The organism is Methylobacterium sp. HJ2 (assembly GCF_056431005.1).
Genome location: NZ_JBWJYM010000009.1, coordinates 57,672 through 110,364, shown reverse-complemented (window position 1 = coordinate 110,364; position 52,693 = coordinate 57,672). Strand labels below are relative to the sequence as shown.

The 52,693-nt window shown below is 69.3% G+C and carries 58 protein-coding genes, 2 tRNA genes and 1 pseudogene (2 of these 61 only partly in view); 30 read left to right on the top strand and 31 right to left on the bottom strand.

Features of this window, described 5'->3' with window-relative positions:
• Together xseA and ACS5RC_RS20695 are read right to left on the bottom strand one after the other, a co-directional pair.
• Positions 1 to 432 carry the beginning of an exodeoxyribonuclease VII large subunit gene (gene xseA / locus ACS5RC_RS20700; protein ID WP_478345801.1) on the bottom strand. It extends 1,278 nt beyond the left edge of the window, so only the first 432 of its 1,710 coding nucleotides appear in the window; it begins with the start codon at positions 430 to 432; its stop codon lies beyond the left edge, outside the window.
• A gap of 97 nt (positions 433 to 529) precedes the next feature.
• Positions 530 to 1,546, bottom strand: coding sequence for a dienelactone hydrolase family protein (locus ACS5RC_RS20695; protein ID WP_478345800.1), 1,017 nt, complete (start codon positions 1,544 to 1,546; stop codon positions 530 to 532).
• A gap of 168 nt (positions 1,547 to 1,714) precedes the next feature.
• On the opposite strand from ACS5RC_RS20695, the gene purD reads away from it, so the two are divergent.
• Positions 1,715 to 2,986, top strand: a complete 1,272-nt coding sequence (gene purD / locus ACS5RC_RS20690) for a phosphoribosylamine--glycine ligase (RefSeq protein ID WP_478345799.1) — start codon at positions 1,715 to 1,717, stop codon at positions 2,984 to 2,986.
• Positions 2,987 to 3,026: 40 nt separating this feature from the next.
• On the opposite strand, the gene ACS5RC_RS20685 is transcribed toward purD, so the two are convergent.
• Positions 3,027 to 3,833 (bottom strand): TrmH family RNA methyltransferase, encoded by an 807-nt coding sequence (locus tag ACS5RC_RS20685; protein ID WP_478345798.1) that lies wholly within the window; start codon positions 3,831 to 3,833, stop codon positions 3,027 to 3,029.
• A 131-nt stretch (positions 3,834 to 3,964) separates the two neighbouring features.
• Here ACS5RC_RS20685 and ACS5RC_RS20680 point away from each other — a divergent pair.
• Positions 3,965 to 4,040 (top strand) — tRNA-Glu (locus ACS5RC_RS20680).
• Positions 4,041 to 4,681: 641 nt separating this feature from the next.
• On the opposite strand, the gene ACS5RC_RS20675 is transcribed toward ACS5RC_RS20680, so the two are convergent.
• From ACS5RC_RS20675 to ACS5RC_RS20665, 3 genes are all read right to left on the bottom strand, one after another.
• Positions 4,682 to 5,494 (bottom strand): ABC transporter permease, encoded by an 813-nt coding sequence (locus tag ACS5RC_RS20675; RefSeq protein WP_478345797.1) that lies wholly within the window; start codon positions 5,492 to 5,494, stop codon positions 4,682 to 4,684.
• A 263-nt stretch (positions 5,495 to 5,757) separates the two neighbouring features.
• The gene (locus ACS5RC_RS20670; protein ID WP_478345796.1) at positions 5,758 to 6,567 is read right to left on the bottom strand and encodes a DJ-1/PfpI family protein; all 810 of its coding nucleotides are present in this window, start codon (positions 6,565 to 6,567) and stop codon (positions 5,758 to 5,760) included.
• A 26-nt stretch (positions 6,568 to 6,593) separates the two neighbouring features.
• Positions 6,594 to 6,722 (bottom strand): hypothetical protein, encoded by a 129-nt coding sequence (locus ACS5RC_RS20665; protein ID WP_478345795.1) that lies wholly within the window; start codon positions 6,720 to 6,722, stop codon positions 6,594 to 6,596.
• Positions 6,723 to 7,031: 309 nt separating this feature from the next.
• Between ACS5RC_RS20665 and ACS5RC_RS20660 the strand changes: the two genes are divergently transcribed.
• From ACS5RC_RS20660 to ACS5RC_RS20640, 5 genes and pseudogenes are all read left to right on the top strand, one after another.
• Positions 7,032 to 7,949 carry a LysR family transcriptional regulator gene (locus ACS5RC_RS20660; RefSeq protein ID WP_478345794.1) on the top strand — a complete coding sequence of 306 codons (918 nt, stop codon included), beginning with the start codon at positions 7,032 to 7,034 and terminating at the stop codon, positions 7,947 to 7,949.
• A gap of 153 nt (positions 7,950 to 8,102) precedes the next feature.
• Positions 8,103 to 9,320, top strand: coding sequence for a CaiB/BaiF CoA transferase family protein (locus ACS5RC_RS20655; protein ID WP_478345793.1), 1,218 nt, complete (start codon positions 8,103 to 8,105; stop codon positions 9,318 to 9,320).
• On the top strand, positions 9,317 to 10,237 hold the full coding sequence (locus tag ACS5RC_RS20650; protein ID WP_478345792.1) for a hydroxymethylglutaryl-CoA lyase: 921 nt from the start codon (positions 9,317 to 9,319) through the stop codon (positions 10,235 to 10,237). The genes ACS5RC_RS20655 and ACS5RC_RS20650 overlap by 4 nt, the downstream gene beginning before the upstream one ends.
• 154 nt (positions 10,238 to 10,391) lie before the next feature.
• Positions 10,392 to 11,717, top strand: a complete 1,326-nt coding sequence (locus ACS5RC_RS20645) for an MFS transporter (protein WP_478345791.1) — start codon at positions 10,392 to 10,394, stop codon at positions 11,715 to 11,717.
• Positions 11,718 to 12,759: 1,042 nt separating this feature from the next.
• Positions 12,760 to 13,243: pseudogene (locus ACS5RC_RS20640) on the top strand (integrase core domain-containing protein); the annotation flags it as partial.
• A gap of 281 nt (positions 13,244 to 13,524) precedes the next feature.
• Here the strand turns inward: ACS5RC_RS20640 and ACS5RC_RS20635 are convergent.
• Together ACS5RC_RS20635 and ACS5RC_RS20630 are read right to left on the bottom strand one after the other, a co-directional pair.
• A complete protein-coding gene (locus ACS5RC_RS20635; protein ID WP_478345790.1) occupies positions 13,525 to 14,343 on the bottom strand; it encodes an FkbM family methyltransferase in 819 nt (272 codons plus the stop codon).
• A gap of 451 nt (positions 14,344 to 14,794) precedes the next feature.
• On the bottom strand, positions 14,795 to 15,100 hold the full coding sequence (locus tag ACS5RC_RS20630) for a hypothetical protein (protein WP_478345789.1): 306 nt from the start codon (positions 15,098 to 15,100) through the stop codon (positions 14,795 to 14,797).
• Between the two features lie 386 nt (positions 15,101 to 15,486).
• Here ACS5RC_RS20630 and ACS5RC_RS20625 point away from each other — a divergent pair, with 386 nt between their 5' ends.
• The 4 genes from ACS5RC_RS20625 to ACS5RC_RS20610 all read left to right on the top strand — a co-directional run bounded on the left by ACS5RC_RS20625 (position 15,487) and on the right by ACS5RC_RS20610 (position 17,279).
• The gene (locus tag ACS5RC_RS20625) at positions 15,487 to 16,440 is read left to right on the top strand and encodes an FG-GAP repeat domain-containing protein (RefSeq protein WP_478345939.1); all 954 of its coding nucleotides are present in this window, start codon (positions 15,487 to 15,489) and stop codon (positions 16,438 to 16,440) included.
• Positions 16,441 to 16,627: 187 nt separating this feature from the next.
• Positions 16,628 to 16,837 carry a hypothetical protein gene (locus tag ACS5RC_RS20620; protein ID WP_478345788.1) on the top strand — a complete coding sequence of 70 codons (210 nt, stop codon included), beginning with the start codon at positions 16,628 to 16,630 and terminating at the stop codon, positions 16,835 to 16,837.
• Complete coding sequence (locus ACS5RC_RS20615; protein WP_478345787.1) at positions 16,834 to 17,070, top strand: hypothetical protein; 237 nt, start codon at positions 16,834 to 16,836, stop codon at positions 17,068 to 17,070. Before ACS5RC_RS20620 ends, ACS5RC_RS20615 begins: the two co-directional genes overlap by 4 nt.
• A complete protein-coding gene (locus tag ACS5RC_RS20610) occupies positions 17,067 to 17,279 on the top strand; it encodes a hypothetical protein (RefSeq protein WP_478345786.1) in 213 nt (70 codons plus the stop codon). The genes ACS5RC_RS20615 and ACS5RC_RS20610 overlap by 4 nt, the downstream gene beginning before the upstream one ends.
• A 216-nt stretch (positions 17,280 to 17,495) precedes the next feature.
• On the opposite strand, the gene ACS5RC_RS20605 is transcribed toward ACS5RC_RS20610, so the two are convergent.
• The 11 genes from ACS5RC_RS20605 to ACS5RC_RS20555 form a co-directional block, all read right to left on the bottom strand.
• Positions 17,496 to 17,705 (bottom strand): hypothetical protein, encoded by a 210-nt coding sequence (locus ACS5RC_RS20605; protein WP_478345785.1) that lies wholly within the window; start codon positions 17,703 to 17,705, stop codon positions 17,496 to 17,498.
• 232 nt (positions 17,706 to 17,937) lie between these two features.
• The gene (locus ACS5RC_RS20600) at positions 17,938 to 19,752 is read right to left on the bottom strand and encodes a Hint domain-containing protein (RefSeq protein ID WP_478345784.1); all 1,815 of its coding nucleotides are present in this window, start codon (positions 19,750 to 19,752) and stop codon (positions 17,938 to 17,940) included.
• A 72-nt stretch (positions 19,753 to 19,824) separates the two neighbouring features.
• Positions 19,825 to 20,688, bottom strand: a complete 864-nt coding sequence (locus ACS5RC_RS20595) for a sulfotransferase family protein (protein WP_478345783.1) — start codon at positions 20,686 to 20,688, stop codon at positions 19,825 to 19,827.
• Between the two features lie 151 nt (positions 20,689 to 20,839).
• A complete protein-coding gene (locus ACS5RC_RS20590; protein WP_478345782.1) occupies positions 20,840 to 21,109 on the bottom strand; it encodes a DUF6894 family protein in 270 nt (89 codons plus the stop codon).
• A 396-nt stretch (positions 21,110 to 21,505) separates the two neighbouring features.
• On the bottom strand, positions 21,506 to 21,850 hold the full coding sequence (locus ACS5RC_RS20585) for a hypothetical protein (protein WP_478345781.1): 345 nt from the start codon (positions 21,848 to 21,850) through the stop codon (positions 21,506 to 21,508).
• Positions 21,851 to 22,028: 178 nt separating this feature from the next.
• Positions 22,029 to 22,451, bottom strand: a complete 423-nt coding sequence (locus ACS5RC_RS20580; RefSeq protein WP_478345780.1) for a hypothetical protein — start codon at positions 22,449 to 22,451, stop codon at positions 22,029 to 22,031.
• The gene (locus ACS5RC_RS20575; RefSeq protein ID WP_478345779.1) at positions 22,451 to 22,726 is read right to left on the bottom strand and encodes a hypothetical protein; all 276 of its coding nucleotides are present in this window, start codon (positions 22,724 to 22,726) and stop codon (positions 22,451 to 22,453) included. The genes ACS5RC_RS20580 and ACS5RC_RS20575 overlap by 1 nt, the downstream gene beginning before the upstream one ends.
• A 2-nt stretch (positions 22,727 to 22,728) precedes the next feature.
• Positions 22,729 to 23,472: a hypothetical protein gene (locus ACS5RC_RS20570; protein WP_478345778.1), complete on the bottom strand. Its 744-nt coding sequence runs from the start codon at positions 23,470 to 23,472 to the stop codon at positions 22,729 to 22,731.
• Between the two features lie 259 nt (positions 23,473 to 23,731).
• Positions 23,732 to 25,411 (bottom strand): hypothetical protein, encoded by a 1,680-nt coding sequence (locus ACS5RC_RS20565; RefSeq protein WP_478345777.1) that lies wholly within the window; start codon positions 25,409 to 25,411, stop codon positions 23,732 to 23,734.
• Entirely contained in the window at positions 25,411 to 25,869 is a 459-nt protein-coding gene (locus tag ACS5RC_RS20560) for a hypothetical protein (protein WP_478345776.1), read from the bottom strand. Before ACS5RC_RS20560 ends, ACS5RC_RS20565 begins: the two co-directional genes overlap by 1 nt.
• Positions 25,869 to 27,026 (bottom strand): hypothetical protein, encoded by a 1,158-nt coding sequence (locus tag ACS5RC_RS20555; protein ID WP_478345775.1) that lies wholly within the window; start codon positions 27,024 to 27,026, stop codon positions 25,869 to 25,871. Before ACS5RC_RS20555 ends, ACS5RC_RS20560 begins: the two co-directional genes overlap by 1 nt.
• A gap of 81 nt (positions 27,027 to 27,107) precedes the next feature.
• On the opposite strand from ACS5RC_RS20555, the gene ACS5RC_RS20550 reads away from it, so the two are divergent.
• Genes ACS5RC_RS20550 through ACS5RC_RS20540 form a run of 3 tightly spaced genes read left to right on the top strand, consistent with a single transcriptional unit; the run spans position 27,108 to position 28,601 of the window.
• A complete protein-coding gene (locus tag ACS5RC_RS20550) occupies positions 27,108 to 27,596 on the top strand; it encodes an SLOG family protein (RefSeq protein ID WP_478345774.1) in 489 nt (162 codons plus the stop codon).
• Positions 27,593 to 27,928, top strand: a complete 336-nt coding sequence (locus ACS5RC_RS20545) for a hypothetical protein (RefSeq protein WP_478345773.1) — start codon at positions 27,593 to 27,595, stop codon at positions 27,926 to 27,928. The genes ACS5RC_RS20550 and ACS5RC_RS20545 overlap by 4 nt, the downstream gene beginning before the upstream one ends.
• Positions 27,929 to 27,983: 55 nt before the next feature.
• Positions 27,984 to 28,601 carry a hypothetical protein gene (locus ACS5RC_RS20540; RefSeq protein WP_478345772.1) on the top strand — a complete coding sequence of 206 codons (618 nt, stop codon included), beginning with the start codon at positions 27,984 to 27,986 and terminating at the stop codon, positions 28,599 to 28,601.
• A gap of 19 nt (positions 28,602 to 28,620) precedes the next feature.
• Here the strand turns inward: ACS5RC_RS20540 and ACS5RC_RS20535 are convergent, their stop codons facing one another.
• On the bottom strand, positions 28,621 to 29,025 hold the full coding sequence (locus tag ACS5RC_RS20535; protein WP_478345771.1) for a hypothetical protein: 405 nt from the start codon (positions 29,023 to 29,025) through the stop codon (positions 28,621 to 28,623).
• Here ACS5RC_RS20535 and ACS5RC_RS20530 point away from each other — a divergent pair.
• The 4 genes from ACS5RC_RS20530 (at position 29,009) to ACS5RC_RS20515 (ending at position 31,553) form a co-directional block, all read left to right on the top strand.
• Positions 29,009 to 29,314, top strand: a complete 306-nt coding sequence (locus ACS5RC_RS20530; protein ID WP_478345770.1) for a hypothetical protein — start codon at positions 29,009 to 29,011, stop codon at positions 29,312 to 29,314. The two genes, ACS5RC_RS20535 and ACS5RC_RS20530, sit on opposite strands and share 17 nt — an antisense overlap.
• Entirely contained in the window at positions 29,307 to 29,582 is a 276-nt protein-coding gene (locus ACS5RC_RS20525; RefSeq protein WP_478345769.1) for a hypothetical protein, read from the top strand. The genes ACS5RC_RS20530 and ACS5RC_RS20525 overlap by 8 nt, the downstream gene beginning before the upstream one ends.
• Entirely contained in the window at positions 29,582 to 29,989 is a 408-nt protein-coding gene (locus ACS5RC_RS20520; RefSeq protein ID WP_478345768.1) for a hypothetical protein, read from the top strand. The genes ACS5RC_RS20525 and ACS5RC_RS20520 overlap by 1 nt, the downstream gene beginning before the upstream one ends.
• 415 nt (positions 29,990 to 30,404) lie before the next feature.
• Entirely contained in the window at positions 30,405 to 31,553 is a 1,149-nt protein-coding gene (locus tag ACS5RC_RS20515; protein WP_478345767.1) for a tyrosine-type recombinase/integrase, read from the top strand.
• 30 nt (positions 31,554 to 31,583) lie between these two features.
• Here the strand turns inward: ACS5RC_RS20515 and ACS5RC_RS20510 are convergent.
• A tRNA-Pro gene (locus ACS5RC_RS20510) sits at positions 31,584 to 31,660 on the bottom strand.
• 92 nt (positions 31,661 to 31,752) lie between these two features.
• Positions 31,753 to 32,487, bottom strand: coding sequence for a 4'-phosphopantetheinyl transferase family protein (locus ACS5RC_RS20505; protein ID WP_478345766.1), 735 nt, complete (start codon positions 32,485 to 32,487; stop codon positions 31,753 to 31,755).
• A 97-nt stretch (positions 32,488 to 32,584) separates the two neighbouring features.
• Between ACS5RC_RS20505 and ACS5RC_RS20500 the strand changes: the two genes are divergently transcribed.
• Both ACS5RC_RS20500 and ligA read left to right on the top strand, forming a co-directional pair.
• Positions 32,585 to 33,961, top strand: a complete 1,377-nt coding sequence (locus ACS5RC_RS20500) for an MFS transporter (RefSeq protein WP_478345765.1) — start codon at positions 32,585 to 32,587, stop codon at positions 33,959 to 33,961.
• Positions 33,962 to 34,052: 91 nt separating this feature from the next.
• Positions 34,053 to 36,533: an NAD-dependent DNA ligase LigA gene (gene ligA / locus ACS5RC_RS20495; RefSeq protein WP_478345764.1), complete on the top strand. Its 2,481-nt coding sequence runs from the start codon at positions 34,053 to 34,055 to the stop codon at positions 36,531 to 36,533.
• A 295-nt stretch (positions 36,534 to 36,828) separates the two neighbouring features.
• Here ligA and ACS5RC_RS20490 read toward each other — a convergent pair whose 3' ends face one another.
• The 5 genes from ACS5RC_RS20490 to ACS5RC_RS20470 all read right to left on the bottom strand — a co-directional run bounded on the left by ACS5RC_RS20490 (position 36,829) and on the right by ACS5RC_RS20470 (position 42,157).
• Positions 36,829 to 37,953, bottom strand: coding sequence for a GNAT family N-acetyltransferase (locus ACS5RC_RS20490; protein WP_478345938.1), 1,125 nt, complete (start codon positions 37,951 to 37,953; stop codon positions 36,829 to 36,831).
• Positions 37,953 to 39,299, bottom strand: a complete 1,347-nt coding sequence (locus tag ACS5RC_RS20485; RefSeq protein ID WP_478345763.1) for a lipopolysaccharide biosynthesis protein — start codon at positions 39,297 to 39,299, stop codon at positions 37,953 to 37,955. Before ACS5RC_RS20485 ends, ACS5RC_RS20490 begins: the two co-directional genes overlap by 1 nt.
• Positions 39,300 to 39,518: 219 nt before the next feature.
• Entirely contained in the window at positions 39,519 to 40,028 is a 510-nt protein-coding gene (locus ACS5RC_RS20480; RefSeq protein WP_478345762.1) for a hypothetical protein, read from the bottom strand.
• 177 nt (positions 40,029 to 40,205) lie between these two features.
• Positions 40,206 to 41,099, bottom strand: a complete 894-nt coding sequence (locus tag ACS5RC_RS20475) for an SGNH/GDSL hydrolase family protein (RefSeq protein WP_478345761.1) — start codon at positions 41,097 to 41,099, stop codon at positions 40,206 to 40,208.
• The gene (locus ACS5RC_RS20470) at positions 41,051 to 42,157 is read right to left on the bottom strand and encodes an OpgC family protein (RefSeq protein ID WP_478345760.1); all 1,107 of its coding nucleotides are present in this window, start codon (positions 42,155 to 42,157) and stop codon (positions 41,051 to 41,053) included. The genes ACS5RC_RS20475 and ACS5RC_RS20470 overlap by 49 nt, the downstream gene beginning before the upstream one ends.
• A gap of 218 nt (positions 42,158 to 42,375) precedes the next feature.
• Here ACS5RC_RS20470 and ACS5RC_RS20465 point away from each other — a divergent pair, with 218 nt between their 5' ends.
• Positions 42,376 to 42,651, top strand: a complete 276-nt coding sequence (locus tag ACS5RC_RS20465) for a hypothetical protein (protein WP_478345759.1) — start codon at positions 42,376 to 42,378, stop codon at positions 42,649 to 42,651.
• 16 nt (positions 42,652 to 42,667) lie between these two features.
• On the opposite strand, the gene ACS5RC_RS20460 is transcribed toward ACS5RC_RS20465, so the two are convergent.
• Complete coding sequence (locus tag ACS5RC_RS20460) at positions 42,668 to 42,985, bottom strand: hypothetical protein (protein ID WP_478345758.1); 318 nt, start codon at positions 42,983 to 42,985, stop codon at positions 42,668 to 42,670.
• Positions 42,986 to 43,134: 149 nt separating this feature from the next.
• On the opposite strand from ACS5RC_RS20460, the gene ACS5RC_RS20455 reads away from it, so the two are divergent.
• The 5 genes from ACS5RC_RS20455 (at position 43,135) to ACS5RC_RS20435 (ending at position 46,278) form a co-directional block, all read left to right on the top strand.
• Positions 43,135 to 43,335, top strand: coding sequence for a hypothetical protein (locus tag ACS5RC_RS20455; RefSeq protein ID WP_478345757.1), 201 nt, complete (start codon positions 43,135 to 43,137; stop codon positions 43,333 to 43,335).
• An 84-nt stretch (positions 43,336 to 43,419) separates the two neighbouring features.
• Entirely contained in the window at positions 43,420 to 43,596 is a 177-nt protein-coding gene (locus ACS5RC_RS20450) for a hypothetical protein (RefSeq protein WP_478345756.1), read from the top strand.
• 78 nt (positions 43,597 to 43,674) lie between these two features.
• Positions 43,675 to 43,893, top strand: a complete 219-nt coding sequence (locus ACS5RC_RS20445) for a DUF6894 family protein (RefSeq protein WP_478345755.1) — start codon at positions 43,675 to 43,677, stop codon at positions 43,891 to 43,893.
• Between the two features lie 269 nt (positions 43,894 to 44,162).
• Positions 44,163 to 45,260 (top strand): glycosyltransferase family 2 protein, encoded by a 1,098-nt coding sequence (locus ACS5RC_RS20440; protein WP_478345754.1) that lies wholly within the window; start codon positions 44,163 to 44,165, stop codon positions 45,258 to 45,260.
• 109 nt (positions 45,261 to 45,369) lie between these two features.
• A complete protein-coding gene (locus ACS5RC_RS20435; RefSeq protein WP_478345753.1) occupies positions 45,370 to 46,278 on the top strand; it encodes a hypothetical protein in 909 nt (302 codons plus the stop codon).
• 61 nt (positions 46,279 to 46,339) lie between these two features.
• Here ACS5RC_RS20435 and ACS5RC_RS20430 read toward each other — a convergent pair whose 3' ends face one another.
• Positions 46,340 to 46,771, bottom strand: coding sequence for an RNA polymerase subunit sigma-70 (locus ACS5RC_RS20430; RefSeq protein ID WP_478345752.1), 432 nt, complete (start codon positions 46,769 to 46,771; stop codon positions 46,340 to 46,342).
• Positions 46,772 to 46,987: 216 nt separating this feature from the next.
• Here ACS5RC_RS20430 and ACS5RC_RS20425 point away from each other — a divergent pair, with 216 nt between their 5' ends.
• The gene (locus ACS5RC_RS20425) at positions 46,988 to 47,854 is read left to right on the top strand and encodes a Kdo hydroxylase family protein (protein ID WP_478345751.1); all 867 of its coding nucleotides are present in this window, start codon (positions 46,988 to 46,990) and stop codon (positions 47,852 to 47,854) included.
• Positions 47,855 to 47,883: 29 nt separating this feature from the next.
• The gene (locus ACS5RC_RS20420) at positions 47,884 to 48,183 is read left to right on the top strand and encodes an antibiotic biosynthesis monooxygenase family protein (RefSeq protein WP_478345750.1); all 300 of its coding nucleotides are present in this window, start codon (positions 47,884 to 47,886) and stop codon (positions 48,181 to 48,183) included.
• Positions 48,184 to 48,211: 28 nt separating this feature from the next.
• Here ACS5RC_RS20420 and ACS5RC_RS20415 read toward each other — a convergent pair whose 3' ends face one another.
• Positions 48,212 to 50,041 (bottom strand): alkaline phosphatase family protein, encoded by a 1,830-nt coding sequence (locus ACS5RC_RS20415; protein ID WP_478345749.1) that lies wholly within the window; start codon positions 50,039 to 50,041, stop codon positions 48,212 to 48,214.
• A gap of 135 nt (positions 50,042 to 50,176) precedes the next feature.
• Between ACS5RC_RS20415 and hemC the strand changes: the two genes are divergently transcribed.
• A complete protein-coding gene (gene hemC, locus ACS5RC_RS20410; protein ID WP_478345748.1) occupies positions 50,177 to 51,100 on the top strand; it encodes a hydroxymethylbilane synthase in 924 nt (307 codons plus the stop codon).
• 99 nt (positions 51,101 to 51,199) lie between these two features.
• On the opposite strand, the gene ACS5RC_RS20405 is transcribed toward hemC, so the two are convergent.
• Entirely contained in the window at positions 51,200 to 52,267 is a 1,068-nt protein-coding gene (locus tag ACS5RC_RS20405; RefSeq protein ID WP_478345747.1) for a GSCFA domain-containing protein, read from the bottom strand.
• Positions 52,268 to 52,394: 127 nt separating this feature from the next.
• On the opposite strand from ACS5RC_RS20405, the gene ACS5RC_RS20400 reads away from it, so the two are divergent.
• Positions 52,395 to 52,693: the 5' portion of a WcbI family polysaccharide biosynthesis putative acetyltransferase gene (locus tag ACS5RC_RS20400; protein WP_478345746.1), read on the top strand. It continues 685 nt past the right edge of the window; only the first 299 of its 984 coding nucleotides appear in the window; the start codon lies at positions 52,395 to 52,397; the stop codon falls past the right edge of the window.

Genomic DNA, 52,693 nt, shown 5'->3' with positions numbered 1-52,693 from the left:
CAGCATGCGGCGGCGCTCCTCCAGCAACGCCATCCACGCGCCGATGCCGGCCGGCTCAAGCGCCTCGACGACGATCTGGTAGGACGACTTGCCCGCGAAGGTGGTGATCCGCCCGGTGGCGATCACCTCGAGCCCCTCCTTGGGCTTCTGGCGCAGGCGCCCGAACACGCCCTTCCAGACCACGGCGTCGATGCGCGCCTGCCCGTCCTTCAGCGAGAAATAGGCGTGGCCCGAGCCGTGCTGCCCGCGATAGCCCGAGATCTCGCCGCGCAGCCGGACATGCCCGAAGGCATCCTCCAGGGTCCGCTTCAGCGCCGCCGCGAGATCGCCGACCGACCATTCGGGCTGGTTGGCCGCAAGCACCCGGGCGGGCGGGGGATCCGTCGGGTCGGGGAGGGCGGGGCGCGCCGGGGGCGGGGGGACCAGGGGCATGGGACGGGACGCTAGACCGCGCGGGACGCCCGGTCGAGGCCGCGGCCCTCCCGAGTCCAGGTTGTGCAGAGCCTGTGGTTTCGCGGCAAACGCGCGCTCACCGCGTGCCGAACGCGGCCTCCAGGGCGCCGAGCGCGTCGCGCAGGGCGTCGGCGCGGATGCCCGCATCCGAGCCGATATGCGGTCCCGTCTCGACGCAGGGCGCACGGTAGGTGAAGTCCGCGCCGGTGCGCGCGTCGATGATGTGCCCGGCCGGCTCCTCGCGGAGCGCGCAGGCGCGCACGGTCTGCGCGCCCGCCGCCACGGTCGGCTCGCTCGGCCCGACCGGGTTGTCGAAGACGTGCTGCCCGCCCGGATAGACCGTAAGCGTCGCGTCGCGCCCGTTGGCGCGCAGCCGCTCGACGTAGTTCGCGCAGAAGGCCGCCGGGTTGTAGTCGTCGGCGCCGCCGGCGAGGATCCGGATCGGGTGGGCCGCCACGTCGGTATCGCCCTCGAAGATGATCGAGCAATCGGGATAGACCGGGACGTAGGCCGCCGGCGCGATGCCGGAGCGGTTCCAGGCGGCGTCGAACCGGCGCAGGCTCGCGTAGAGCGCGGCCTGTCCGCCGCGGGAGAACCCCATCACGGCGACCCGCAGCGGATCGACCCGCGGGTGCTTGGCCAGGATCGCGAGCCCGCGATAGAGATCGAGGATCAGGTTGGTGCGCCCGAGCCGGGCCTGATCGGTGTTGACGCTGACGAGCCCGCGGCCGGTGAGCCCGTCGATGGCGAAGGTCGAGATGCCGCGGGCGTTGAGGGCGCGCTGCCAGAACTCGATGTTGCCGCCGATCCCGCCCGAGCCGTGGATCAGCACCACCGTCGGCAGGCGCTCGGTGCCCGGTCTGGCGATCCGGAGCGCGCCGGCGAGCGTCACCGGCTTCGCCCCGGACTCCCCGGCGGTCTCGGCCCTGCCCGTCAGGAACTGCGCGTCGGAGAGCGTGAGACTCTCGAAGGGATGGAGCTCGACCCGCGCCGCGTAGCCGGCCAGGTCGGCCTCCTCGGCGAGGCCCGGCACCGTCCGGGCCGTGAGCATGCAGAGAGCCAGCGCCAGGGCGCGTGCGAGCGGACGGATCATGGTTCCTCCCGGCCGGGTCGGCCTGTCGTGTCCGCTCCCTAGCATCGCGGGCCCGGATCTCCGAACGGCCCGCCCGTCGGCGCATGGCAGCCCGTCGGTGCATGGCCGCGGGTTTTCGGTCCGGCCCCTCTTTTCCCGCGGCGCGAATTCCGGGACAAGCGTTGGCTCATGAACATCCTTCTGATCGGCTCCGGGGGACGGGAGCACGCGCTGGCCTACGCGCTGGCGAAAAGTCCCCTCTGCACGCGCCTGTTCACGGCACCCGGCAACCCCGGCACGGCGCGGCACGGCGAGAACCGGCCCGACCTCGCGGTGGACGACCCTGCGGCCGTCCAGCGCTTCTGCGAGGCCGAGCGCATCGGCCTCGTCGTGATCGGGCCGGAGGCGCCGCTCGTGGCGGGCCTCGTGGACGATCTGACCGCGGCGGGCATCCGGGCCTTCGGGCCGACGCGGGCCGCTGCGCGGCTCGAGGGCTCGAAGGGCTTCACGAAGGAGCTCTGCGCGGCCCAGGGCATCCCGACGGCCGGCTTCGCGCGCTTCGCCGCGCTCGATCCGGCCCTCGCCCACGTCCGCGCGCTGGGGGCGCCGATCGTCGTGAAGGCGGACGGGCTCGCCGCCGGCAAGGGCGTGACCGTCGCCGAGACGGTCGATCAGGCCGAGGCGGCCCTGCGCGCGCTCTTCTCCGAACCGGGTGCCGAGGTGGTGGTCGAGGAATGCCTGTTCGGCGAGGAGGCGAGCCTGTTCGCCCTCTGCGACGGCACGCGCGCCATCCCGATCGGCACGGCGCAGGACCACAAGCGCGTCTTCGACGGCGATCGCGGACCCAATACCGGCGGCATGGGCGCCTACTCGCCGGCCGCGATCGTGACGCCGGAGATCGAGCGCATCGTGATGGAGCGCATCATCCAGCCGACCCTTGCGGGTATGCGCGCCCGGGGCACGCCCTTCACCGGGATCCTCTATGCCGGCCTGATGCTGACGGCCGACGGGCCGAAGCTGATCGAGTACAACACTCGCTTCGGCGACCCCGAGGCGCAGGTGCTGATGCCCCGCCTCAACTCGGATCTCGTGCCGGCCCTGCTCTCGGCCTGCGACGGCGACCTCAGCAACACGGTGCTGGATTTCGAGGCGCAGCGGACCGCGCTCACCGTGGTGATGGCGGCGGCGGGCTACCCCGGCACGGTGGTGCGCGGCACGCAGATCCGCGGCATCGACGAGGCCGAGGCCGACGGGGCCCTGGTCTTCCAGGCCGGCACCCGGGCCGATGGCGACCGGATCCTCGCCGATGGCGGGCGCGTGCTGGCGGTGACGGCGCTCGGCGACAGCGTGAAGGAAGCGCAGGCCCGTGCCTACGCCGCGGTGGCCCGCATCGACTGGCCGGACGGCTTCTGCCGCCGCGACATCGGCTACCGCGCCGTCGCCCGCGAGGACGAGGCCTGAAGGCGGCCTCTGCGGCGGGCCCGCCAGTTCTCCCGCAGGCTCAGGCGGGCCGCAGCCGCATGGCATAGAGGGTGATCGCCGCCGCGTTCGAGACGTTGAGGCTGCGGATCTCGCCGGTGAACGGAATGCGGGCGAGGACGTCGCAGCAGGTCCGCGTGCGCTCCCGCAGGCCCTTGCCCTCGGCGCCGAGCACGATCACCGCCGGCCGGGTCGGCACCAGGGTGTCGAGATCGACCGCCGCCTCGGAATCGAGCCCGACCCGGCTGAAGCCGCGCTCCCCCAGGGCGATCAGGGCCTCGGCGAGATTGCGCACCGTGATGAAGGGCACGTGCTCGAGCCCGCCCGAGGCTGATTTCGCCAGCACGCCGGTTGCCCCGGGCGCGTGCCGCGCCGTGGTGAGGATGCCCGCGACGCCGAACGCCGCGGCCGTGCGCACGATCGCGCCGACGTTGTGCGGATCGGTGATCTGGTCGAGGGCGAGCAGCAGCGCGTCCGCCGGCAGGTCGTCGAGCCCGGGCGCCGCCAGGGGCTCGGCCTCCAGGTAGAGACCCTGATGCACCGCGTCGGGACCGAGCAACGCGTTGATGTCGCTCGGGCGGACGAGCTCGGGGTCGATCGGCAGCGGGCCGAGTTCGGCCGTGAGCCGCGCGACCGCGTTCTCGGTGGCGAGCAGGCGATGCAGCGTCCGTCCCCGATTGCCGAGTGCCTGCACCACGGGATGCCAGCCGTAGAGCACGCTGACGCCGTCCGCCGGCCCCGCGGGCCGCGGACGCTGCGGCCGCGGGCGGTAGGGCCCGCCTGCCGGGCGCCCCCGGGTGGGGGCCTTGTCGTCACGGCGGATCGCCATCGCCTGAACCTCGCTGCCACGCAACCGGCGCGGCCACCCGCGTCAAACCGGCGCCGCAGCGATCCGTCAAGCCGCAATCCAGGCGTTGCCCTCCCGGCCCAGCCCGATTATAGAACCCCCGGCCCAGCCGAGCGCCCTTCGTCTAGCGGTCCAGGACGTCGCCCTTTCACGGCGAAAACACGGGTTCGATTCCCGTAGGGCGCGCCAGCACTCTCAAGCGCTTCGCTCGGATCGGCGCGATCGTTTTGCACCAGAGTTCCCCGCGAGGCTCACGGCTGCAGGATTGGCGTTCTCCGCCTATTTCTATGCTGAAGAAGGCTAGGCCGAAAACGCCGACGCCGCGGGCATCGGCCTATCGGTGTGCATGGATGCCCGCGCTGCTCGCGCGGCAGCCCACCCATTAAGTGTTCAGTCCCGCTGGAACTCGAGCCAAGCTCGGGAGCACGGCGCCGGAATGGTCGTCGGGCTCAAGACCGGCCGAGGCCTGATCGGCGGCGACCAGTTCAACCTCGCCGCGATGGTGCGAGCGCGCTAACCGTCGGTTCTAGCCCTGGCACATTCAGGCGGGACCCAGGCGCCCGAACGCACCATGAACCGCAACGCGATCATCCTGCCGGCTCTTGCCAATGGTCCGATTGACCATTGGCCCATCCCGAAAGCTGCCGTTCGTCTTGGCCTGGCCGCTGCAACCATATCTCCCCCGGGCTGTGGGAGGCCTTTCGGAGCAATTCGGTCCGGCCATGAAGATCCCGCCGCGATCGAGGGGCGGGATGCGTATTCAGATGGCGATAGTGCGCCTATCCAGCTGTGTGAGCGACGAGAGACACCGTTCGCACCAAATTTCGTCATCAGCCATTGAGTTTTCGAACAACGAAACGCTCAAGCAGAAGGCCTATAGTGAGAGTAGTGAGCGCAAATAACAGAGTGTAAGTGTAATCGACTTTTACATCGAACCCCGGATAGTAGCCGAGACGCACCCATTCTATGAGCTGAACGGCCGGATTATATTTCAAAACTGAGTAAATCTGTTCCGGCAGGTAGCTCGGCAAAAACATGACTCCGCTCGTTAAATAAATAATGATGTTAAACAATACATATCCAATCTGCCAAGCGGGAAAAAACGCTGCAATACAAACGTTAATAAACCCGATCCCGATTCCGAGAAGAATCGCCGTGAGCATCCCGGTGAGTGCCATGAAACTGTCTTGTGGGATTACATTTGCACCAAATGCCGCCAGCGTCGCCATTACGACAAGAGTCGATAGAGTGCCCGATACAATTTCGACAAGTACTCGGGCAATAATGATATCAAATACTTTTACCTGAGGATAATACGCCAATGGTTTATTCGAGCCGTATGCCTTCATCACCTCGCGAGAAATGTATTGAAACACAAGCACAGCAACCGCACCCGTCCCGAAGAACAGAGCTCGACTATCACCTAGCGGAGCCGGAACCTTTCGTAACACGTAGATCGCGACCAACACGAAGACGTGCACACACGGCCACAGGACGACGACGGCGTAACCGAGATAGCTCCCCCCGAACCGGGTCCGCATGTCGCGCAGCATCAAGGCGTTGAGCACATGAAGGTACGAATCCGCCGGGCTGCGCACGACGCGCGCAGGCATGTTGCTGACGAGGTTTTGAAGTTGGCTCATGCCCTGATTCCGCAGCCGACGTCGTTCTCCAATCCTTTGGCGCGCGGAGACGTCAGGATTGAGGCCGAACCATGGGCGCGCGCACGCGCGAAGCCTGGAGAACGGCTGGCGAGGGGCCCGGCGGCATCCAGCCCGAACCTGACAGACCCTCAGGGCTCACGATGACGGGCGCATTCCGACGCGGTGGCTGCCGGTCCATCGCGAGATTGGATATCACCTCCGGAACCTCGAGACGCCGGCCCGATGCGATCAGGTGGCCGCCTCTAGCGTGCTTGGATCATCCGAACCGCTGCCCGCGCCCCATTCGTCAGATCGCCGAGGATCGCTTCGGCCTCGCGCGTGATCGCCGGGCCCGCCGCGGCCGGCGTCCCGGCGGCGAAGGGCGGGTGCGGCGCGTATTCCGCGACGAGCTGCGCCGTGCGCGCGTAATCGTCGCCGCGAAGGCGGGCGGCGAGCGCGAGGGCGAAGTCGAGGCCGGCCGAGATGCCGGCGGCGGTAACGCGGTTGCGGTCGAACACCACGCGCGCGTCGACCGGGATCGCTCCCAGAAGGGGCAGCACGGCATCGCGCACGCACCAGTGCGAGGTCGCCCGGTAGCCGTCGAGCAGCCCCGCGGCCCCGAGGATCAGCGAGCCGGTGCAGACGCTGGTGACCCAGCGCGCGCGGGCCGCGCGGTCCCGCAGGAAGGCCAGGGTGGCCTGATCGCGCATCTGGGCGGGGGTGCCGTCGCCGCCGGGCACGAACAGCACATCGAGATCAGTGGGGCAATCGGCGAAGCGCGTCGTCGCGACAAGGCCGATGCCCGTATCGCTCGTCACCGGACCGGGCTCCGCAGCGACGAGGTGGAGGCTGCCGGCCGAGAGGCCGGCCAGCAAGGCCTGCGGTCCGACCAGGTCGAGAGCCGTCATGCCCGGATAGAGCAGCATGGCGATGCGCGCCGGGCGATCCGTGACAGGTGGATCTTTGGCGGGGGGATCTGTGGCGTCGAGCGCCCGAGTCGGGTTCGCGAGCAGCAGGCCTGTGGCGGCGAGTGCCGCTGTAGCGACCGTGCGCCGGCTCGGCGGATCGGCCATCGGCCGGCCCTCTCCGGCCGATCCGGTCAGGCCGCAGCGGCCCGGCGGCGCCAGAGGCTGCGGAGCGCGCGGAAGGGGAGCAGCGCCAGCTTGAGCACGGCGCGCACCATCAGCACGGCGAGGACGGTGAAGATCGCGACCAGGGAATTGAGCAACGGGCGCCCTCTGCAGTGACCGGGTTCGCCGGCCCGAGACAACGGGCCGCCCGCCGTCCGGATCAGGCGCCCGGAACACGGCGAGACTGTGGACTTGGCCGGGCCGCCCGGTTGCGTCGTCGCCGCAGCCTCGGCCTGGCCGAATCGCCGCGCGTGACCTCACGGACGAATCCTCGCGCACCGGCTCCGGGCCTGTTGCCAGCAAGCCCGCCGCGGCATCATTGTCGGAGCCGCCCGCACGGACCCGGACCCCGCACGGGACGTCCGGGATCTGCCGCGGGCGCGCATTCGGCGGCGACGGAACGGACCATGCCGGGGAGGCCCGCGATCGCGTCCCTGCTGAACCGGCTCGATCTCAAGACCCTGCGCCTGTTCGCGGCGGTCTGCGAGGAGGGCACGCTCAACGGCGCGGCGCGCCGGGCGGCGATCGCGCCCTCCGCCGTCAGCAAGCGTCTCGCCGAACTGGAACGGGCGCTGGGCTGCGCGCTCCTCACCCGTGACCCGAAGGGCATGCGCCCGACGCCGGCCGGCGAGACCCTGCTGCACCACACGCGCCGGATGCTGGCGAGCGCCGAGCAGATCGGGCTCGAACTGGCCGAGCACGCGCGCGGCGTGCGCGGATTCGTGCGGGTGCTCGCCAACCTCTCGGCGATCGTGCAGTTCCTGCCCGAGGATCTGCAGGCGTTCCTGGCCGTGCAGGCCGGCATCGCGATCGATCTGGAGGAGCGGCCGAGCGGCGGCGTCGTGGCCGGCGTCGAGGAGGGCGCGGCCGATCTCGGCATCTGTGCCGGCGGCACCGATACGCGGTCCCTCGAAGCCTATCCGTATCGCGGCGACCGCCTCGTCCTCGTCGTGCCCGCTGGCCATCCGCTGGCGGGGCGGGAGGCGGTCGCGCTGGCCGACACCCTCGACCACGACCATGTCGGCCTGCACCGCGAAAGCTCGATCTACGCGGCCCTGCGCGACGAGGCGCGCCGCCTCGGCCGGCCGCTGAAGCTGCGGATCCACGTGCCGAGCTTCGACGCGATCTGCCGGATGGCCCAGGTCGGGATGGGGCTCGGCGTCGTCCCCGAGCGGGTCCACGCGCTGCTCGGACCGCAGATGCAGGTGGTGGCCGTCCCGCTCTCGGATCCCTGGGCCCGACGCACCCTGACCATCGTTCTCCGGCCCGGAGCGCTGCCCCCGGCCGCCTCCCTCCTGTTCGATCACCTGCGCCGGGCCGAGTGATCCGGTATCCCGGGACGCGTCATCCGGCCCCGGCCTGAGACCGATCGCGCCGCGACGCGTTCTCTCTAGGAGAACGCCCTATGCCGCATGGCGTTTGGACTTGCCGCGACGCGAACAGTATTGAACCGGCAAAAGACAGTGGAGGAAACAGGCATGTCGAGCGAAACGACAGCGCCGGCCGTTGGTCCGCTCCAGGGGATCAAGGTCCTCGAACTCGGCCAGCTCATCGCCGCGCCGTTCGCGACCAAGATGCTGGCGGAGTTCGGCGCCGAGGTCATCAAGGTCGAGTCGCCGAACGAGGGCGACCCCCTGCGCAAGTGGCGCAAGATGCACGAGGGCACCTCGCTCTGGTGGTATCTGCAGTCGCGCAACAAGAAATCGATCGGCATCAACCTGAAGTCGCCCGAAGGTCTCGCGGTGGTGAAGGATCTCGTCCGCGGCGCCGACGTGGTGGTCGAGAACTTTCGCCCCGGCGGCCTGGAGAAGCTTGGGCTGGGCTGGGACGTGCTCTCGGCGCTCAATCCCAAGCTCGTCATGGTGCGGATCTCCGGCTACGGCCAGACCGGCCCCTACCGCGACCGGCCGGGCTTCGGCGCCATCGGCGAGTCGATGGGCGGCATCCGCTTCACCACGGGCAGCCCGGACAGCCCGCCGGCCCGGGTCGGCGTCAGCATCGGCGACACCCTCGCGTCCCTGCACGGGGTGATCGGCGCCCTGATGGCGCTGCTGCACATCAAGACCCACGACGGTCCGGGCCAGGTCATCGACGTGTCGCTCGTCGAGAGCGTGTTCAACGTCATGGAGAGCCTCGTCCCGGAATACGATCTCCTGGGCGAGGTCCGCACCCGCACCGGCGGGGCGCTCCCGGGCATCACGCCGTCGAACACCTACCCGACCCGGGACGGCGGCTTCGTGGTGATCGCCGGCAACTCGGATCCGATCTTCCGCCGCCTGATGATCCTCATCGGTCGGCAGGATCTGGCCGACGATCCCGCCCTGCGCGGCAACGACGGGCGCTCCCGGGTGGCCGGCCTGCTCGACGGCGCCATCGCCGCATGGTCGGGAGCGCGGACCGTCGAGGAGGCGTTGCAGGCCCTCGACGGGGCGGACGTTCCGGCCGGCCGGATCTACTCGGTGGCCGACATCGTGAGCGACCCGCACTACGCCGCCCGCGACATGATCCTCGAGGCCGAGCTGCCGGGGGGCGCGCGGGTGAAGATGCCCGGCATCGTCCCCAAGCTCTCCGCCACGCCCGGCGGCGTGCGCTGGCAGGGACCGCCGCTCGGCGCCCACACCGATTCCGTCCTCGCCGATCTCGGGCGGGACGCCGAGACCATCGAGCGCCTGCGCCGCGAGGGATCCGTGCAATGAGCGAGGCCATGCTGATCCAGGAAGTCGCCACGCGCGACGGTTTCCAGATCGAGCCCGTCTACGTGGAGACGGCCGACAAGATCGCGCTGATCGACGCCCTCTCGGCCGCGGGCTTCTCGCGGATCGAGGTGTCCTCCTTCGTCTCGCCGAAGGCCGTGCCGGCTTTGCGCGACGCCGCCGAGGTCTTCGCCGGGATCGTCCGGCGGCCCGGAACGGTCTACGTCGCCCTGGTGCCGAACCCGAAGGGCGCGGAGCGGGCGCTCGCGGTCGCGGTCGACGAGATCAACCTCGTCGCCTCGGTCAGCGAGACCCACAACCGCGCCAACATGGGCATGACGCCGGCCGCGTCGATCGCCGGGTTCGCCCGGATCATGGAGGCGGTGCGCGGCTCCGCCGTCTCGACCAACGCCACCGTGGCCACCGCCTTCGGCTGTCCGTTCGAGGGCGCGCAGGCGCCCGACGCGGTGATGGCGCAGGTCGAGCGCTACCTCGCCCTGGGCATCGGCGGCGTGACGCTGGCCGACACCACCGGCATGGCCAATCCCCGGCAGGTGGAGCGCCTCGTCGCCCGCGCCCTCACGCTGGTGCCGGCCGACCGCCTGACGCTGCATTTCCACAACACCCGCGGCCTCGGCCTCGCCAACGTCCTGGCCGCCTACGGGGCCGGCGCCCGCCGCTTCGACGCCGCGCTCGGCGGCCTCGGCGGCTGCCCGTTCGCGCCCGGTGCCACCGGCAACATCTGCACCGAGGATCTCGTCAGCATGGCGCACGAGATGGGCATCGCCACGGGGCTCGACCTCGACGCGCTGATCGGCCTGTCCCGCGACCTGCCACGGCTCGTCGGGCACGACGTGCCGGGTCAGGTCGCCAAGGCCGGACGCCCCTGCGACCTGCACCCGGTCCCGCGGGCGGCCTGAGCCGGTCGAGCCCGGCCGATCCAGTCCGGATCCGTCACGTCCCCGTCGGAAGCCGCCGCAGAAGCGGCTCCGGCCCATCCGCGCCTGCCCGCCACCGCCCCGGTCCGAGCCGGGACCGGTAAGCGGGGGCGCTCCCGAACCCCAGGAGGAAACCATGGCCGCCGTCACGACCAGCCCGCTCGCGGGCATCGACGCCGTCACCGAGAGCAGCGTCGTCCGCAAGGCTGCGTGGCGGCTGATGCCGCTGATCATGGTCTGCTACATGTTCGCGTTCTTCGACCGGATCAACATCAGCTTCGCCAAGTTCCAGCTCCAGAGCGACCTCGGCTTCAGCAACGTGGCCTACGGTCTCGGCGCGAGCATGTTCGTCGTCGGCTACGTGATCTTCGAGGTGCCCTCGAACCTGTTCCTGTACCGTGTCGGGGCGCGGCGCTGGATCGCCCGGATCATGATCTCCTGGGGCATCGCCACGTCGCTGATGGTCTTCATCAGCACCGAGTGGCACTTCTACGTCCTGCGCTTCATCATCGGGGCGATGGAGGCGGGCTTCGCGCCCGGCATCCTGTACTACCTGACCCTGTGGTTCCCGGCCTCGTTCCGGGGCCGCGTGACCTCGTTCATGTTCGTGGCCTCGGCGTTCTCGGGCATCTTCGGGGCTCCCGTCGCGGGGCTGATCCTCGGCGGCCTCAACGGCGTGGCGGGCCTCGCCGGCTGGCAATGGCTGTTCCTCGCCGGCGGGCTGCCCTGCCTGCTGCTCGGCGTGCTGGTGTTCCTGCGCCTCGACGACCGGATCGCGGACGCGCGCTGGCTGAGCGCGGCCGAGAAGGAGCTGCTGTCCTCGAAGATCGCCCACCACAACCGCGATATCGGCGACCATTCCCTCTGGGGCGCGGTTCGCCAGCCGGGCTTCCTGCTGATCGCGCTCGTGTACTTCCTGCTCCAGGTCGGCTCCTACGGGCTGAACTTCTGGGGACCCGACCTGATCAAGACGGCGAGCGGGGGCACCGCGGCCTCGGTCGGCTTCCTCACCGCGATCCCCTACATCTGCGGCGCCATCAGCATGATCGTGATCGGGCGCCTCTCCGACGCGTCGGGCGAGCGGCCGAAATTCGTCGCCGGCCTCGCGATCGCCGCCGCCCTCGGCTTCTTCGCCGCGGGCCTGTTCGACCGGCAGATCGTGCCGCTGATGATCGCGCTGGCGCTCGTCGGCTCGGGGATCGTCGCCTCGATCCCGACCTTCTGGACCCTGCCGGCCAAGCTCGTCACCGGCGTCGGCGCCGCCGGCGGCATCGCGCTCATCAACACGCTCGGCCAGTTCGGCGGCATCGTCAGCCCCGTCGCGGTCGGATGGGTCAAGGACCTGACCGGATCCACCACCCCGGCGCTCTACGGCATCGGCGCCCTCTGCCTCGTCGCGGCGGCGTTGCTGCTCTTCGCGACGCCCGCAAGCCTGCGCCGCAACGACCGCGGGGAGGGTTGATCCCGGATCGCGGATCAGGATTCGGTCGGGCTCGTGCCGGAATGTGAGAGGACGGAAGCCTGGCCTGTCCGGCCGGGTCCGCCGAAGGCCGGTGACGGCAGTGCGGCGCCCGGTGGTCCACCCGTCGAGCGCGATACGCTCGCGAGGAACTCTGATGGAGGAGAGCCGAACGCAGGTGAGGCCGAGGAGCGGCGATCAACGATTGCGGCGCATCGAGGCGCAGCCGGACCCGACCGGACAGAAGCAGAGGGCCAACGCCTCGTTGTTCTTGCACGACCGGTGAACCGACAACGACCTATGTGTCGAGATGAGGCGTCACCACGCTGACGTTTGTCTGACTCTCGGATCCTGTTGGTCGCGAACTCGGATTTGCAGTCAAAGGTCACAGTGGGTGCGATAACCCTACGTCCCGCGCACATGGCGATGGAAGCCGTGAGACGGCGCGTGAGATCGACCGCGTCGCGTTAGGGGCGCAACGCTAGCCAAGCGCGCGTGAGGAGCAACCTACCGTCGGAAGTTTTTCGAGCCGGCAGAGCATGGATGACCTCTACGTGCGATCGAGCCCGCCCGAGGCGAAAGGCGCAAGAAGCACCACAGAACACAGCACAAGCAGCCAGATCCGAAGATCTGAAGCTTCAGTAGAATGTCGGATTTGAAGTTTTCGCAGCGCCTCGGGAAGGCGTTTTGCGTGAGGCTAGATTGGTCGGAGTGGCAGGATTTGAACCTGCGACCCCCACGTCCCGAACGTGGTGCTAGAGGTGATCAGCATTGATTTTGTTGCATAATTTCGGTCGGTTTCCATCCGAGTGGACCGAGAAACACCGGCATTCGGTCCACGTGGCGGTCCACGTTCCTGAAGCGTTCAAGATGTGGCTCCGCCGCCATAGCGCAGGGGGTGAGGAGGCGCATCCTCGCGCCATGGCCGACTCCCCACCACCGGCGTCGTCGTGAAAACTAAGGCGATCACGCCCGTCGAGATCGACGCCGAGTTTGACTCAATCCTAGCCGACTCCGAGACAGGCTCGTATCTGATCGACGGCGGATACTTGCTCAATTTCATCGCGGCAGTGAAGGCGCATGCTCGCTTCGGGTTCTGACGCTGATCGACGAGCATAACCGCGCTTGTCTGGCGCTGAAGGTGGCGCGGCGCATCAACAGCGTGGGCGCGATCAAGGCGTTGGCGCAGGCGATGTGCCTCCACTGCATCCCGGAGCACATCCGCTGCGACAATGGCCCTGCGATGAACTCCAAAGCGCTTCGCAAATGAGTCGCCAAACGCGGCTCTCAGATGCTGTACATCGCCCCGGAAGAATGGGTATTGCGAAAGCTTCAATGGCAAGCTTCAGGATGCGTGCCTGAGACAGGAGATATTATACTCTTTGAAAGAAGCGCAGATCGCGATCGGTCTTTGGCAAAACATATACAACCACGTCCCACCGCATCCGTCCCTGGGGTACCGGCCGCCCGCGACCGTCAGCTTCCCGGATCTGGCCTTCCGGCTACCCATGGGCGCGACCATGCAGTAGCCTCGCAAATGGCCCGGTCAAAAATACCGATCAGGTCAGATGGCCACGACGCGCAAAGCCTGCGGGCTGGTCTAATTACCCGTCGCGAGAGCGCCGCCCGCCGCAAGCCCCTGATTAGGACTCGGACTGACCGCCGCGCCCGAACGGCCGCAGCACCACCCGAGTTTCGACCGTTGAGCGATGGCTTCCGCTGCCTCTTGCGGCAGCCCCCGGCTACCGCAGGAGTACGTAGAATGTCCTAGCAGTTCGCGTCACGGAAATGGCACCGGCCGCAGCCAGCCTTACTTCACAATGAAATGAACGCGTTTGTCTATTTTTTGCCCAGTATAGGGCGTGATGGCTCTGTCACTTTCGTCATTCCCGTCTGTCAGAATATCAATGTCTCTGCCCTTGAAGACATTCAATATTCGCTCCGGTCCATCGGCAGGAAGCATGTCCGTATGAACCTCTATGAGAATTTTCCCAATATCTTGAATGCGCCTACTGCTCTCAACTACGGCAAGTTCTGATCCCTCAATATCGAGCTTCAAAACGTCGACCCTCTTGGGCAGCACATCGTCTAATTGTAACATAACAGTCGATTGTGAAGCCATCTGGCCCCAGTTAAAATCGACATAATTGAAGCTGTCGATACCTTCGGGATGAACCAGGCTGCGGCGATCGCCCACAGCGGCACAGACTGCGGCACCGTTCTTGATCCCATTCAAGAGCATGTTAGCACGGGTTATCAGGACATTTCGGGAGTCGGAGTCAATCGCCAAAACATGCCCATCAGGTCCGGAAGACGCTGCGGCAAAAACTGCCGTCATGCCGTGGTGACATCCGCAGTCCACGACATGATCTCCGGGTTTAATCATTCCCCTCCAAGTCGTCATTTCAAGCCAATAGCTTACTTCATCGACCTCTTCCATGGGTAAACCATAAGCAGATGTCCAGTCAATAACAGAGTCTCTAGATGATTGATACCAAAGCTCTCCAATGTGATCTGCAATTACAAAATTAAATCGCATCCCCGTGGTTGTTTTTCTAATTACTTTTATGCCGCGAGACGGAAGGCCAAAAACCTTTTCCCCAAGGTCGGTCTCGATGCCAGAAGTCATAGTTCGTCCTGCATTTGGAACAATCGCATTGATCTGCGGCGAAGGTCATCCTGCCACGAGAGCTCTTGACGGGCAACAAGGGGTTGCAGACGGCGGGGTCTTGTGGCCCTCGGCGTCGTAGCCGCGGCGTGGATTGCGGCGGTGCGTCGAGACAGGGGCAGTCACTGCACGCGCTCGGATGCCGGCGGTGTGATCCTGGCTGCGAGCGCGATGATGTCGCCCTCGGTCGCCGGCTCGCCGTTCACGGCGTAGCGCGAGAGGCCTCCGCCAGGATGCAGGTCGACCGTGAAGCCGCAGGCCTCTAAGAGGCACAGGACGTAAACGAACAGGTCGCGGCTCGCGGCGAGGCTGTGTTCTCCGAGCGTTCGAGTTGTGGCACAGCCGTCATAGCGTGCGAGGAGGGGAGGCGTATCCTCGCGCCACGGCTCATTCCCCCACCACTGGCGCCCTGCTAAAAGCCAAGGCGATCACGTCCGACGAGATCAACGCCGCGGTCGACGCGCTGCTGGCCAAGCCGGAGACCGGCCAGTACCCGATCGGCGGCGGCTACCTGCTCGACCTCGCCGTAGCCGTATAGGCACACAAGCCGACAGAGCTGGAGCTTGCTGGATCCGGGCTGGACCGAGAATTTCGGACGGACACTGGCGGTCACCGCGATCTTGCTGGCGAGGCCAGCGGTGGAGTGAGGCGCCTTTTCCAGAAATACCGAAAATTTTCTTAGGATCGCGAGCGCCGGCGATAGTTGCAGCAAAGCCATAGCTTGAGCTTGCAACCTAGTATACGCTTTACTTGAGTCAATGTCGTCGCCGCACGATATTCTATCTCCTGTTTCGATTATACGAGGTGTTTCCAGTGCCCGTCATTTATAGCCAGGGTAATTTTACTGTATCTAGCAACTTCGGCACAAGCGTCTTTGAAGGGACGAATCCAAATGGCTCAGCTGGAAAGTTGATTCAATTTAGCATTTCTCAAAATGTCCCGACTTACAACAGTTTTTACTGGCAAGTGCAACCCATAACCGGTCAAACTGAAGATTTCTGGGATACGCTATACAGCAATCGCGTGGGAGGCGAGCCTGCCGATCAATTTGCAATAAGCGGATTTACGTCCAGCGACTTATCCGTGCGAATCAACCCTGATCAGATGACGGAGATTAACGAGACTTTTCGTATAGCGTTCTACAATTCTAATCTAGATCCTTTGAGCGGTATTGCTCCTCTTGCTAGTGCGCAGTTCACAATTATTGATGACGATACGATCGATCGGGATTTTAATAAAGACGCCACGTCCGACATCTTGTTGCAGTCTGGCAGTTCGTTGGTGAGTTGGTCGATGCAGAATGGCCATCTCGCGGCTGGTGCACTTCTGGGCGACAGCGGCAGTTACACCGCACGTGCAACGGGCGACTTCAACCGCGACGGTACCGCCGACATCCTGTTCCAGGACACAAGCGGCAACGTCGCCAGCTGGCGGATGCAGAACGGACAGGTCGCGGCCGGCTCGCTCATCGGCGCTGCTAGTGGCTACAGCCTCGTCGGCGCGGGCGACTTCAACGGCGACGGCACCGACGACCTTCTCCTGCAGGACGGTTCGGGCAACCTCGTCGACTGGACGATGCAGAACGGCCAGCTCCAGGCGGGCGCGCTGATTGGCAACAGCGGCAGCTACAAGGTGGTGGGCACCGGCGACTTCAACGGTGATGGCACCGCCGACATCCTCCTGCAGAGCGGCTCGAGTGTCGTCGAGTGGCTGATGAAGGCCGGCAGCCTCTCAGAGGGTCGGTTGCTGGGCGATGCCGGCACATACGGCGTGGCGGGGGTGGGCGACCTCAACGGGGACGGCACGGCTGACCTCGTGCTGCAGAGCGGCTTGAGCGTGGTGGCGTGGGTGCTGGGCTCGGGTGCGGTGACGAGCGGGTCGATCCTGGGCGATGCGGGCGGCTACAAGGTGGCGGCGGTGGGCGACTACAACGGGGACGGCACGGCGGATCTGGCGCTGCAGAGCGGGTCCACGCTGGTGGACTGGACGATCCAGAACGCCCACGTCACCGCCGGCGCCTTCATCGGCGATGCCGGCAGCTACAAGATCGTCGCCTGAGCAATCCGTCCAGGGCGGCGGGCGCATGCGATCGGCGGCGCCTGCCTGCTCGACCTTGCTACAGCGGTCGAGGTGCACAAGCCGTCGTCCGTGGCCCTGGCGGATTCGGACCGGACGGAGACGTTCAAGCGCACCATGGCCCGCACCGCGATCCTGCTGGCGAGGCCCGAGAAGGCGTGACGATCTGATGGCGAAGGACAAGGCCACAGAGCAAGCCGACGAGATGACGGCCTCGCACCGCCTCCCGCCGGGCCACGCATTCGCGGTTGGCGACCGAGTGACCGGCCCCGGTGTCTCGGGCGCCGTGCTGACGCAGGACGGATTGTGGTCGGTCACCGTGCAGCAGGATCGCGGCGGCCGTATCACCGTAGGCACCGAGCTGCTGAGCAAGGCGTGAGCCTCTACTCCGCGCTTCGGACCTGGTCGACGATCCTCAGCCGCGAAGGTCGGCCGAACTGGTCGCGGTTGTTGGACCGAGCAAGCATCGCGATCACGGCAGGGGCTCGAGATCCTGACCTAGCATCCGATCTGCAGACGCTCGCCGACTTCGCGCGAGGCAAGGGCCGGGTGCGGCTCGCCAGGGTGCTGCGGGATGCTGCACAGCCGCTCAGAGAGGACGACGAGAAATGAGCGACCTCGCCATCAAGCTCCCGCTCACCCTACGGTTGGCGGCCGAGAGCTACGCGATCGAGGACAAGGCCGGCCGCTCGGTCGCCTACGTCTACTTCGAGAACAGCGAGCAGCGCCGGGATGTGGTGAAGCGCTTCTCGAAGGCAGAAGCGCTGGCCATCGCTAAGGAGATCGCGCGGGCGCTGACGGCGGCTGCCGAACAGGCCTAAGAGTTCGACACCGGCAACGAGGCGATCAACGCCCTCATCGCGACGTGGCAGCGGTGGAAAGCCATGCGCGCCCAGACATAAGAAATCCCGCCGCGGCCGAGCCGGGCGGGTTGAGGCAGGGATGTTGGGCCCGCGGGAGCGGGGGAGCAGAACGAAGAAGAGGTGCCCCGGCTTAAGCCAGGGCGCCTGCTTCGGCCAACCCGCTGATGCTAATCGTCAGTCGCCAACCCTGCTAGACCGGTGGGCGGAGACGCGCTCACTCTGATTTTTCAAAAACTCGTCCGAGAGAAGCAGGGCGTTACGCGCATCGCCGAGCCTGTCGTAGCCGTCCATCATATTGTGAATTGCTTGCTGCGACTCTGGCTCGCGGCCAAGAATACACCTGTAAAGCCAGACTACAGCTTCGGCAGACAGCGGCTCATTCATCGTTTCATCCTCGCAGCAAATGGCCTCGCGGTTTTACCACTTCGTAGCGGCCTGAAAAGTTGAATTATAAGTCGGCAGCGCCCTGAAATATTGCACAACCGTGGAATGAGTCATCCGAAATTCGATATATTCCAGAAATAATAATGCCCGCCGCGGGTGAACCGGGCGGGTTGAGGTAGGGATGTGGGGCCCGCGGGATCCGCGGTGCCTGAAGAAGGGCCGGCGCTAGCGTCTATGCCACGTCGACGAGGCGCAGGTGGGGAATCGCACACGGCGGCTCGATCGCGGCCGCCTGAGCCTCCGGTGCGACCCAGCGCGGTACGGCCAGTCCGCCCAGATCCACCCGCAGGAACACCGCGCCCTCCAGTCCCGCCAGCAGCCCGGCCGGCAGCCGCGCGCGGCCCGCTGTCCAGCGATGGCCTGGCGACAGGGCGTGGAAGCCCTCGCCCAGCAACGGATCGTCGAGGGGCACGTTGCGCGCCGCGCTGAAGCCGTCGCTGAGCGACAGGCCCGCCACGCACAGCCCGAGCGCACGCGGATCCGGGTAGGTGCCGACGTGGCAGGGGACGCTGACCGGGCTGACGAGCCAGATGTCGGTGGCCCCGGCTGGGAGCACGAAGCAGGCCGTGAGGCCGCGCATCGTCGGCGCAAGGGTTTGGCCGTCCACCTCAAGGCGCACGTCGTCCCAGGCTTCCGGCTGGCGGATCTGCCAACCTTGACGCTGCGCGCGTGCGCGAAGCTGACTGCGCAGCACCTCAACGAGAGGGCCACCATCGTGGAACGGCCGGCAGTAGTCAGCATAGGTGCGAGCGGCCGCCACGTCGGGATCCGGCAGCACTGCAAGGTTGATCGGTGTGCCTTGAGCGAAGAAGCTGCGGTTGCCCACGTCGAGGTAGCTCTCGGCGGGCTGGCCCTCGGCGATGAGGATGTCGTGGCTGTCGAGTTCGATGTGCCAGTAGGTGATGCTGTCCACCGCCTCCTGGACAATGGTGGCCCCATTCACCAGCGCGATGGCCGGCACCAGCACCTCGTCCAGCACGTCGAGGGCGATGGCGTGACCGGGCGAGACGAGGAGGTCGCGCGCAGGCCGGTTGTCGCCGAGGGCGTGGGCCCGGATGCGTACGGGCCAGACGGCGACTGGATCGGGGTGGCGGCGGCAATCGAGGCGGCGCGAGCCGATCCAGCGGATCGGGCGCTGCTCGCCGGAGGCGGTGACGGCGCGGTCGCCGACGCGCAGGTCTTCGATGGCTACGTCGCCGTCGCCGATCCGGATCAGGGTGCCCGAAGCGAAGCAGACCGCGGTGACGCTGGCCATGCCGTTGCCGGCCTGTACGCCAGTTTGCAACTGCGTGACGACGCCGCCGAAGCCACCCGTAATGAACGAACCGCCGCCGCCGCTGCCGGTGCCGGTGCCGCCGCTATAAGTGCCTCCGTTGCCACCGGAAAAGCCGCCGCCACCGCCACCGCCACGGTAGCTGCCACCACCACCGCCACCGAAACCGCCAGTGCCGCCGGTACTTGCATAGGTCCTATAACCACTGCCGCCCGTATAGCCGCCTGAACGATTGGAGCCGCCGCCAGCAGAACTGCTCTGGCCATTTCCGTTGTATCCAGAGCCGCCGCCGCCGGTGACAGCACCGGCGCTGCCGCCGCTGCCGTTACCCTGCGTGGTCGTACCGGCACCGCCGGCAAATCCACCTGGTGTACCGCCACCGCCGCCGCCGGCAGCCATCAGCAACGTGTAGGTACCGCCGACGCCAGCGCCATTGCCGGTGCTGGTGCTGTCGATGAAGACGAATGTGCCGCCGCCGCCGCCGCCGCCGGCACCGCCGCCGTTGCTGACAGCGTTGCCGCCGGCCCCGCCGACATAGATCTTGAGGTGCTGACCCGCCGTCAGGTTGTACGTGCCCCCGACGCCTCCGCCGAGGCCACCTGCGAATCCGTCGGTGCTGGCGCCACCCTGCGCACCCAGGGCAACGATGCTGTAGCTGCCGCTCTGCGTGATGGTGACGTACTGCGCCGCGCCGGTGGAGTTAAAGTCTGCCATGGTGCCGCCCCGTGCTGTCCGTTCCCAACCGGACGCGGCCCAGGCCGCCGCCCGCACCTCATCGCCTTCGTGTCAGTTCACCTGCTGCGGCGCGGGCGTGTCGGCCTCGGTGCCAACTCCCACCGCACGCTTGTTGAAGGCCGGGTCGCGCCAGACGCTGGCCCCTTCCCAGCGCGCCCACAGATCCGGCGGCAGGATGCTCGTGCGCTCCTGGCGCCGCGCCTGCGGCCGCACCGTGTGCAGGCCCGGCGTGCCCAGCCGCGCGTCGAACTCGGTGGCGTCGAAGGCGATGTTCTGGGTGTCGTGGACGAAGCGCGGCAGGCCGCAGAAGTCGTAGACCGCCTCGAGCGCGGCCTGGGGATGCTCGGCCAGGGTGTCGTAGGGCAGCAGCAGCAGACGCCCGGACTGGTCGCCGTGCATGGCCTGCTTCATGGCGTTGAGCGGGTAGCCGATCAGACCGCCCGGTCCCATCATCGCCTCGGCCCGCGAGTAGACGGTGCCGTCCGCCTCGTAGCTGACGAGGCCCGAGAGCTGGAAGACGTTGCGGCGCAGCAGGTGCTCGACGCTGTCGATGATCCACGGGACGTGGCGCACGCAGCAAACGACGCGGCAGGCGGGGAAGAGGCGGGCGAGCAGGTCGAGGCGGCCGGTCCAGGCGCGGTTGGTGTCGAACACGGTGCGGCCGGGGGCGAGGCTGCGGTAGTAGCTGTCGAAGACGCCGCGCAGCAGGGCCTCGCGCTGGGTGTCGTCGATGAACAGGGCGGTTTCGTTGGACTGGCTCACGGCCTTGAGCATGGCGGCCACGAGGGCGCCGACGGGGCTGCTGATGTTGGCATGCACGGCCGGGTTCTGGCGCAGCAGCGCGGCGAGCAGCGTCGAGCCGGCGCGCGGCAAGCCGGAGATGAAGTGATAGGCGGCAGGCGCTTCAGCGGACATAAAATCCCGACCCGATCGAGCCCCGCGGCTCACGCGTAGGAGAATTGCCGTAAAACTTACTCTCCGGCGAGCCCAACCTGGCTCTGAAAGAATTGGGCAACAGGTTTACTCACAAATGGTGTATTTATGCAACGAAGAGAAAGCGCCACCGCTACCAGTCGGGCGGTGCCGGGTCGTCGGACGGCTGCGCCGTCCACGCGCCCTTAAGCGTCATCCGCACCGCGTAGATCTCCTGCCTGTGTTCGTCCCGCACGATAGCGCTGAACTCCCGGCTGTCCCCATCGGGCAAGGCGCTCGTCACCATCGCGGCAAGCGCTCGGTGCGCCTCCGCCCTTGCCTCGTGGGGACATCCGAAGACTGCATCGTCGTCGCCAGGCATGAAGAGGACGGAGTCATCGGTGTCGATGGTGTAGCGCGGCATGGGCTCTCCGATGGGGTCTCCTTCGCGCGGTAGAACGAAGAGCTTGGCCACCGGTTCGAGAGCGCGACATCGCGACACGAAAAACCCCGCGCGGGCGAACCCGGCGGGGAGAGGCATCTCGCGTCCTACAATTCGATGGTGCTCGCATCGCAGACCGGCTGCATCTGCCAAATGTAGGATTTCTTACTTGGGTCCCGGTCGGTCATCGGGCGACCAGCGGGCCGCGATCTCCTGCTGCACGGCCACCACGAACAGGCCGCTGATGATGCCGCCGATGTAGGCCATCCAGACCTAGGTAACGGGCGTGGCGGGCCTCACGACCCCAGAACGCAGAAAAGGCGCCCCCGGCCTGAGCCGAGGGCGCTTGTGGGACTGGTGACCGGTGGCGACGGCGGGTCAGTGCAGCAGGCCGACCTTCGTCAGGATCACCGAGGCGAACGCGCCGGCCGCCCCGACCAGCGCGCCCCAGACCCGCTTGTCCAGCGTGTCGATCCGAGCGTTGGCCCGCTTCTTGACCGCATCGATGCGCTCGTGCAGCGCCCGGTTGTCCTTGTCGATTTCCGAGCGCGGCACGAAGGTGGCGATCGCCGAGATGACGTTGGCGTGGCGCGCCTCCGCTGCCGCCTGCGCGGCCTTGTTCGCTTCGAGCATCGAGTTCTGCCGCTCTTCGATGCGCGCCAGCGCGATCAGGATCCGGGTCTCCGGGTTCTGGTCGCTCCCGTTCTCGTGGCTGCTGGACATGGCAGGGACGGTCCTCGGGTGGCGGGCCTGGACGAGCAGGCTTTCGCTTAGGCTGGGCGGCTCGGGGGGAGGGATGCGGGCCTCGAGCTCGGACTTGATGGCCTGGAGCGCCTCCCGGACCTGGTCGCGAGACCGCGTGCGGCGCGGCCGGCGCGGGGGCTGGTCGGACATGGCTCGGCTACTTCCCGAAGATCCGGCGCACGGTCGGTGCGATGCCGGTCACTCCGATCACCGACATCACGATCGACCATTGCATCGTGTCGTAGGAAGGCGGCAGCTTGTCGATCCGCCAGTTGAAGTGGAACGTGCTGTCGAGGACGATCGCCGCGAAATGCAGCATGCAGATCCCGAACGCCGTCGGGATCATCCAGGCCGTCCAGGGCGATTCGGACAGCCGCGCCCGCTCGGACGCGACAACCTTCCGCTCCTCGACGTAGGCCGCGAGCTGCGCCTGGGTCACCGTGACGTCCCCGGTCACGTTCTGCCCGTTGGTCAGGACGGCGTTGTCCGCGCGCTTGTTGAGGTAGGCCACGACCGCCGAGGCGAAGCCAGAGCCGAAGAACTGGAGGAGGAAGCCCCCGATCGCGGCGAGCACGGCCATCAGCGGGACCCTCCCGCGTCCGGGCCGCCCTGCGGCCGCATCGGCGGCGTTGTGGTGTAGGCGCGGAGCACGATGCCGCCGAAGAAACAGGCCGCGACGATCGCCTTCGCGGTGCCCTCGGGCGCGCCCATGTCGAGGAGGAGCTGCCGGAAGTCGACCGCGTGCAGCATGTCGAGCAGCGTCACCAGGAACGCGGGCGTGAAGAAGATGAAGGTGCGCCAGCCCTGGAGGCGGCGCCAGATCACATGCATGTGGCGGGCGTTGCGGGTCAGCATGGTCAGGCGGCCTTCGGGCGGGAGAGCAGGGTGTGCAGCCGCGACCAGAACCCGGGCGCGGCCGGCGCCGAGACCGGCGCAGAAGAAAGCCCGCCGGTGAGGGCGGGCTTGGGGGAGGGAGGGACGGCCGTCATCGGGGCGAGCGGGTCGGGCGGCTTGGGCGCCGAGCTCGCATCCGGCACCCGGACCGAGGCGAGCAGCGCGACACGAAATTGCGCGTGGTAGCCTGCGATCATCTTGTCGCAGTCCGTGCCGTTGATGATGCGGCGAGCCCCGACCGGATCGGCGCGGCCGGGCCCGAAATAGTCGCCGAGCTTCTTGCCCGTGAACCAGCCCTCGAGCGTGCCGGTGAACAGGATCGCGGCGGCGACGTCCTGGCGCATGGCGAGCGTCGGCGTCTTCACCAGGTCTTCACCGGCCTTCAGGATGCCGAGCGCGCGCAGGCGCTTCGTCGCCTTGGCGTAGTTCGCCTCCCAAGTGAGCTGCACGAAGCCGCGGCCCCAGAAGCCGGTCGGACCATAGGCTCGCCCCTTGCCGCGGCCGAACTCCTCGATCGGCTGCATGCGGCGCGCCGTCTCGTGGAAGGTGGTCGCGAGGCAGTAGGCCGTCTTGTCGACGCCGAGATCCGGCGGGCAGGCGTCGAGGATCGCCGCCATCCCGGTCACTTGGCTCGCGGTCAGATGGCCAGCGAAGGGCTGGTGGCGCACCGCGTCGAAGAAGGTCGCGCGGTCGAGGGCGAGGGCCATGTCCGAGGGTCCGCACACGAGGAAAAGGCCGCACAGGGCGGCCAGGATGGGCGACACGTCAGGGGCGGAGGGCTGCGCGATCGGCGCCGAGGCACGTCATCGCGGCAGCCCTCCGGGCATGAAAAAGCCGCCCGAAGGCGGCGGGGAAGTGGGGTTTGATCCCGGCACGCATGGAGCCGGAATCGGGGCGGCGCGCGGGCCTCGGCCGCGTTCGAGCGTGGCTAATGCGCCGTCCAGGCCGTGCCGTTGCAGGCCCCTGTCACCGCCGCAGCACGGATAGCGTCGGTGCAGCGCTGTAGGTGATGGCGATGTTGGAGTTGGCGGCCAGTGGGATGCAGCCGGCGCCGGACAGCGCGGCCAGTCCGCCGATGGTGACGGACGACACCGTGCCGCCGCTGATGCAGACGGTCTCCTCTGTCGGGCCCGAGGTGTAGGTGGCGGGCGAGGCTCCGATCGCTGGATTGCCTACGGCGATGTTGTTGATCCCCGCCACGTCCCGGATGCGGACATCGGCGCTCTGCACGAAGAACGGGGACGACTTGTTGGCGCGCGCACTGCCGCCGCTGATCGTAAGGCTGCCGCCAGTCACGAAGAGGCCGAAGCCGCTCCCCGTCGGCGCTCCACCCGAGGTCTGGGCTTGCCCATTGCCGTGCGGGTCCTGCCCGGTCGCCCCCGGTGCGCCCAGCGTCACGTTCAGGAAGGTGTTATCAACGGGATACTGGCCGCCGATCCCATCCTGAAGGATGCCAGAGAAGTTGTTGTATAGGGCGCTGTAATTGGTGAACGTATTGGAGAAGACGTTCGGGCCAGCCAAGTGGACGCCGGATGCGTTCGGGTACGTAACCCTGTCCTGCTGCGTCGAAGCCCAGGTGTTCAGGAACAGGCTCGTGTTCAGGTCTTCGGCGTAGAAGTTATCCGCGCCAGACGTATCGACAATCAAGTTTCCAAAGAACATGTTGTCGTTGGAGATGCGGGCGCCCGTGCCGCGATTGAAGCTGATGCCTCGGAACTTGTTGCCGTCACCCGAAACGTTGACGTAGCGGCTGCCGGCACATCCGTTGAAGTCGTAACCGTTGTGCCCGTTGGCATCGCTGCGAATGTTCGTAATGTTGACGTCGATGCTGCCGGCGCAGGTATAGCCGTTGTTCGTGACTCCCTGGATCTCGATGCTGTGGCCCTGCACCTGCGCCGTGCCGCCGACGATCTGGATGCCGTCGTACAGCGCCGCGGGATAGGGATGGACCTTCAGGTTCGCGATGTAGGCTTGCCCCAGATTGTTGAGCCGAAGCCCCATCTGGCCGAAGCCGCCGCCGGGCGCCGCCGCCGAAAAGGTGAAGCCCTCGACGCGGTTGCCGGCCTGAATGCTCGTGCCGTTGCCGATGTCGAACGCCGGCAGGTTGGTGTTGCCGTTGACGATGTTGACGCAGCCGGCTTCAGCCCGGAGCGCAGTGAAGCCATCGGACACTTGGAAGGAGCCACCGGAGATGAGGTAATCGCCGCAAGGGAACCAAAGCTGGGGATTGCTGCTCAGCACCTTCGCGGCGTTGAGCGCAGTGATAAGCCCGTTTCGGCTGTTCGTGGCGCCGGTCTTATCCACGCCAACGAAGTCAGCGACATTGATCCGGTCAGCGGCGCGTTCGCCCTGCGTGCGACCCTTCCACCCGGTCAGCCCGAGTTTAATCGTGGTCCCGGTCGCTTCACCGAGCAGCGTGTTGCCCTGGACCGCGCCGCCCGTGACCACGTTGCCGTTGCCCTGCACCTCGATCGCGTCGGGCTGCAGTGTGGTCTTTCCGGTCTGCCGCTTGCCGAGCTTGAGCGCCCCTAGCAGCAGATCACCAGAGTCGGTGATGCGGCCAGGGGGGAGGATCTGATCGGCCCGAGCCGGTAGGACGGCGATGTAGGCTGCCGCAGTCGCGGCGAGGAGACGAGGCGCGCGCATCAGGCAAAGGTCCACAGGTTCGAGCCGTTCGAGTGAAAGGCGAGCTTCTGGTAGGGCGACCCCATCGAGACGGAGGGCTGGCCCGCGATGACGTCAGCACCGGATGCCGCGACGATGATCGGGAGGTTGGCCGCGCAGGCCCCGCTCTCGTCGGCGATGTAGAGGGTCTGACCCGGTGCGAAGGACGATGCGGCCGGGAGCGAGATGGTCCGGGCGGCCGTCAGGACGGTGATCCCGATGTAAGTATCACTCGGATTGGCCAGCGCGTTCGCGTCGGCGATGGCTCGGCGGCTCGCGCGCGCCATGCGGATGCCGCCGGGCGTGACGCCGTCATGCATCCGCAGGCGCTCGCCATCGAAGATCGGCTCGCCTCGGGCGCCGACATAGGCATCCACGGAGGGACGGTCCGGCAGATCGCCGACGCCCTGCCGCATGAACTGACGCGGTTGACGGGCCATCAGTTGCTCCAGTCGTTGTAGGGGGTGAAATCACTGTCGAAGGAAAAATCGAAGACCTGCGAACCCAGAGCCGCGACGATCGCGCGAGCGTCGGCAGCCGCGCCGACCGCGCTATCGCGGGCGCTCTGGACGGTGGTGACGGTCGCGGCGGACGCGACGCGATCGATCTGGGTCTGGATCCGATCGGCCGACGTTGCGTTCGCCGCGGCGGATGCCGCCGCGCTCGCGCTTTCGGCGACCGCGCGGTTCTGGGTCGCGACGGTGGCCTGTGTACTCGCGATCCCGGCCTGCTGCACAGCAACCTGCGCCTGGGCCACCGCGGTGCTTGCATTCTGGGTCGCGACGGTGGCGCGATCAGTCGCGACCGCGGCGCCATTGCTGGCGATACCGGCCTGCTGGGTCGCGGTGGTCGCCTGAGCCACCGCAACGGCCGCTTGGCTTATCGCGACCGCGGCGCGATCCGTCGCGGTGCCCGCGGACGACTGCGCCGCATCAGCCGCAGCCTGCGCGTCAGCGGTGGACTGCGCCGGACTCGCCTTGATCGGGAGGCCGGTCGACCAGTCGCCGTAGGCGTCCGACCGTTTGATGTAGAGGACCCAGGACGGCCCGATCGGGGTATCGGCGACCGCGAGGAACGTCTTGCCCTTCGGCGCAGCGTCATGGGCGGCCCGGTCGCTCGGCGCGCCGGAAAAGTCGAACGCGATCCCGCCGGATGCGAGCCCGACGCCGGTTCCGGCTTTCATCCGCCACTCAAGCGGGCTCCCCGGAAGCGCGCCGGTGAGCACCACCGAATAGAGAAGGCCCTCCTGCACGCTTCCGGCCGGGAGGGAGAGCCCGTCGGCGCCGCGCCAGCGGAGGGGGCCCGTCCCGTCGATGTTGAGGAAGGTCTCGTCGGTGTTGTCGCGATCGGCCCAGAACGAGATGGAGAGTCCGGGCCGCAGTTCGGTGACGCCCGAGGCCGTCCGCACCACGTAGCTGTTGCCGGTGCCCCCGGTCACCAAGGCACCGCCCTGATCGTCCGAGAGGGCGCGCACGCCCGACATCACACCGCGGATCATGCCCGGCAGATCCCGTGCGCTGGCGCCATCAAGCGCGCGCACGGCGGGATCGACCAGCGCGTTCCGCGCAGCCGTCAGCGACCAGGACAGGACGCCCATCAGGATCTCCGGGTTATCGAGGGATGGGGCCGGTCAGGCCTTGATCGCCCAGAGCACGACGGCCGCGGGCGGGATGTTCGCGTGCGCGTGCCCGCCGCCGGCGTCATCGAGGCTCAGCGTGTGGGTGTGGTCCGGCGCGGCCGTGATGCCGTGCTGATGCTGCCCATCGGCCGCGATCGAATGGGCGTGACCATGCGCGTCCTCGTCTGCGGCGGTCGCGACCTCGACCAATCCAAGGTCTGGAACTGGCTCGAGGCGCACGCCACCGAGATGTGCGCCGACGTGCTCGGCCGCTCGTCGCACTTGCTGATCACCCACGTGATCCAGGGTGGGGCGACGGGTGCTGATGACGGCGCCGCGCGCTGGGCCCGGGCGAGCGAGATCCCGGTGTCGTGCTTCCGCGCGGACTGGGAGCGCTACGGCCGGCAGGCTGGCCCCCTGCGCAATACCCGGATGCTGGCCGAGGGCCGGCCCGATGTCGTGGTCGCTTTTCCTGGCGGTGCAGGGACGCGGGGTTGCGTGCGTAAGGCGCGCGCGGCCGGGCTGCCGGTGGTGGAGGCGTGGGTATGAGCGCCGAGCCCAGCCAGCAGAAGCCCGCGCGCCGGCGCCTCGGCAAGCGGCAGATCGACTCCCTGATGTCGGTCGCCTCGCCGTGGACGCTGATGCTGACGCCCGGCGAGATTGAGCGCGGCCTCGTGCGCGACGGGCTTCTCGTCGAGCATCCGAAGTTCGGGCCGCCCGTGCCCGGCAAGCCGCTGTGTGGCGCGGTCGGAATCACGGCCGAGGGGCTCCGACGGCTCGCCGACGCGATGGATGCCGGCCGCGTCGAGAACGCGGTCGAGCGGTTCGCGCGGCGGGCGCGCGAGTACCGCGCGGCTACCAGCGAAGGAGCCGCCGCATGAACGCGCCCACCCGGATCCCTGACGCCCTTCTCGCAACCGCAGCCGAGTAGCCGCCATGCCCGAGCACAGCACCATCATGCCGACCGACAGCGCCTATTCCGCAACCTGCCGCATCGCGATCGAGAGTATCCGGGCCGGCGCCCCCGGCTTGCCGCCCGAGATCCGGAACGCGATCGGGCGCAGCATCGCGCTCAAGATGGCCGAGCGGAGGCTCGCGCCGGCCGCCTACGGGGACAAACGCCAGCCCTACCACTCCGGCGCCTGCATCGGCGTGGCCGGGATGAGCGTGAATCTGCGCTTCTCCGACCTGTCGGCCGAGTTCGTCTTCCGTGAGGACAAGCTCGAATTGATTAACGAGGAGGGCCGCGACCTCTACGTCGCACGCCTGACCGCATCCGAGATCCTGGCGCTCCGGCAGGCGCTGATCGACTACCTGCCGGCGGCGGAGGGCATCGCGCCGCAGGTCACCGCGACGGCCGCCGACACGGAGCGCGCCACCGCCGCCCGCCACGAGACGATCGCCCGCGCGATCTGCCGGGTGCTCTGGCCGGACAGGGCCCCTGATGAGGTTATCGCCTACGGCGGCACGACCGTCCGGGCCTGGCAGCAGTACCTCGAGGCCGCCGCAGCCGCGGATGCCGCCCTCGAGCAGCGGGAGGCCGTCCGTGGCTGAGCGCATGAACTCGCGGGAATCAATGCAGCGATTGAGACCTGACCTTCCGCATCAGATCCTTCAATTCGGCTGCGAGCTTCTGATAGTCACCCACGGTTCTCGGATCGCGCGCCAAATCGCCCAGGGAACACGAGTTTGCGACGATTTCTTCGAGAAGAGCGAGGATATATTCCGGTTTTATAATATAACGACCTTGTATTTTCGCCTGGTACCAGCTTTCGACCAATTCATTGAACGATTTGATCAGCGCGGAGAGCTGGTCTTCTGTAGTATTAGACACGCTAATCGGCTCTATGCAGATTGGTTGCGTCAGGCCTGCTCCGTTGCAGATTCGATTTCGCATCTTGGGAGCGAAATCAATAGCCGTCACCCGCTTTTGACCGACGATGCATATCGGGAGGCCGCCCGTGGGTAGGACCTCCATCGGCGACCTGTTCAATCTCGACCGCGCGATGACGCCTCAGGAGCGCAAGCGGCTCCGCGGCGGCACGACCCCGAAGGGCTACGCGGCGCTGCCCGGCACCGGGCCGGCTGGCGAGACCTGCAGCTCGTGCGAGCACTTGGTCCGAAAGCACCTCGCGAAGACGTACCTGAAATGCGGGCTGATGCAGCGGGGCTGGACGGGCGGAACCGCGAGCGATGCGCGCGCGACGGCGCCGGCCTGCAGCCGGTGGGAGGCGCCCGCGAGCAGCCCCGAGGTGCGCCATGGGTAGGCGCAGCACGATCCGCCTCGCCGCGGCGTCCGGCGGCCTCACCCTCGCCGACCTGATGCGCGTCCGCATCGTCACCATGCGCGAGGCGTGGCGGCATCTCACCGAGATCGAGGCGCGCAGCGGCTTGGTCCGCAGCGGCGGGCGCGGGGGCATGCCGTTCCGATGGATGGCGGCGGACCGTGCGGAAGCGGACAGTTCGGCAGGACATCACTCGAACAGGGCGGAAACGATCCGCGACACGGTGCGCACCCTGGAGGCCGCGGAATAATGGTCGCCTACAGCTTCAAGAAGCAGTTCGGCCCGCCGATCCTGGCCGGCACGAAGGCGCAGACGATCCGGGCAGACCGGAAGCGCCACGCGCGGCCGGGCGAGCTCGTGCAGCTCTTCACCGGCATGCGAACGAAGCACTGTCGGCGGCTCGCGGACGCGCCGTGCATCGCGGTCCTGCCGATCACGATGGACCTGCGCGCCGGCATCATCCTGGCCGAGGATCGCTGCGTCATGATGCGGGAAGGTCTCGACGCCTTCGCGGTCAGCGACGGCTTCCTCGACTGGAAAGGGCTTGTCGCCTTCTGGGCGGCCGAGCACCCGGGCATCGACGTCTTCGAGGGCGTGCTGATCCGCTGGCAGCCGCTCGTCCCCGCCGACGCGCTCGACATCGCGGGGGCAGCATGAGCGCGATCCTCCGCCGCCTGCTGTGCGCCATCGCCGGCCACGCCCCGACCGTCACGTCTTGGGGGCAGGAGCACTCTGTCTCTCCGGTCGATCCCGACGATGACAAGGTGATGGCTTCCGAGGAGCGATCGGAGACGTGCCCGCGGTGTGGAGCATTGATCCGATGACAGTGCGGGATCAGGGGCTGAAGGAGAGGGGACGGGCCGGTGCCGCGTAGCGTCCGCATCCCAGACCGGGCCGCCATCACCGACGAGACGCCGCTGCTTCTCGACGTTGCGGCGCAGATCGCTTTCCCGGATGGTTCGGTTTCCGGCCTCGCCCTACGGAACGCGGCGAGTCGGGGCGAGCTCGACACCGAGCGCATCGGCGGCCGGCTCTACACCACCCTCGCCGCGATCACGGAGATGCGGGCGCAATGTCGGCTGAAGCGAAGGGTCCCCGCCTCTGGTTCAAGCGAGGCAACATCGGCCCCGACGGGAAGCGGCGCCTCGGAACCTGGACCATCAAAGACGACGGAAACGTCCGCATCAGCACGGGAATCCGCGCTGCACGCGCTGGAAAGCCGCCTCAAGGCGCTCAGGACGCGCTCGCCCGATACATCCTCGAGCGGCGGCAAGTCCCGCGGGAAAAGCACCGTGGTGCCGATGCCGTCGAAGTCGCGGACGTCATCGCCATCTACATGAACGAGCGCGCGCCGCAGCAGGCGCGCGAGGAAGAGGTCCTGCAGCGCTGCCGCGCGCTCCTCACCTTCTGGGGCGACAAACGCCTCTCGGCCGTCTCGGGCCGTACCTGCCGGGAATACGTCGCCTTCCGCGGCAAGCCGGTGGCGCGGCGCGAGCTCGAGGACCTGCGCTCCGCGATCAACTATCACCGGAAGGAAGGCTACTGCCGTGAGGTGGTCGAGGTCTCGCTGCCCGATGCGTCGCCCGCTCGCGACCGCTGGCTGACGCGCGACGAAGCCGCCCGCCTGATCCGCGCCGCTTGGCGCTTTCATGAGACCCAGAAGGGACACGAGACCGGGCGTCGATCCCGCCAGCACGTCGCTCGGTTTATCCTGGTCGCGCTCTACACGGGCACACGAGCCGGCGCTGTCTGCGCGGCATCGCTTGGACCGGTCCAAGGCTCGGGCTGGATCGACCTGGAGCGCGGCGTCTTCTACCGGAAGTCATCGGCCGAGCGGCAGACGAAGAAGCGGCAGCCGCCCGTACAGATCCCGGATCGCCTGCTGGCGCACCTTCGGCGCTGGCGCCGGAACGGGCAGACCTATGCCATCGAATGGAATGGCCAACCGGTCGGCACCGGGGTCGAGAAGGCCTTCGCCCGGGCCTGCGAGGATGCGGGCCTCGTCGACGTCACGCCGCATACGTTGCGGCACACGGCGGCCACCTGGCTCGTCGCGAACGGCACACCGTTCGAGAAGGCGGCCGACTTCCTGGGCATGACGATCGAGACGTTGACGCGGACGTACCGCCACCACGCGCCGGGCTTTCAGCAGGAGGCGGCGGACAACATCACGCGCAAACCGCAAGGAACCAAGCGGTCCACGATCCGGTCCACGGGCTGAGAGGCGTATTCGCTAAGTCTCGGGAAAGATTGGTCGGAGTGGCAGGATTTGAACCTGCGACCCCCACGTCCCGAACGTGGTGCGCTACCAGACTGCGCTACACTCCGAAGGCCGGCTGCGCCGACGAGCGGGCTTATAGCTGCGGCTTTCCCGGGCCGCAAGCGGCGTGTCGGGGGTCGGGCGCGGAAATCGCCGTGCCTCACGCCAGGCGGGTCGCCCAGTCTCCCGGCAGAGCCGCGAGGGCCGGGACGATGCCGGCCGCATCGAGGGCTGCGGCGCCGAGGGCGCCCGGGCCGGGCTCGAGGGGCCGGAGGGTCCAGTCGCGCGGACCGTCCGCGATCCGCAGCACGGCGGGGGGAGCCGGGGGGAGGGCGAGGGTGAAGCTGTCGAGCCGGCGGGCGAGGCCGTCGCCGAGCGCCTTCACGACGGCCTCCTTGCAGGTCCACAGGGTGAAGAAGGCAGTCAGCCGCGCAGGCTCGTCGAGCGCCGCGAGGGCCTGGGCTTCCGCGACCGCGAAATGGGTGCGGGCGATGCGCAGGGCATCCGGCAGGGGACGGACGCGCTCGAGGTCGACGCCGATCCGCGCCTCGGTGGAGAGCCCTACGAGGGCCTGCGCGCCCGAATGCGAGAGGTTGAAGTCGAGCCGACCCGGGGGGGCGTCGCGCAGGACCGGCTTGCTGCCGGGTCCGGCGCCCAGGACGAGCGCAGCGGGATCCCACCCCAGGGCCCGGCCGAGGATCAGCCGCAGGGCGGCATGGCTCGCCCGATGCCGGTCCCGGTCCTCCTTCCGCAGGAACCGGTCGGCGCGGGCGCGCTCCTCGGCGGACAGGAGCCCGTCGCAGCGCGCGAGCGCCACCGGATCCTCCGGGAGATCGATGCGCCAGACCCGGCTTCCCGCGATCGGGCCGGGCTCGGCCACGCTCCAGCGCGTCACCGGCGGCCCCCCGCCCGCGGCCGGGCAACCGCCGATGCGGCGAGATCCGGGCGGCCAGGCCGTGTAGGGTCGGATGCGGGTGGGGAATGCGGGGGCAATGACCGATCTCGAGGCTGAGCGGGCGGGCAGGGTGGGGCGGGACGCCGGCGCGCGCAAGCGATGGGCCGGGGGAGGGGCTTCGGGAACCGCTCGGGGCGGGGCTTGGCGACTCCCCACGCTCCGGGATCGGGCGGCGCGCTACGGCGTCTTCTTCGCGACCTATGGCTATCAGGGCCTCGTCGCGGGGTTCTCGCTCACGGCGCTCGCCAATCACCTCGCCGCCCGCGGCGTCTCCGCGGCGGAGGTCGGCGCGCATTTCGCGCTCGCCGGCCTGCCCTGGACGCTGCAGCCGATCCTGTGGGGGCCGCTGATCGACGCCGCGGGCGCCGCCGCGATGGGGCGCCGCCGCGCCTGGAGCGTCGCCGCCCTCGCCGGGTGCCAGGCCGCGCTCCTCGGCCTGCTGGCGCTGCCCGGGGCGGAGGCCCTCGGCGCCGTCGGCCTCGTCTTCCTCGGCCACAGCCTGTTCGCCGCGCTGCTCGACACGGCCTGCGACCGCATGATCATGGATCATGTGCCGCCGGACGAGCTCGGCCGCATGAGCGCCTGCACGCGCATCGGCTTCGTCGCGGGCACCAGCGCGGGCGCCGCCGTCTTCGGCTGGCTGCTCGCGGAACACGGCTTCGCGGCGAGCGCCCGCTGGCTCGTTCTCGCCGGCCTCGTGATGGGCCTGCCGATCCTGCTGGTGCGCGAGGCGCCGGGCGACGCGCTGCTCTCCCTGGCCCGGGGGGCGCGGGCGCCGCGCTCCCGGGCGCCCCGGCGCTTCGTCCGCCGTCTCCTCCTCGGATTCCGCAGGTCGCATGCCCTGCGGCTCCTCGCCCTCTGCTTCGGGCTCGACGCCAGCCTCGCGCTGTTCGAAGTGCCCTTCACGGTCGATCTCGTCCAGGTGCAGGGCTGGGACGCCGCCGCGCTCTCGCGGCTCCAGGCCGGGCTCGCGCTCCTCGGCGGGACGGCCGGGGCGCTCGCGGTCGGGATCTGGTCGGACCGGTCCGGAGCGCTCGTGCCGCTGCGGATCCTGCTCTGGGCGAGCGCGGGCGCGCTGGTGCTGACCGGCGCCCTGATCGGCCTCGGCCTCACCGGAATCACCGGTCCGCTCATCCTCGGGCTCACCAACGTGCTTCCGGGGCTCCTCATCGTCGCGCTGGTGCCCGCGCTGATGCGGTCGAGCCGCGGGCGGGCCGGGGCGGCGACGCAGTTCGAGGTGTTCATGGCGGCGATGAATCTCGGATCGGTCGCGGGCGCGGCCGTGGCCGGGCCGCTCGCGGACCGCCTGGCGCTCGGTGCCCTGGCGGGCGCCGCCGCCCTGGTCTTCGCCGCAGGCGCCGTGCTGGTGGCGCGCCCCGAGCGGGTGTTCGGGCCGGATCGGCGAAACCCGTGAATCGGCGGCGCGCACCGGCGCCGCGCCTTCGCCCCGCGCGGGCGGCTGTGCGATAGAGGCTGCGATCCCCTCAGCCATCCCAGCCGCGACCATGCCCAAGCCCGCCGCGTCCCGCGAGACCGACCTGCCTGACACCGAAGAGGCCGCCCGGGCCGAGCACGCGGCGCTCTCCGAGCAGATCGCCGAGGCGGACCGGCTCTATCACCAGGAGGATGCGCCCGAGATCACGGACGCGGCGTACGACGCCCTGCGCCGCCGGCTCGAGGCCGTCGAGAGCCGCTTCCCGGACCTGGCCGGCACCGGGGCGGCGAGCGCCTCCGTCGGGGCCAAGCCCTCCGAGAAGTTCGCCAAGGTGCGCCACGCGGTGCCGATGCTCTCGCTCGGCAACGCCTTCGCGGATGCGGAGGTCGAGGAGTTCGTGGCGCGGGTGCGCCGCTTCCTCGCCTGGCCCGCGGCCGAGCCGCTGGCCTTCACGGCCGAGCCGAAGATCGACGGGCTGTCGCTCTCCCTGCGGTACGAGGACGGCCTGCTCGTCACCGCGGCGACGCGGGGCGACGGCGAGATCGGCGAGAACGTCACCGCCAACGCGCGCACCGTCGCCGACATCCCCGAGCGGCTCATCGGCGCGGACGTGCCCCCGCTCTGCGAGATCCGCGGCGAGGTCTACCTGAGCCACGCGGATTTCGCGGCGATCAACGCCCGCCAGGAGGCCCAGGGGAAGGCGCTGTTCGCCAATCCCCGCAACGCCGCGGCCGGGTCGCTGCGCCAGCTCGACCCGGCGATCACCGCCACGCGCCCGCTGCGCTTCTTCGCCTATGCCTGGGGCGCGGTGGAGCCGGCCTTCGAGGGCACGCAATCGGGCGTGATGGAGCGGTTCCGAGCCTGGGGCCTGCCGGTGAACCCGCGCACGATCCGCTGCGCCGACACCGCCGCGATGCTGGCCCAGTACCGGGCGATCGAGGCGGAGCGCGCCGATCTCGGCTACGACATCGACGGCGTGGTCTACAAGGTGGACGATCTCGGCCTGCAGCGCCGGCTCGGCTTCGTCTCGCGCTCGCCGCGCTGGGCGCTGGCCCACAAATTCGCCGCGCAGGAGGCCTTCACGGTCGTCGAGGAGATCGCGATCAATGTCGGCCGCACCGGCTCGCTCAACCCCCTGGCCAAGCTCCGCCCGGTGACGGTGGGCGGCGTCGTGGTGTCGAACGCGACGCTGCACAACGAGGGCTACGTCCGGGGCGTCGGCGGCGACGGCGCCCTGATCCGCGACGGGCGGGACATCCGGGTCGGCGACACGGTCGTGGTGCTGCGCGCGGGCGACGTGATCCCGAAGGTGATGGACGTCGTCCTCGAGAAGCGCCCGGCGGATTCGCAGCCCTACGCCTTCCCGGAGACCTGCCCGGCCTGCGGCAGCAAGGCGGTGCGCGCCTTCAACCCGCGCACCAAGAAACCGGATTCGGTGCGCCGCTGCACCGGCGGCCTGATCTGCCCGGCCCAAGCCGTGGAGCGGCTGAAGCACTTCGTCTCGCGCAATGCCTTCGACATCGAGGGATTCGGCGAGACCTATATCGAGACCCTGTTCGAGGACGGGCTGATCCGCCAGCCCGCCGACATCTTCCGGCTCGATTTCGAGGCGGTGAAGGCCGCGCTCGCCGCCCGCCGCAAGGCGCTGGCCGACGAGCGCGCCCGCCGGAAGGAGGAGGCGGCGCGCGCGGCCGGCGAGACCGTGGACCCGCCCAAGAAGGCCGCCAAGAAGGAGGCCGAGCGCCAGCTCGCCATCGAGAACCTGTTCTCGGCGATCGAGGCCCGGCGCAGCGTGGTCCTGCCGCGCTTCATCTTCGGTCTCGGCATCCCGCAGGTCGGCGAGGTGACGGCCAAGGAGCTCGCCAAGGTCTTCCCCGACATGCCGGCCCTGATCGGGGCGGTCGATGCGGCGGGCGCCTGCCGGCCCGGCCTCGCCTGGCTCCAGCTCGACGCGGTGGAGCGGATCGGCCCGGTGGTGCGCGACAGCCTGCTGGCCGTCGTCGCCGAGCGGACGGAGCGGGGCGAGCCGGTCGATCCCTTCGCGCCCGGCGCCGTGAAGGGGCTCGGCGCGGCGGCGCGCGAGCGCCTCGTCGCGGCCTTCGGCGAGGGACCGGCCCTGGAGGAGGCGCTCCTGCGCGCCGCACAGGAGCGGCCTTGCGCGGCCTACCTGACCTTCGCGGAGGGCGCGAGCGACATCGGCGACGTGGTGAAGGACGCCCTGATCGACTTCTTCGCCGAAGCGCATAACCGCTCAGCGGTGGAGGCCCTGCTCGCCGAAGTGCGGACCGAGCGGCCGGACCTGCCGGCGGCGGGCGGCACCGACCTCGCCGGCAAGATCGTCGTCTTCACCGGCAGCCTGGAGCGCATGACCCGCAACGAGGCCAAGGCCACCGCGGAGCGGATGGGCGCCAAGGTGGCCTCGTCGGTCTCGGGCAACACCGATCTGGTGGTGGCGGGGCCCGGCGCCGGATCGAAGCTGAAGGAGGCCGAGAAGCACGGCGTCACGGTGCTCACCGAGGCGCAGTGGCTGGAGCGGATCGGGCAGGCCTGATCGGCCCGATCCCCGACCGCGCACCTTCGGTGCCGCAGCGGCATCCGCCGGCGCGACGGCACGGCAATGCCCGCACAGCCCGGGAGATCGGATCGGGATTCGGCAAGCGAAGTCCCAATCGATCGTCACGAGCGCGCGCGACGGATCCGGGCGGGTCGTGCCGCCGCGCGTCGCGGCCGGTCCCGGCGTCGCCTGTCTAGCGCAGATGGAAGGCGATCCAGGCGGCGAGGGCGAGCACGGCCGCGAGCCCGAGCCATCGCAGCGCCCGGCCGCCGCGGAACCGGGGCGGCATGGGCTAGCGCCTCCGTAGCGCGCGCTTGGCCGCGTCGCGGGCGCGGGCCTCGAAGCGGGCGAGGCGGATCCGGCGGTCGAGCGACAGGACCTCCGCGCCCGGCGGCAGGGCGATGATCTCGCCGATCCGCTCGCGCTCCGGGTAGAGGCTCTCGAGGGCCGATCCGGCGAGCGTCGCCGAATCGAGGCGGTCGGCGAAGCCCGTCTCGTGGGCGACGCGCACGATCTCGGCTTCGAGGACGAGTCCGGGCGCGTGGCTGCGGCTCTGCTCGTCGTAGGCCGTCTTGAGGAGCGTCGCGACGCCGCCTCCGACCAGCGCGAGGCTGATCGCGAGCGGCGTTCCGTCGAGCATGAGACTGTCCGCCCGTCCGGTGAGCGGCCCGGCGGAGGCCGAGAACAGGGCGCGGGCAAGCGCGGCCGTCTCCGGGCGGCAGGCCATCGCGGTCCCGGCGCTCCCCTTCCAGCCCGCGCGCTCGAGGTCCAGGAAGGCCTCCACGGCGGCGGCCAGTCCCGGCCCGTCCGTGGCGGTCTCCAGATGCAGGGCGCCGCGTTCGCCCAGCCGCTTGGCGCGCCGCCGGAGATCCTTCAGCCGCGCCTTGTGGGGATGGGCGGCCAGGAACGCCGCGTGGTCCGGACGCCGGTCGAGCACCGGCCGCTCGAACGCCGCGACGGTTCCGACCGACCAGCCGGCACGCAGCATCGCCGCCCGCAGGCCCTCGCTGCGATCGAGCGGTACGAGCGGCCAGCGCCAAGCCCGGCCGCCGGAGGCGGCCGCCAGCCCCGCCACCAGGGCGTCGCACACCGCGGGGGTGGTGTCGGCCATCAGGGGCGCGGTCGAGGTCACGAACGGGGACAGGAACGGGCGGGCGACCTGCCCGCCGAGCCCGGCGAGGTCGCGCCGCAGCCGGTACGGCAGCAGCGCGAGCACCCGGCCGGCCCGACGGACCGACACCATGGAAAGATCGGCCGGCAGCAGACCGGCCGCGCGGTGCGCGCCGAGGACATGGCGGCTGTAATGCGGGTTCGGGGCCGTCGCCCGCGCGAACGCGGCATCCCAGTCCGCCGGGTCGAGATCGGCGACGGCGCAGGATCGGACCTCGAGCGCGTCGGGCGCGGCGGCGGCAGCCATCATCGCGCGGCTCCCGCGAGGCCCGACCAGACCGGGGTCGACAATCCATGGACGGTCCGCGCGGCCAGAGACAGGGCCAGCGCGCGCAGCACCGTCGCGACGGCCATGGCGCAGGCGGCGCCGATGACGCCGAGGAGGGGGATCAGGACGAGGCAGAGCAGCGCCGCGACGCAGAGGAGCGCGAGGGTGATGGCGGCGCAGAGCCGCTCTCCCCCGAGCATGGTGAGGAGATCCTCGCTCGGCCCGAACAGGCTGGCGGCGACGCTGCCCGCGGCGAGCAGGGCGAGGATCGGCACGCTCTCGCCGAAGCCGGGTCCGAACAGGGCGAGGAGCAGCGGGCTCGCGGCGACGACGCCGAGGGCGACCGCGAGCGTCGCGGCGGCCGTGGCCTGTCCCTGGAACCGGATGAGGCCCGCCAGGGCGATGCGATCGCCGAGGGCGTGGGCGGCGCTGTAGCGCTGGGCCGTCGCGGCGGCGGCGGCGAAATGCACGAAGGCCACGAATTGCTGGATCCGCGTCGCCGCGAAGTAGAGGCCGACGGCCGCCGGCGGCATCAGGAGGCTGAGGATCACCACGTCGACGAAGCCGAACCCGGCGCTCGCGAGGTCGACCAGCGCGATCGGCAGGCAGGCGCGCAGCCACGCACCGAGCCGGTAGCGCCGCTGCCCCGGCGGCAGCACGCGGCGCAGCCGGACGAGGAGCAGTCCGGCCTGCAAGGCGGTGGAGAGGGCTGCGGCGGCGAGCATGCAGGCCATCGCCGTGCCGGCCTCGGCCGGCGCGCCCGCGAGGACGGCCGCGACCAGCGCGCCCATCATCGCGATCTGGCGGAGGAGGTAGGGTGGCGCGATCGCCAGGAGCGCCCAGTTCTGGCTGCGGGCGACGCCCTCGAGGTAATCCTGGAGCGCGAAGATCGGCAGCAGGCAGGCCGCGAGCACCAGCGGGACCCGGTAGGGCTCGGCGAGGATCGCGGGCGCGATGTGCAGGAGGGCGATGCCGAGGAGGCCGATGCCGAGGGCGGCCAGGAGCGTGAGCAGCGCGCCGGCCAGGAGAAAGCCGCGGGCCTCCTCGAGGTCGCCGCGCGCCTGCTGCACCGGCAGGAAGCGGCTCGCGCCCTGCGACAGGCCGAGTGTGAGGGTGTGACCGAGGATGGCCGTCCAGACCCAGACGCTGGCGAAGACGCCGTAGGCGTCCCAGCCCATCAGCCGTGCGGCGAGCACCTGAACCGCGTAGGCGAAGCCGGCCGACGCGACGCGGACCGAGAAGACGCCGAGCGCCGCACCGGCGGCGCCCGCCCGCGCGGCGTCGAGGCGTCGCAGCGCCGTGCCGAGGGGAACCCAGGCTGCCATGCTCGTCCCGTGCCGAGAGACCGGTCGTCCGGTCTAGGCGGCAGCGGGTTGCCGCGCCGTTAACGCGCCCGTCGGACCCCGAACCGTCGAGACGCCGGGATCGCGAACCGACAGATGGCAACGGGTGGATCGAAGCGCCCGCTGCCTAGAGCGCCTGCCGACGCCGTGGTTGCGGGCTCGCCGCACGCATGCTCATCACAACAGGGACCTGGGGCAGTATCAGAGGCTCGGCGTGCATAGCGTGCCCTTGCACGTCACGAACGCTCCCTCGCCGAGCGGAATCTCGTCTTCGACGAATTGAGGATCCTTGTACCCTCTGACATCGACGTTGCCCCAGGCCTTCGAGAACTTCATCAGAAGCGGCGGATTCTGGCCCAGCCGACAGGCCGCGAAGTGCACGAAGGACACGCCGGGAACGAAGTACTTTCTCCCGCGCTCCAACTCGCTCTTGTAGCTGTCGAACGTTTCGAGACTGATCCTGTCCTTTCCGATGTGGATCGCTTTCGGACTGGCGTGAGCATAGATCACGAGGTGGGCGATCTTCGCATGATTGGCCTCGGCGTTCTCGCAGATCGCCCCGATCAGGCTCGACACACCCTCGATGGCATGGGCGCCCTTCGCATTGACCCAGGCGAGCCAGTTCGGGAGATCAATGGTTCGCGATGGCGATGTGAAGACGAAGTTGATGAATTTCGTACGTCTGGGTCCAGCAACGAATGTCTGGGCCATCATCACCTCCGATGCATCGCGTGTTCGTCCTTGCGGCGGCGGAAGACGCAGGCCTCTCCGCGCCTGCGCGCCAGGACGCCGAACCTTCGCAAACCACCGATCGGACTTGGCCGATCGGTCACGGGGCCGCCGCGAGACAGAAGCCAGGGAGTCCGCAGTTCCAGATCGCGGGATCGTTTACTGCGCGGGCTTGCTCTCGGCCTTCAGTGCGGGCGGTTCCTTGACGCCGCCGGTGACGTCGGGCTGGAGCAGGGACAGGGTGATCGCCCGGGTCACGTGCTCGGCCATGCAGCGCAGGCCGAGATCGTTGAGGCGGAATTGGCGACCGAGCATGTGCGTCTCGGTCTTGTCGGCGCGGCCCGCGAGGTAGCGCATGGCCTCGTAGCGGAGCACCAGAGGGACCATCTCGCGCGTCGCCACGTCGTGCACCGCCTTCACGATGCCGTTGTAATAGGCGTCGTCGGCGAGGCTCGCGGTATAGACCGGATCGACCAGGACCACGTCGATCTCGTGCGACTTGATCCAGCGCACCGTCTCGTCGAGGGCGTCGGTGAAGGCCGAGAGCTCCACCCGGGCCAGGGCGTCGTGCGTGCCGACCTGCCAGACGACGAGGTCGGGATCGACCTCGGCGACCATGCTGCGCAGGCGCTCGGCGGCGCCGGACGCGATCTCGCCCTGGAGGCCGCGGGCCTCGATCTGGACGTCGACGTCGGGCAGCGAGCGCTCCAGCGCCGTCTCGAGCCGGATCGGATAGGTCGTCGACGCGCCGAGTCCCGCTGACGTGCCGCCGATCGCGAGCACGCGCACCGGCCGCTTCTCCCGGAGGGCGGTCTTCACGGCCTTGAGCTTCGCGAGCGTGTAGAGCTGGGAGCCGGGGACGCGGCATTCGGGGGACAGGCTGGCATCGCCCGTCTCGCCGAGCGCGGGCGGCGACACGACGGTCGGCATCGGGCGCGCAGCCTCCTCGGCCGCGAGGGGGAGGGCGCACCCGAGCGTTGTGGCGATGACGAGGGCGGCGCGGATCAGGGCACGCGCGCGGCGGTGCGGGGCTGCGGCTTGCGGGAGCGCCATTCGACGAACCATGCGGTGAAGCCCAGGGCGAGCAGGCCGATGCTGAGGATGGACAGATCGACGAGGAAGCCGCCTCCCGTCCAGAAACGCAAGAGTTGCCCGCCGAGGCTCAGTACCGACCCCATCGAGAACACGGCCAGGGAATTCCGGCCGAGGCGCGCGAGGTAGCCCGTCACCGGCCCGATCCGTGGCGCGAGGACGCCGTAGACCGGCCCGAAAGCGAGCAGGACGCCGAGGAAGTGTATCAGCCGCGCGGGGGTCAGATAAGTTTTGTCGAAGGTAAAAATGAGGCGTGGATCCGGAACGCGTAACGGATCGGGACGAATCTCAAGCAGAGACAGGACGATTCCGAGGAGCACGATCGCAACGCCCAGCGGGAAGAGCCGTCGCGCGGTGCGGCGCAAGACGTCGGATTGCCGGTTCCAGTCCTGGAGCACGAAGCCGAGCACCAGCAGCAATTGCCAGCAGAACGGATCGAAGAACCAGTCGCCCTGGCCCGGCCAGGAGGGCAGGTTCCACTCCTCGATCAGGCTGAGGGCGTAGAGGCTGCCCGAGACGAGCAGAGCCGCGGTCCGGCTCTCGCGGGCGATGAGCAGGAAGATCGGCGCGATGCCGAGCAGCACGACGTAGAGCGGCAGGATATTGAAGAAGCCGAGCTGGTGCGTCAGCAGCACGACGCCGACGATGGTCTGGATCGGGTCGGCGAAGAATCCGCCCGCGTTGTGCCATTCGAGAATGAGCGGGTTGTCGAGCAGCAGGGCGCTGCCGGCGATCATCGCCAGCGCGATGGTGATCACCGTGAGTTGCGCGCGGTAGACCTCGATGGTGCGCGAGAGGAGGCGCACCACGGTGCGGCCCCGCGGCTCGAACACGCCGTCCCGCCCGCGCGTCGCGATCCCGATCGACCAGCCCGCCAGGAAGACGAACAGCTCCGCGGCGTCGGAGATGCCGTATTGCGAGTAGGTGTAGCGCTCGAAGGTGTTGCCCGGGACGTGGTTGATGAAGATCGTCACCAGGGCGAGGCCTCGCCAGAAGTCGATCGCGTTCGGTTCCCGCATCGCGGTGGCGGCTCCGGAGATTCGAGGGCGCAGGGCGGGTTCGAAGGCGCGGCGGTGATACGGCGTGCGGGGCCGCTCTGCCAAGGTGCGCCGCTGCTGCACCGCGATACGACCGGGATCGCCGTCGCGCGAACCGGGGGCCGGCTCCCGCGTTGTGCGCCAGAGAAGCCGCTCCCGGTCCGCACGGATCGCGCGAGCCCGACACCAGGATGGTTCCGATGCCGCGCCTGCCCGCCCAGATCCTCGCGCGCGCCGGGACCTGCGCGCTCCTGCTCGCCGCGCCCGCCGCCGCGCTGGCGCAGGCCTCCACCGGAACCGGCGGCGGCCCGACCTCGACCGTGACCGCGCCCCATACCTCCTCCGTCGGGCGGACGATGCCGCGCCCGGGCGGCGGCGGCGCGGATGTCGAGGGCGACCGCACCGAGCGCACGCCGAAGATGAAGCAGGACGACCAGATCCAGAAGGGCATCTGCGTAGGCTGCGGCGCGAAGTAGGGACTGCGCGGGGCCGCTAGGTCTGCGGCCCGCTCCCCGTCAGCCAAGCCGGATCGAACCCGCCCTCGGCCTCGGGCGGGGTCGCGTCCCCGGGCGCCTCGCCGCGGACCAGGAATTCGGTCTCGCCCCGGTCGAGATCGCGCATCTGCTCGGCCAGGAGCTGCAGGTAGCTCGCCGCGGCGAGGGGACCGAACGCCTCCGCGAAGCGCTCGTGGGCGACCGCCGCCATCGTCTCGATCACGGCGACCGGCGGCGCGCCGTTGGCGATCGCCGCGTCGAGCGTCGCGCGCCAGGCCCGGCCGAGCCGTTCGCGAAGGTCAAGCGTGTCGTCCACGATGAGGCTCACTGCACCCGCCCGGACTGAGCCCGGATCGCCGGGCGAAGTCAAACCGGCGGGCCGCAGGATGTGAACAGAGCCGCAACATTTAACCGGCCGTTAACCGTTCCGCCCCAGGTTCGGCAGCGAACAAAGTGGGAACGACGATGCAGCACACACGCTTCGCCAGCCAGGACGTCCACGACGCGCGCCGCAGCGGTGCGCGCGACGGCCTCGCCGCCACGCTGCGGCCCGGATACCTCGGCGCCGCGGGCGATCCGCTGCCCGCGCTGCTGGCCGATCTCGTCCTCGCCCTGCGGCGGCGCGAGCGCGAATGGAACCGCGCCGACCGGCGGATCCGGGCCTGACCGGCCCCCGCCGGCCTATGGTCAAGTTTTGGCCCGAATTTCCGGGTGTTCTGCGGGACGGGGGTATCGAGTAAGGAGGCCGCGATGGTGGTCCTCGACCCGCGTACCGGGCAGATCGTCACGATCAGCGATGCGACGCTGTCCCGCCTGAGAGAGAGCGTCGACCGCCGCGGATCCGCCGCCGCGCGGTCCCGGCCGCATCCGACCCCGGGTCGGATCGAGCCGCCCTTGCCCGCGAAGGTCCGGACGCCGCAGACCTGAGAGGGGCGCCGGATCCGCCGCGCGGCCCTTGGTGTCGGCGCCGAGCCGGCATACCCTGTTGGCTCCGGGATCCGAGCCGTGTCGCCGCGCTACTTTCTCGACCTGATCGATGGACAGGACACCATCCGCGACGAGGGCGGGATGGATGCGGCCGACCTCGACGGGGCCACCGACCACGCGCAATCCGTGCTGGACGAGATCCGCAGGACCGCGCGGCTGACCCGCTCCGTCGGCCCCTGGGAGATCGTGATCCGGGACCGGAACGGGCGCCCTCTGCGCCGGATCGCCATCGCCTGAACCGGCCCGGAGCCCGGCCGGTATCGCGCGCGCGATCGTCGAGGCGAAGTAAGAACCGACATCACGGTGCGTCGCGAGGCATGAAATGTGCGAGCGCCCACCCTATCTAACCCTGTACGTCGACGTGCGGCTTGGCGTTCGGTGTCATCTCTCTGCGTTCCTGCGCGCCTTATGCTTGGCTGTGCTGGATCCGCATGTCGACACCGGAGCGTGGGTGCCGGCACACCGAGAGGACTCCCCCGATTCCCGTCTCGAAGGGAGGCAATTTTATGCACAGCCGCGATCGCGCCGGCCCGGGCGACGACCACGAGCAAGGGGCGGACTGCCCGCCCGCAGCGGACGGCCCGCTCTTCTCCGTCATCATCAACACCTATAATTATCGCGCCTTCCTGGCCGATGCGGTGGCCAGCATCGAGGCGCAGACCTTCGCGTCCTACGAACTGATCGTCGTCGACGACGGTTCGACCGACGGATCGATCGCGTATCTCGAATCGCTCGGCGCGCGCTGCCGGCTGGTCCGCACCCACCGCTTCGGACAGGCGCGCGCCTGCCTCGAGGCCGTGAAGGTCGCGCGCGGGCGCTACCTCTACATCCTCGACGCCGACGACCTCGCCGCGCCGAACCTGCTCGCGACGGCGGCCCAATTCGTCGAGGCCGAGCCCGCCAAGATCCAGTTCCAGCTCACGCCGATCGACGAGGCCGGGCGGCCCTTCGCCGAACCCTATCCAGCCCTGCAGACGGCGATGGACAGCGCCTATCATCAGGCGGAGATCCGGCGCACCGGAACCGTCACGGCGCCTCCGACCTCCGGCAACATCTTCCGGCGCGACGTGATCGAGCGCGTCGGCGACATCGCCTACGAGACCGCGATCGACGGCGTGACGCTGCTCTACGCCCCGTTCGCCGGCCCGATCGTGACGCTGGCCGCACCCCTCGGCGCCTACCGGGTGCATGCGCAGGGTCATTCCAGCCATGCCGACCCGCTCAACCGCGATCGCGTGCGGCGCGACGAGGCGCGGTTCGGCGACCGCCTGGATCACCTCAACCGCCTCCTGGCGCGCCGCGGCGGGATCGCCCCGGTCCCGGGCGCGGCGGCGCATTTCGTTGCGTCGGACTACACCGTTCTCGACCACCTCGTGGCGGGCCGGCGGCCGAGCCCGTTCGCCGCTCTGCGCTGGGTGCGGTTCCTGCTGCGAGAGCACGGCCTCGGCACCTTCTCGCTGCGCAAGCTGCTCTGGCTCGCCGCCGTGACGGCCGCTCCGAAGCCGCTGCGTCTGCGCTTGACGCGCGAGCGTCTGAATCCCTGGCGCAGGCGCGCCACCCGGCCGTTCGCGGTCGCCGGCCAGGCCGCAGAGGCCGAGGCTTGAGGCGAAGGTCCGTCGGCGAGACCCGCCCCGTCTGACCCCCATTCCCGACCCGTCCCGTGATGGCCGAACGCTCGAGCCGTCGAAGATCCCAACCGGAGGCACAACCACGATGCAGTCGAAACCGCGCTACGCAGTCCTGTTCCGCACCCATATCTGGGACGCATTCGTGGAGCGCCAGTACCAGCGCCTGAGCGCGCGGATCGGCGGCGGCGATCTCTACGTCCTGCTCGACGAGACCAACGGGCCCGTGCGGACCGGACAGGATCGCGTGCTGAGCCATACCAATCAGTCGATCATGGATCTCGGACTGGCGAAGGCAGGATCGGGCAACTTCCTCTGGTTCAACGGCGACTACCCGTTGTATTTCTTCTATAACAAATTTCCGGATTATGATTACTACATCATGACCGAGTACGATGTCACCCTGAACGAGGACATCGACGCGATCGTGAGCCGGATCTCCGCCGCCTCGGCCGATCTCCTGTCGCTGACCAAGGGCGATCCGATCGAGGAGCACGTCGTCAGCTGCAGCGATGTCTATCCGGTGGCCGCGGTGACGAAGCGGCTGATCTGCTTCGCCGCCTTCTCGAACCGTGCCGTGAAGCGGCTCTACGACCGGCGTCTCGAACTCTCGCGCGCCCACGAAGAGGGCCGCATGCGCAACTGGCCCTTCTGCGAGGTCTTCATCCCGACCGAGCTGCAATCGGCCGGCTACACGCTGGTCGAGCTGTCGGATCTCGGCTCGACCAGCCAGTACGATTGGTGGCCGCCGGTCCTGGAGGCCGAACTGCCGAAACTCACGCGGCACACCTTCATCCATCCGGTCTTGGACGAGAGCCGCTACGTCGCCTCGGTCCTGCGGATCTGGAAGATCACGGACGTCCTGAACGTCTCCAGCGACCTGATGCGGCGCCTGCGCAAGGTGCCCCTCCGGGTGTTCGCGCCGCCGCTGATGCGCACGCTGGGCTTTCGCGCCCAGCGCGCCTTCCGGCGGCGGTTCAGCGCCTCGCCGGGCTGAGGCGCAAGACGGCCCGGTCCGGCACGGGGCCGGTCCCCGTCGCGACGCGGTCTGGACCGGGTCAGAGATCGCCGAGGGCGAGTTGCCCCTGGTTGGCGCGCCGCTGGGACGGCTTGCGCTCCTTGGCCGTCGCGGAGGCGGCCTTGCGCGGCTTGGGCTCGCCGCGCAAGCGCGCCTTCGCCTTGTCGCGGGCCACCGCCTCCGGCGCCTGCGGATCGTCGCTCAGCCACTTGCCGCGCTTGATCACCTCGTTCACGCGGCCCTGGTTCACCCCGACCTTGAAGGCGATCTCCTGCTGGGTCATGCCCGTGCTCGCGTGAAGGTCGAGGATCGACCGGGCGAGCTCGGGCGTCATCTTCTGGCCCGTGAGGCGGCGGGCAGGCTTCACCGTGCGGGTGGCGCGGTCGCGCTCGCGCAGGCGCTCCAGCAGCGCGAGCGCCATGTTCATGCCGTGCTCGCGCAGGGCCTCCTCAAATTCCTTCAGCGTCGCCATCGGCGGTCTCGATCCCGGAGGGTGCGGGCCTGGAGCCCGGAACATTGCCTGAACGTGCCGGATCACGACGGGGTTGCGCAAGCGGTCCGGGACCTGGAAGGCTGACTTGGCGAATCCCCGGCCCTGTCATCCACCGCAAAATCCGGTCGTCTGGTCTCGGCGCGGGCTCTCGGCTAAACGGCGGGTCCGATCACGCGGCAGGAGACCGTCCCGGACATGATCAGCCCGATCCTCACCGTCTCCCAGGCGGAGCCGCGGCCCGGCGGCGCCTCGCTCGCGCAGGCGCTCGAGGGCGGGGCGGTGCTGCTCTTCCCCGATCTCGACTTCCCGTTCAGCGACTTCGAGAAGCGCTTCGTCGAGCGTCCCTTCGCGGACGGCAAGGCCAAGAACGTGAACATCCGCGGCGTGTCGGCGGAGCTCCGCGGCGCGGCCGGGACGCCCGAGGAACAGGAGGCCCTGCGCCAGCTCCTCGTGCGCTACCGTGCCTTCGCCGAGGGGCTGATCGACCGGTTCCTGCCGGACTACACGGGCCGCGTCGCGCTGGCCGGCACCTCCTACCGCCCCTTCGACGTCGACCAGCGCAAGCTGAGCTGGCGCCGCGACGACACCCGGCTCCACGTCGACGCCTTCCCGTCGAATCCGATCGGCGAGAAGCGGATCCTGCGCGTGTTCCGCAACATCAATCCGAACGGGGAGCCGCGGCGCTGGCGCGTGGGCGAGGATTTCGGCTCGATGGCCGAGAAGTTCCTGCCGAAGCTGCCGGGCTACTCGCCGCTCTCGGCGCGCCTTCTGGCCGCGCTCCGCATCACCAAAGCCCGGCGCTCCGAGTACGACCACCTGATGCTCCACCTGCACGACGCCCTGAAGCAGGACGAGGCGTATCAGGCGAGCGCACCGCAGGCCGACGTCGCCTTCCTGCCGGGTCAGACCTGGGTGACCTTCTCCGACCTCGTCATGCACGGCGCCATGGGCGGCCGCTACATGCTGGAGCAGACCGCCTACCTGCCGGTCACGGCCCAGGCCGACCCGGATGCCAGCCCGCAGCGCATCCTCGCGCGCAAGCTCGGCCGCCCGCTTCAGTGACCCACCCATTAGCCCATCAGGAGCCTTCGATGATCCTCGAGATCGCCCAGATCGACGTGAAGCCCGGCAGCGAGGCCGAGTTCGAGACCGGCATCGCCCGCGCCGCCGAGATCTTCCGGGACGCCAAGGGCTGCCGCAGCTTCGCCGTCCGGCGCTCGGTGGAGAAGCCGCAGCGCTATCGCCTGCTGATCGAGTGGGAGACGCTGGAGGCCCACACCAAGGATTTCACCGGATCCGACGCCTGGAAGGCCTACCGCGCCATCGTCTCCCCCTGCTTCGAGGCGCCGCCCAGCGTCGAGCATACGGAGCTGGTGCTGCAGGCGTTCTGAGCCGCGCGGCCGATCGGCGCCGCGCCCCTCAGCGGGGCTCTGCCGCGAGACCCACCACGCGCCCCGGAATACCGGCGGCATCGAAGTAGCGGGTCTCGCCGAGGATCTGGAGGTCCAGCACCGTGCGCAGCCCTTCGGGCGACGGCGGCGAGGCGAGCCGGTCGCGGCGCCACGCCGGCTCGGCGCCCCCGGGCAGCGCCTCGGAGAGTACCCGCCCCACGAGGCTGCCGCGGCCCTCGAGCCTCAGGCCCAGGACGTGCGCGATCGTCATGCCGATATCGGCGTTGCTGGCGGGCGCCGCGTCGCGGAACGCCGTGCGGAAGCTCGGCCCGGCGGCGGCCATGAAGTTCCGGGTATCGGCGCGGCTGAACGATCCGTGCATGCCCTGGCCCTGCTGCAGCCGGGTGTCGGCGATCTCGACGGCGCAGAGCGTCGGCTCCGTGCAGCCCGTGGTGACGCTGCGGAAGCTCACGACGATCGCCGGCATCGGCATCAGCGCCGAGCCCTTCAGGCCGACGGACGACAGCGGCAACGTCCCGGGCAACGCGCCCAGCGCGTCGTCCACGAAGAGCCCGCCCACGTAGTCCTGCGCCAGCAGCGCCGCGACGGTGCGGGCGGCAAGCGCCGCGTCGCCCTTGGGCAGGTAGATCAGATCGGAGCCGCCGTTGGCCGCCACGACGAGGTCGGGTACGCGCGGATCCGGCCCGAGCAGGCCGTTGCCGAATCGCGTGTGGGTGCCCGCGGCCACCGGCCGTCCCGCCTCGTCGGGATCCGCGAGCGGCAGGCCGAGCGCCGCCGCGAGATCGAGGGCGAGAAATCCCGGCGGCAGATGGGTCGGCGGCACGTCGGCGTAGGAGGCCCGGGCGGCCGGGCTCGTGGCGCTCTCCTTCCCGATGGTCGAGAAGCCGTGATCGGCCGAGACCATCACGTCGGTCGTCTCCGCGAGGCCGAGATCGGCCAGCGCGGCGCGCAGCTGCGCAAGGTTGTCGTCGACGTTGCGCAGGGCCGCCCGGGAGGTCGGGCCGTTGATGCCGGGGGTGAGCTGGAGGAATCCGTCGCCGTGATTGTGCTGCGTGCCGTCCGGGTCGCGCGACCAGAACACCACGAGGAAGGGCTTGCCGTCCTGGCGGAACTTCGGAAGCACGGCCTTCGTCAGCACATCGGCGAAGTAGCGCTGCTGCCCGACATTGGCCTCCCGGGTGCCCGGACGGGCGAAGTCGCCGGGCTTGCCATTTTCCCCGCGGGACGGCGCCGCGACCGGCAGGCCGAGCCGGCCGAGATCCTCCGCGAGCCAGCCCGCGAGCGGGATCCCGTTCGGGCTGCCGGTCTGGTCGTCCACCACCACCGTGCGCTGCCCGCTGCGCTCGGTGTGGTCGAACAGGAGGGCGGGGCCGAGCTTGCCGATGGTCGCCGTGCTGTAGCCCTGCGCCCGCGCCGCCTTCAGCAGGGTGTCGGCGTCGATGTAGCTGCCGGAAAAATGCGCGTCGATGTCGCCGAGTACGTGGTCGAACTCGAGAAAGGGCGTCACCGAATCACCCGCCCCCGGCACGGGGAAGCCGGTGTAGAGGGTGTTCGAGAACGTGCCCGTATCGCCGAGGGCGTGGCCCGTCGCCATCGCGGAGGCGTTCGGCATGGTGAAGGTCGGGAACAGCGCGTGGCTGTTCTCGAATCGCACCCCCTCGCGCTGCAGCGCGTCGAGCGCGGGCGCGGTCTCCGGCTGCACGGCGAGGCTGCGCAGGCCGTCGGGGACGACGAGCACGAGATTGTGCGGGCGTTCCGCCGCCGCGGCCGCTCCCGCGAGCGCGGCGATGCCCGAGAGGACGGCGATGATTCGATGGGCGTTCCGGCGGGGCGTCATGGCGCACTTTCTCGGTGGACGAGCCGCCTTAGCCGGAGCAATGCGACGGCGGGATGACGATCGCGGCCGGCGTCGCGTGACAGGCGCATCGCCGCTGGCTACGAGGATCGACCCGCCTCGAGGCCTCAGCGTCCCATGATCCAGCGTCCTCTCCGCATCGGCACCCGCGGCAGCCCCATGGCGCTCGCACAGACCGGCATGGTGCGCGACCGCATCGTCGCCGCCAATCCGGGCCTCGAGACCGAGCTCGTCGTCGTCACCACGGTCGCCGACAAGATCCTCGACCGGCCGCTCTCGGAGATCGGGGGCAAGGGCCTGTTCACCAAGGAACTGGAGCAGGCGCTGCTGGCCGACGAGATCGACGTCGCGGTCCACTCGATGAAGGACGTGGAGACCTGGCTCCCGGACGGGCTCGTCATCGCCTGCATCCTGGAGCGCGACGACCCGCGCGACGCCTTCCTGTCGCCGCACGCGGACGGGCTCGCCGGCCTGGCGCCGGGCGCGCGCGTCGGCACCTCCTCGCTCCGCCGCGCCGCGCAGGTGCTCATGCGGCGCCCGGACCTGCGGATCGTGCCGCTGCGTGGCAACGCCAACACACGGATGCGCAAGCTGGAGAGCGGAGAATGCGATGCCACTTTGCTGGCGATCGCCGGTCTGCAACGCCTTGGTCTGGAAGGCCTGGCACGCAGCGTCATCCCGGTCGACGAAATGCTCCCCGCCGTAGCCCAAGGCGCCCTCGGAATCGAGTGCCGCGCCGACGACGCGGAGGTGCGCGCGCTGCTGGCGCCGATCGCCTGCGTCCGCACGACCACGGCGGTCGGCGCCGAGCGGGCGCTGCTGGCTGAGCTCGACGGCTCCTGCCGCACCCCGATCGCTGCGCTCGCCCGGATCGACGGCGACGCGCTCAGCCTCGACGGCCTCCTGTTCCTGCCGGACGGCAGCCGGCACTGGGCGGTTTCCCGATTCGGGACGGTGGCGGATGCGGAAGCGATTGGCCGGGAGGCCGGCGCCGCGCTGAAGGCCGCCGCCGGCGAGACTTACCCGCGCCACCTCCAGTAGGCGCAGTGCCCCGGGCTCGGAGCCTGTCACGTAGCGTCCGCGGCGCGGTCGGAGACTTGCGGGCGGGCGCCCGGTGATCGGAGGCCTTGCGAGAGGCTCTCATGCGACGCTGCGCTCGATCTGCTCCTCGTCGCAGATAACGCCCGCCGTGCCCTCGAACTCGGCGCTGAAGTCCGTGCCGGCCTGGGCGGGGGCGGGCACCGCGCGGTCCTTGGCGAAGGTCTCGAGGAACAGGCGCATCACGTGGCGCACGCCCGCGTCGTTTATGGTGCGCTGGTCGTCGTTGTAGTAGCGCCCGGCATTCACGTTGCTGGTGACGATGTCGTAGGCCGGGAAGTAGACGGCGCGCGGGTCGGCGCCGGCGCAGGCCTCGTCCGCAGCGACCCGCAGTACGGATTTCGAGTAGCTGTTCGATTCCATCACGTGCCGGTCCATGTAGGTGGCGATCATCGGCACCGGCGAGACGGTGAAGATCACGCGCGCCGCCGGGTTGACGCTCCAGAGTCGGTCCAGGAAGCCCTGGAGATCGGCGAGCACCTCGGCCGCGCCCGCGTTGACGCAGGTGTAGAGGTCGGGATCGAAGCTGCCGCCCGCCACGCCGGGAGCCAGGGGCAGCGCGGCCCCGTCCGCCCGCCAGCGCCAGCCCTCGGTGAGGCCGAGCGTCAGCACGAAGACGTCGAGGGTCTCGAACAGGCGGCGCACCTCGGCGAGGTGCAGGTCGCGCGCGTCGACCACCTCCGCCTCGCTCGCGAAGCCCGCGGGCTCCACGGTCGGGCGGAACGGGTCGACGTAGCGCCCGTCCTCGCGCAGCCACGCCTTCAGCTCGGGGTCGAATCGGCCGTAGGCCCGGTCGAAGAGCTGCACGAACTGGCGCGTGTAGTAGAGGTTGCCGTAGCGGGCCGAGAAGGTGCCGAACTGGCGCGCCTGCGCCTCGGACGGGCTCATGCCGGGGGCCGGCGCCTCGGTTAGGTAGTAGTTGAACCCGGCCTCGCGCAGGGCCTCGGCGACGCGCTGCGCGAAGCAGGAGCCCCCGGTCGCGACCCGGTCGGTGCGGGCGATGGCGAAGGTCTCGCGCGGGCGCGGGTTCACCGCGAAGGGCGGCACGTTGGTCACGACCTTGCGCCAGAATCGCTCGGCCGGTAGACCCGTATACGGATTATTGCCCATTTCCGATCCTTCGTCCGTACCGTCCGCGGGCCGCGGCGCTCCTGGCGCCGTGCGCCCCGCATCCGCGAGACCCGGCGCGACCTTGGCCCTGAACGATCTTCCCCGGCGCGCCCGTAGCGCGATCTCCTTGTCGGCACCATCCTGGGCGACACCGTGGCGGGCTAAGGCCGCGGAGGAGACCCGCAAGGGGCCGAGCATCGCGGTGATCGGCAATTGCCAGGCCCGCGGCGTCGCCCAGGCGATGCGCCTGTTCGCGCCGGACAGCCCCGTGCGCTACCTGCCGATGGGCACCCTCAAGCGCGATCACGGGCATCTCGACGGCCTTGTCCGGACGCTCTCCGAATTCGATCACGTCTACTCGCAGGCCTTCCCCGGCGGCCTGTTGCCGGGCGGCGACGTCGGCACGCTGCACGCGCGCGAGCCGCG

What these genes read in the sequence shown, in the direction of transcription:
- ACS5RC_RS20485 (WP_478345763.1), bottom strand. Translation starts at nt 39,299, where the DNA reads ATGGCAGCCTGGGTTCCCCTCGGCACGGCGCTGCGACGCCTCGACGCC.
- ACS5RC_RS20630 (WP_478345789.1), bottom strand. Translation starts at nt 15,100, where the DNA reads ATGGCTTTGCTGCAACTATCGCCGGCGCTCGCGATCCTAAGAAAATTT.
- ACS5RC_RS20605 (WP_478345785.1), bottom strand. Translation starts at nt 17,705, where the DNA reads ATGAATGAGCCGCTGTCTGCCGAAGCTGTAGTCTGGCTTTACAGGTGT.
- ACS5RC_RS20570 (WP_478345778.1), bottom strand. Translation starts at nt 23,472, where the DNA reads ATGGCCCTCGCCCTCGACCGCGCGACCTTCTTCGACGCGGTGCGCCAC.
- ACS5RC_RS20555 (WP_478345775.1), bottom strand. Translation starts at nt 27,026, where the DNA reads ATGGGCGTCCTGTCCTGGTCGCTGACGGCTGCGCGGAACGCGCTGGTC.
- purD (WP_478345799.1), top strand. Translation starts at nt 1,715, where the DNA reads ATGAACATCCTTCTGATCGGCTCCGGGGGACGGGAGCACGCGCTGGCC.
- ACS5RC_RS20610 (WP_478345786.1), top strand. Translation starts at nt 17,067, where the DNA reads ATGAGCGACCTCGCCATCAAGCTCCCGCTCACCCTACGGTTGGCGGCC.
- ACS5RC_RS20695 (WP_478345800.1), bottom strand. Translation starts at nt 1,546, where the DNA reads ATGATCCGTCCGCTCGCACGCGCCCTGGCGCTGGCTCTCTGCATGCTC.
- ACS5RC_RS20450 (WP_478345756.1), top strand. Translation starts at nt 43,420, where the DNA reads ATGGTGGTCCTCGACCCGCGTACCGGGCAGATCGTCACGATCAGCGAT.
- ACS5RC_RS20415 (WP_478345749.1), bottom strand. Translation starts at nt 50,041, where the DNA reads ATGACGCCCCGCCGGAACGCCCATCGAATCATCGCCGTCCTCTCGGGC.
- ACS5RC_RS20475 (WP_478345761.1), bottom strand. Translation starts at nt 41,099, where the DNA reads ATGGCGCTCCCGCAAGCCGCAGCCCCGCACCGCCGCGCGCGTGCCCTG.
- ACS5RC_RS20465 (WP_478345759.1), top strand. Translation starts at nt 42,376, where the DNA reads ATGCCGCGCCTGCCCGCCCAGATCCTCGCGCGCGCCGGGACCTGCGCG.
- ACS5RC_RS20405 (WP_478345747.1), bottom strand. Translation starts at nt 52,267, where the DNA reads ATGGGCAATAATCCGTATACGGGTCTACCGGCCGAGCGATTCTGGCGC.
- ACS5RC_RS20540 (WP_478345772.1), top strand. Translation starts at nt 27,984, where the DNA reads ATGCCCGAGCACAGCACCATCATGCCGACCGACAGCGCCTATTCCGCA.
- ACS5RC_RS20565 (WP_478345777.1), bottom strand. Translation starts at nt 25,411, where the DNA reads ATGCGCGCGCCTCGTCTCCTCGCCGCGACTGCGGCAGCCTACATCGCC.
- ACS5RC_RS20545 (WP_478345773.1), top strand. Translation starts at nt 27,593, where the DNA reads ATGAGCGCCGAGCCCAGCCAGCAGAAGCCCGCGCGCCGGCGCCTCGGC.
- ACS5RC_RS20535 (WP_478345771.1), bottom strand. Translation starts at nt 29,025, where the DNA reads ATGGAGGTCCTACCCACGGGCGGCCTCCCGATATGCATCGTCGGTCAA.
- ACS5RC_RS20430 (WP_478345752.1), bottom strand. Translation starts at nt 46,771, where the DNA reads ATGGCGACGCTGAAGGAATTTGAGGAGGCCCTGCGCGAGCACGGCATG.
- ligA (WP_478345764.1), top strand. Translation starts at nt 34,053, where the DNA reads ATGCCCAAGCCCGCCGCGTCCCGCGAGACCGACCTGCCTGACACCGAA.
- ACS5RC_RS20525 (WP_478345769.1), top strand. Translation starts at nt 29,307, where the DNA reads ATGGGTAGGCGCAGCACGATCCGCCTCGCCGCGGCGTCCGGCGGCCTC.
- ACS5RC_RS20625 (WP_478345939.1), top strand. Translation starts at nt 15,487, where the DNA reads ATGACGGAGATTAACGAGACTTTTCGTATAGCGTTCTACAATTCTAAT.
- ACS5RC_RS20590 (WP_478345782.1), bottom strand. Translation starts at nt 21,109, where the DNA reads ATGCCGCGCTACACCATCGACACCGATGACTCCGTCCTCTTCATGCCT.
- ACS5RC_RS20515 (WP_478345767.1), top strand. Translation starts at nt 30,405, where the DNA reads ATGTCGGCTGAAGCGAAGGGTCCCCGCCTCTGGTTCAAGCGAGGCAAC.
- ACS5RC_RS20425 (WP_478345751.1), top strand. Translation starts at nt 46,988, where the DNA reads ATGATCAGCCCGATCCTCACCGTCTCCCAGGCGGAGCCGCGGCCCGGC.
- ACS5RC_RS20435 (WP_478345753.1), top strand. Translation starts at nt 45,370, where the DNA reads ATGCAGTCGAAACCGCGCTACGCAGTCCTGTTCCGCACCCATATCTGG.
- ACS5RC_RS20580 (WP_478345780.1), bottom strand. Translation starts at nt 22,451, where the DNA reads ATGGCCGTGCTCGCCGCGATCGGGGGCTTCCTCCTCCAGTTCTTCGGC.
- ACS5RC_RS20420 (WP_478345750.1), top strand. Translation starts at nt 47,884, where the DNA reads ATGATCCTCGAGATCGCCCAGATCGACGTGAAGCCCGGCAGCGAGGCC.
- ACS5RC_RS20470 (WP_478345760.1), bottom strand. Translation starts at nt 42,157, where the DNA reads ATGCGGGAACCGAACGCGATCGACTTCTGGCGAGGCCTCGCCCTGGTG.
- ACS5RC_RS20645 (WP_478345791.1), top strand. Translation starts at nt 10,392, where the DNA reads ATGGCCGCCGTCACGACCAGCCCGCTCGCGGGCATCGACGCCGTCACC.
- ACS5RC_RS20620 (WP_478345788.1), top strand. Translation starts at nt 16,628, where the DNA reads ATGGCGAAGGACAAGGCCACAGAGCAAGCCGACGAGATGACGGCCTCG.
- ACS5RC_RS20575 (WP_478345779.1), bottom strand. Translation starts at nt 22,726, where the DNA reads ATGCTGACCCGCAACGCCCGCCACATGCATGTGATCTGGCGCCGCCTC.
- ACS5RC_RS20675 (WP_478345797.1), bottom strand. Translation starts at nt 5,494, where the DNA reads ATGAGCCAACTTCAAAACCTCGTCAGCAACATGCCTGCGCGCGTCGTG.
- ACS5RC_RS20595 (WP_478345783.1), bottom strand. Translation starts at nt 20,688, where the DNA reads ATGTCCGCTGAAGCGCCTGCCGCCTATCACTTCATCTCCGGCTTGCCG.
- ACS5RC_RS20660 (WP_478345794.1), top strand. Translation starts at nt 7,032, where the DNA reads ATGCCGGGGAGGCCCGCGATCGCGTCCCTGCTGAACCGGCTCGATCTC.
- ACS5RC_RS20560 (WP_478345776.1), bottom strand. Translation starts at nt 25,869, where the DNA reads ATGGCCCGTCAACCGCGTCAGTTCATGCGGCAGGGCGTCGGCGATCTG.
- ACS5RC_RS20685 (WP_478345798.1), bottom strand. Translation starts at nt 3,833, where the DNA reads ATGGCGATCCGCCGTGACGACAAGGCCCCCACCCGGGGGCGCCCGGCA.
- ACS5RC_RS20635 (WP_478345790.1), bottom strand. Translation starts at nt 14,343, where the DNA reads ATGACTTCTGGCATCGAGACCGACCTTGGGGAAAAGGTTTTTGGCCTT.
- ACS5RC_RS20455 (WP_478345757.1), top strand. Translation starts at nt 43,135, where the DNA reads ATGCAGCACACACGCTTCGCCAGCCAGGACGTCCACGACGCGCGCCGC.
- ACS5RC_RS20585 (WP_478345781.1), bottom strand. Translation starts at nt 21,850, where the DNA reads ATGTCCAGCAGCCACGAGAACGGGAGCGACCAGAACCCGGAGACCCGG.
- ACS5RC_RS20520 (WP_478345768.1), top strand. Translation starts at nt 29,582, where the DNA reads ATGGTCGCCTACAGCTTCAAGAAGCAGTTCGGCCCGCCGATCCTGGCC.
- ACS5RC_RS20490 (WP_478345938.1), bottom strand. Translation starts at nt 37,953, where the DNA reads ATGGCTGCCGCCGCCGCGCCCGACGCGCTCGAGGTCCGATCCTGCGCC.
- ACS5RC_RS20480 (WP_478345762.1), bottom strand. Translation starts at nt 40,028, where the DNA reads ATGGCCCAGACATTCGTTGCTGGACCCAGACGTACGAAATTCATCAAC.
- hemC (WP_478345748.1), top strand. Translation starts at nt 50,177, where the DNA reads ATGATCCAGCGTCCTCTCCGCATCGGCACCCGCGGCAGCCCCATGGCG.
- ACS5RC_RS20670 (WP_478345796.1), bottom strand. Translation starts at nt 6,567, where the DNA reads ATGGCCGATCCGCCGAGCCGGCGCACGGTCGCTACAGCGGCACTCGCC.
- ACS5RC_RS20600 (WP_478345784.1), bottom strand. Translation starts at nt 19,752, where the DNA reads ATGGCAGACTTTAACTCCACCGGCGCGGCGCAGTACGTCACCATCACG.
- ACS5RC_RS20440 (WP_478345754.1), top strand. Translation starts at nt 44,163, where the DNA reads ATGCACAGCCGCGATCGCGCCGGCCCGGGCGACGACCACGAGCAAGGG.
- ACS5RC_RS20500 (WP_478345765.1), top strand. Translation starts at nt 32,585, where the DNA reads ATGACCGATCTCGAGGCTGAGCGGGCGGGCAGGGTGGGGCGGGACGCC.
- ACS5RC_RS20655 (WP_478345793.1), top strand. Translation starts at nt 8,103, where the DNA reads ATGTCGAGCGAAACGACAGCGCCGGCCGTTGGTCCGCTCCAGGGGATC.
- ACS5RC_RS20650 (WP_478345792.1), top strand. Translation starts at nt 9,317, where the DNA reads ATGAGCGAGGCCATGCTGATCCAGGAAGTCGCCACGCGCGACGGTTTC.